This window comes from Aerococcus kribbianus, from assembly GCF_026805545.1.
In the GTDB taxonomy this organism is placed as follows: Bacteria; Bacillota; Bacilli; order Lactobacillales; family Aerococcaceae; genus Aerococcus; species Aerococcus kribbianus.
Genome location: NZ_JAPRFR010000001.1, coordinates 288,358 through 346,028 on the forward strand (window position 1 = coordinate 288,358; position 57,671 = coordinate 346,028).

Here is a 57,671-nt window from a genome sequence, read left to right on the forward strand (position 1 = left end):
CTTATGCTCAAGTCATGTTAAAATAGAAGCATTCTAATAGGAGGTTTACTTATGGCTACAAATAATAAGCAAAACAAGCAAGCCGTCGATTACTTTTTAATTTCTGATGCGGTTGGTTCCTTAGTGCAAGATGTTTATCAATCGGCATCTGTTCAGTTCCCTGAGGTGGACTGTTCCTACCAACTCTTCCCTTTTATCCAACGTTTAGACAGTTTACAGCCTATTCTCAATCAAGCCAAAGAGCAAGGGGTGGGGATTATCTCTTCACTTATTGATCCCAAGATGCAAGACTACACGGAAAAGTTTTGTCAGGATAATAATCTTTTCTTCTACAATCTTGTCGCCCCAGTAATTGCTGATATGGAGAGACGGTTCCATAGTCAAGCGCGACAGAAGCCTGGTATCCGTCATAAATTAAACGATGAATATTATCGACGCATTGAGGCCTTGGAGTTTGCAGTCTTAAATGATGATGGCCAACACCCTAACCGTTTTAAGGAAGCCGATATTGTCCTTCTAGGTATCTCTCGTACGTCAAAAACCCCCCTTTCCATGTATTTAGCTAATCTTGGCTATAAGGTTGCCAACCTGCCTTTAGTGCCTGAGGCTAACTTACCTGAGATTATCTATGAGATTAATCGTGACAAGATTATCGGTTTAACCAATGATGTTAATGTCTTAAATAAATTTCGTCGCGAACGTTTGCGGTCTTATGGTATCGAGAATTCATCCCTTTACTCTAATGATGACCGTATCCAAGTGGAATTAAATTATGCTGACCAGGTTTATGAAGATCTACAGTGTCCGGTCATCAATGTTGCTGACCGGTCAATTGAAGAAACTGCGACTTTAATTTTAATGTTCTTAAATTCTGAATTTAATAATTCTGATATCGATTTGACTTAACGAATCGATTAAAAAAAGTCCTCCACTAAAATAGTTGGAGGACTTTTAAAATGTTTATTGATTTAAACCAATTTCTTCATAGAGAAAACGGAATTGTTTCAAGGAAATCACATTAGTATCGGTAAAGTAATCGATAAAGTTTTCACGTTTACGAGAGAAAATCACTGTGATTGCTAATATTGGAATAGTTGATAAGATTAACTTACCTAAACCTTCACGAATAAAACAAGTCCCTAGAGATAAGCGTTCTTGTTTATCATGGACCACTTGAATATCTAATAATAACTTACCAAAGCTTTGGCCATTTAGTAAATAAGTCGTTAGTGTGAAGTAGATAATCAAGATAGCTTGTTTAATGACATAGTTTAAGGGAAGAGATAGACTAGCTATCGGTTCTGGGCTAAAATAATTGGCTCCCCCTAATAACAATGCCTGTAGGGCCCATACCATAATCATATCGATAAGAAAAGCAACGGTCCGTACCCAAAAGCCAGCATACAAGTACTTGGAAAAACCATCAACCACATTATTGCGGACATTCTTACGATTTTTACTCCATAATTCATGGCCGGATAAACGACGGGATTTTTTCTTGCGTTGGTATCGCTGGCGGTCTTGTTCAGACTCAAGCACGCCTAGATAGGCTTTATCATTTAACTCAGGTAGATCTTTATTAGAATTGTCATGATTTTGGCTTGTAGTTTTGGTATCCATGCTTATTCACCTCCATACATATAGTAAAGTTGAGGTGTATTAGGTTCATTTATTTGTTTTTCAATCATTTGCATTTCTTCAGCCACTGACATTTCGGCAGCCTTATCTTCTGCTTGGCGCGTTGAGAACATAGAGAATAAACGGGTAAAATAGTCATCATCATTATTAGGTGTCATATCTACGACTTGACCGCCATCAAGACCATTATCAGACATCAAAGCAGCCAAGGCATCATCTTCATAACCAATTTCATCAATCAAACCATTGTTTTTGGCTTGACTTCCAGAATAGACTCGTCCGTCAGCTAAGTCACGCACATCCTCTTCAGACATATCGCGCCCGTTAGCCACTGTAGAAACGAAACGATTATAAGATTCATCAATTAACGATTGGAAAATCTCTCGCTCTTCATCAGAAGGTTCCTTGTAAGGAGAGCCCATATCCTTGTTGTCTCCGGATTTATAAACCGTCATGTCCAAGCCGTGTTCTTCCATAAAGCCTGAGAAGTTAGGGCTAGACATAATCACACCAATAGAACCAGTGAGGGTTTCGTTATCAGCAAAGATCTTGTCTCCAACCATTGATACCATATACCCTCCTGAGGCAGCGGTAGTTCCCATTGAGACGTAGATAGGGATATCACGGGCTTCTTTGACTTCTTGTAAACGCTTAGTGAGTTCTTCACTATGATAAGTTGTTCCACCCGGAGAATCAACTTTTAACAGAATTGCCTTCACTGAATCATCTGATTCAATTTGATCCAAAGCTTTTAAAGTCCCTTGGTGGTCATAAGAAGGGCTAGCTTCAAAAGGAGACGTTTCTCCAGTATCAGCAATCATGCCATTGATATCTAATACGGCAACCTTTTTAGCGGGGTCTCCAGATTGAATCTCTTTTTCAGAGACAGTTTGGTCTTCAAACTCAGAAAAGGAATTTTCTAACCATTGAGCGCGTTGCTCTTGAGATATAGAACTTCCCATTGCACCTAAAACTAAAATCACCAAAGCAATGACAACAACAATCCACTTTCTTTTCATGATAACCTCCTATTTTAAGAGACTTGGACAATAGTCTCAGCCTTTTTGTACAATCTCCTAGTCGAGCTCTGAAAAGCAAGAGCTTCGGATATTTGTCCAATAGGCTAAAAGATTTAAGTTCGTATCTTTTGCCTAGTGGCTCAAATCTCTCGCTCTTACCGCTTTTGCTCACATCCTGTTTAGTCGGGTTCCAAAAGTCAGAACAGACTGCCTTTCCTAAAACTCTCTGATGACCGTTTGCCATCTTTCGTGTTTTAGTCCAAGGCTTCTGTTCTTTACGACTTTTGTCGCACCCTGTTTACTAGTCGATGTCGATTTTAGTGACTTGTAAAGCTAAATCTTCAAGCTGATCAAAAGAAACTGGGCTTGGTGCTTGAGTCAATGGATCAAAGGCGCGTCCATTTTTAGGGAAGGCAATGACTTCACGAATATTTTCTTCACCAGCTAAAAGCATTACTAAACGATCAAGACCTAAAGCTAATCCACCATGTGGAGGGAAACCATAGTCTAGCGCATCTAAAAGGAAGGCAAATTGTTCTTGGGCAGATTCTTCGGTAAATCCTAAAGCTTTAAACATTTCAATTTGGGTATCTTTTTGGTAGATACGTAATGAACCCCCGCCAATTTCATAACCATTTAAGACAATATCATAAGCTTGAGCATAAACAGATTCAGGCTCGCTAGCCAATTTATCCAAGTCCTCTTCGTTAGGCATGGTAAATGGATGGTGCATGGCAGTATAGCGCTTAGTATCTGCATCGTATTCTAATAGTGGCCAGTTAACTACCCATAAGAAGTTAAATTGATCTTTATCCATTAATTCAAGTTCACGACCAAATTTCAAACGAATTTCGGCTAAGGATTGGTTAACAACCGTTTCTGAGTCAGCAACGAAGGCTAAAATATCACCAGATTCTGCCTCTAAGCGTGACATTAACGGTTCCGGGTTATCTTTGAAGAATTTACCAATCGGTCCAGATAAGCCATCATCCGTTACCTTGATCCAAGCGACTCCTTTAGCACCATATGTGCTGGCGAAGTCAGTTAATCCATCAAGGTCTTTACGTGAATAGTTGTCGCCTGCACCTTTGATATTAATGGCTTTAACAATACCACCATTTTCAATAGCTTGGTTGAAGACCTTAAAATCATATTGGTCAACGATGTCAGAAATATCAACAAGTTCCAAGCCAAAACGAGTATCTGGCTTATCTGTCCCGTAACGGCTCATCGCTTCGTCATAGGTCATAACTGGGAAGTCTTCTGTAATTTCAATCCCCTTGGTCCGGTCCATAATCGCTTTCAACATGTTTTCAACTAAATCACGAATTTCTTCTTGGCTAAGGAAAGTGGTTTCCAAGTCCACTTGAGTAAATTCAGGTTGACGGTCGCCGCGCAAGTCTTCGTCACGGAAGCAACGAACGATTTGGTAGTAACGGTCCATCCCAGCTGACATCAATAATTGTTTAAATAATTGTGGTGATTGTGGTAAGGCGTAAAATTCTCCTTGGTGAATTCGAGATGGAACGAGATAGTCACGTGCCCCTTCTGGTGTAGATTTAGTTAAGTAAGGCGTTTCCACTTCAATGAAGTTTTCATCATCCAAGTAGCGATGAATGGTAGAAACGACTTGGTGACGTAATTTCATATTGCTGGCCATCTTAGGACGACGAAGGTCCACATAACGGTATTTCATACGGATATCATCATTTACATCGATGTCATCTTCTACTGGGAATGGTGGGGTTTTAGCAGTGTTTAAAATTGTCAGCTCTTTTACCATTAATTCGTACTGACCTGTTGCTAGTTTAGGATTCACCAAGTCTTCATCACGGTGTACTAAATCACCAGTGACTTCAATAACGTACTCTGAGCGTAAACGTTCAGCTTCAGAAAATTGGTCGCCTAAGTTCTCCACATTGAAGACCACTTGCACTAAACCTTCTCGGTCACGTAAATCGACAAAGATAACCCCACCAAGGTCACGGCGTTTTTGTACCCAACCTTTCAAGGTAATCGCTTGTCCCACATGCTTTTCACTTACTTGTCCACAATATACTGTTCTTTGCATAGTTATCCCCTTTTTATTTCATTTTTTCGTAAATTTTGCTGAAATCAGCCGTTAGATCTTCAAATGAGAAGCTTTCTTGTTTCCCTGAACTCATATTTTTCACTTGAATTTGGTTGTCAGTAATTTCTTGGTCACCAATCGTAATGACCAAGTCGGCCCCAAGTTTATCGGCTTCCTTGAATTGCTTTTTAGCTTTACGGTCGAAGAAGTCTCGATCACAAGAAAAACCGGCATGACGAACGCGCTGAGTGATTTGCGTGGCGTATTTTGAGGCTTCCTCACCAAAATTAACCACATAAACATCTAAAGGATGGCTTTCCGGCAAGTCAACACCTTGGGCTTGCATCAATAAAATCAACCGTTCAATCCCAATTGCAAAACCAAAGCCAGGCACTGACTGTTTGCCATCAGATAGCTCATTCACTAAACCATCATAGTTACCGCCACCAACAATCGTGCTTTGAGCACCAAAATCTTTGGCGTCAGTCATAATTTCAAAAATAGTTTCTTGGTAATAATCCAAGCCACGCACCATATTGGCATCAATTTCAAAAGGAATTTTTAAACGTGTTAAAAGTTCTTGAACCAATTGGAAGCGTTCTTTGGAGTCTTCTGACAAGGCGTCTAAAATACTTGGCGCCCCTTCAACAATTTCGATATCTTTAGGATCCTTACTATCTAATACTCGCAGAGGATTTTGGTGAAGACGCGTTTGAGAATCCTCACTAAGTTGGTCATAATATGGTTCTAAGTAATCAATTAAGGCCTGGCGATAAGTTTGACGACTTTCTTCACTGCCAAGAGAATTAATCACTAACTTATAATTGCTGACACCTAATGCTTGGAGAATATCGATAGCCAAGGCAATAGTTTCAACATCAGTTGCCGCATTTTCACCACCAAATACCTCAACACCGAGTTGGTTGAATTGGCGTTGACGTCCACTTTGCGGCCGCTCATAACGAAACATTGGTCCCATGTAGTAAACCTTATAAGGCTTAACTTCTTCAGGGGCATAGAGTTTATTTTCCACAAAGGCACGGGCAATTGGTGCTGTGCCTTCTGGTTTTAGAGCGATATGACGGTCACCCTTGTCATAAAAGTCATACATTTCCTTGGTGATTACATCAGTCGTTTCACCAACCCCACGTGAAAAGAGCTCAAAACTCTCAAACATTGGTGTCCGAATTTCAAAGAAACGATAATTATGCAAAATTTCTCGAGCAGTTGACTCAATATATTGCCAAATTTCTACTTGACCGGGTAAGATATCGGCAGTTCCTTTAGGTTTTTGAATCATGGCATTTCCTCCATTCTATAAAAAAAGTCCTCATTCCAATACTAACATTAGAATAAGGACGAATTAATCGTGGTACCACCTTAGTTTCAGCCGAAGCTGCTAAGCACTTAACGCGTGTCACGGGTTAGCTTTCACTAACCACCTCTAGAGCGTCAGATACATCATCCCTTTTAGATCCTTACACCAACTAATCCTCGCTTAGAAAAACAATGATAATCTCTCTCTATTAACGGTTTTTTATCTGTTTATAGATTATAATAAAGTAAAAAACTTGTCAAGAAAAGAATCTGTTATTGCACTTCACCTGCTTTATCGGTAAACTTTAATAAGATAAGGAGCGAAGAAACTTATGCTGGAAAAATGGCAAGCTGAATTTAAACGTTACAAATCACTATATTTTATTTATTTACTTATTTTTTTGCTTTGCCTTGGCAGTATGGCCTTTTTTGTCTACAAGGATAATCAAGCGACCAGTCGAAAATTGACCATGGAAGTAGTCAACATGCGTCAAGGACCTGGCGTTACCTATGATATCGAACGGCAATTGACCAAAGATACGCCCTATCAAATCATGCGTGAAGAAAATGATTGGTATTATGTAAAATTAAAAGATAATTCCACTGGATGGCTGCCTAAATGGTTGGTTAACCCGCAAGCCTTTGCTGAAACCTCATCCTTTATCGCCACTGTATTAGCCGATTCTGCTCCAATATACGAAGACAATACGGTTGATTCCAAGCAAATTGCTGAAGCGCAAAAACATCAAAAGTTCCAAATTCTTCACCAAATCGATGGTTGGGTACAAATCCAAACAGACCAGGGAACGGCGTGGATTAGTCAAGATACCATCGAAATTACCCCTGGTACCATGTCTGAAGGAGCGGTGATTACTAGTCGCATGCAAGATTTACAAGACGACCTGCTTGCTGACGGCCAATATTCTGTCGTTCCGACAGCTGAAGGGGTCAATATCCGTCAAGCACCAGAACCAGGGGCAGAAATTATCGGCAAAACAGCTGAAGAAGATGTATTAACTTATTTAGGCCAAGAAGATGCTTATTACCATGTTCAACTAGCAGATGGTCAAGAAGGTTATATCGCCAACTGGTTGGCAGATTCCAATGCCACAGCCATGGCAGATTTGGCTAATCAAATGGAAGAAACCAGTACACTTAGCAACCAAGTCATTGTCTTAGACCCAGGACATGGTGGTGATGACCCTGGTGCCATGAACGATACTATCAACGAAAAATCTGTTACCCTTAAAACAGCCCACGCCGTTAAAGATAAGTTAGAAGCAGCCGGTGCGACAGTTTATTTAACTCGTGAAGACGACTCTACAGTTGAACTTGGTGAGCGGGTCGAAATATCTAAGCGCACTGGGGCGGATGCTTTCATCAGCCTCCATTTCGACGCCTATGATTCAATTTCGGCCTCTGGGACATCAACCTATTACTATGATGATGGATCCGTCCCTCTCGCCCAAGCAGTCCAAGCTCAACTTCTCGAACAATTACCACTGTCTTCTAATGGAATCCGTTTTGGGGACTTCCAAGTCACCCGGGAGAATCCAGCGCCTTCACTCTTGTTAGAGCTCGGCTACATGTCTAACCCATCTGATGTTAAAACCTTCACTCAAGATGATTACTACCAAGATGTCGCTGAGGCCGTTTACGATGGTTTAGTGGTTTACTTCCAAAAATAAAGGATGCGATAAGAACAGAAGCCTTGGACCAAAAGACTGCAGATAGCAATTAGCTGGTTAAGTCTTTTAGGAAAGGCATGTTTGCCCTTCTCCTCAAAGGCTTACTAGGAAATGAATATTCATATAATATGAAGAGGCTGGGAGTTTATCCCAGCCTCTTTGCTTTATCTCATACTGTTTATTCATTGGAATCTAAAATAATCGTCACGGGGCCATCATTGATAAGACTAACTTGCATATCAGCACCAAATTCTCCCGTTTTAACTTCAATGTCATAGTCTTCATTAAGTTTTTGATTTAATAACTGATAGAGTCGATCACCATGGTCGGGTTTGGCCGCATCAATAAAACTTGGTCGGTTTCCCTTACGTGTTCTTGCATATAGGGTAAATTGGGAAATCGATAATATTTCGCCACCCACCTGCTTGATATCTAAGTTCAATTTATCATCTTCATCAGAAAAAATGCGCATTTTCGCAATCTTTTTGGCCATATAGTCCACAGTTTCTTCAGTGTCGTCATCATGAACACCTACTAATAGCATAAAGCCCTTTTTTATAGCAGCTTTTTCTTCCTTAGCAATACTTACACTAGCTTCATTTACTCTTTGAATAATAACGCGCATAATGCCTCCTAAGATTCTGTTCGATAGACTTCATAAATATCAGGGATATTATTAATTTTATCAATAATTTTATCTAATTGGTTGATATTCTGAATTAATACTTTCAATTTCAACTTAACAGTCGATGATTCGTGAGATACATTACCATTAATATTGGTAATTTTTTGGGTTAAAGGGGTAATAACTTGTAGAACCTCATTCAATAACCCTGACCGATCAAAGGCAATGACTTCAATTTCTACTTCATAAGTCATATCCGGGTCTTGGGCAGCCGTATCCTCCCAATCGACTTCAATCAAGCGATCTTGGATTTCAGGTGATAACTTAACATTATTACAGTCGCGACGGTGGACAGAGACCCCCCGTCCTTTGGTGATATAACCCACAATATCATCACCCGGTAAAGGATTACAACAATGAGCCAAACGAATCAAGAGGTTATTTGCTCCCTCAACAATGACCCCATTTTTATGACGAACGGTCATTTTTTGGGTCTTGCTTTTTTCTTTGTCGTGTTTTTCTGAATTTTCCTTGAGACTCATTTCAACGGAAACTTGTCGTTGTTCTTCTAACTTTTTCTTTCTTTCCTTTTCGGTGATTCGGTTGGCCACTGCGGTCGTCGATAACTCACCAAATCCAACGGCAGCAAATAAATCTTCACTGGCGGAGAAGTTGAAACGCGCTAAAAGTGCTTCTTCCATTTCTTTGCTATAAAGCTCTTTAAAAGAAAAACCTAATTCATCAACCGCATGTTCAACCATTTGCCGGCCCTTTTCAATATTTTCATCACGGACTTGTAGTTTAAAGAAGCGCTTGATTTTATTGCGGGCCCGACTAGTCGTAACCAAGTTAATCCAATCGCGACTAGGACCAGTAGAATTCTTTGATGTTAATATTTCGACAATATCCCCTGTTTTCAATTGATAGTTAAGGGGTTCAATCCGGTTATTGACTTTGGCTCCCACTGTTTTATTCCCTACTTCAGAGTGAATGGAGTAGGCAAAGTCAAGTGGACCCGACCCAGCTGGTAATTCAGTCACATCACCTTTAGGGGTGAAAACATAGACCTTGTCTTTGAAGATGTCTTCCTTGACACTCTGCATAAAATCAGTAGCATCATTGGATTCGTTTTGTAGTTCTTCAATTTGATTAAACCAATCCAATTGTGGCTGTAAGGGATTGTCTTTGACCTTAGAGTGGTCACCCAATTTATAAGCCCAATGAGCAGCTACCCCATATTCGGCTACCTCATGCATTTCAAAGGTTCGAATCTGAATTTCTACTGGCATGCCGAAATCTCCCATCACTGTAGTATGTAATGACTGGTAGAGGTTGGCTTTTGGCATGGCAATATAATCCTTGAAACGACCTGGCATGGGTTTCCAATTGGTGTGAATGATACCTAAAACGGCATAACAATCACGCACTGAATCTACTACAACCCGAATAGCCAAGAGATCATAAATTTGGCTAAAGTCCTTGTTTTGGTCTTTCATCTTCCGATAGATAGAATAAATATGTTTAGGACGGCCATAAATCTCAAAGTCATCACTAACCACTTCAGCGACGTGTCGTTTCAATTCCTCAATGGTGTTATTAATATAACGGTCACGCTCATTACGTTTGGAATCAATTAACTGTACAATACTATAGTAAGCTTCAGGATCAATATACCGCAGTGCAATGTCTTCTAATTCCCACTTAATTTGCGAAATCCCTAGGCGATCTGCCAAGGGAGCGTATATCTCCAAAGTTTCCTTGGAAATACTGACTTGTTTTTCTGGACGGTGGTATTTCAAAGTCCGCATATTATGTAGCCGGTCCGCTAATTTAACCATAATAACTCGCAGATCATTGGCCATAGCTAAAAGCATTTTTCGGTGGTTTTCCGCTAATTGTTCTTCGTGAGACTTAAACTTGAACTTACCTAATTTAGTGACCCCATCGACCAATTGAGCAATGGTGGGTGAGAAATGATAGGCAATATCATCGAGAGAAATACCAGTATCTTCAACCACATCATGCAAAAAACCAGTCGCTACTGTATCTGAGTCCATTTGTAACTCCGCTAGAATACCCGCAACTTGAACTGGGTGCATGAAATAAGGTTCTCCTGATTTACGCATCTGATCACGATGGGCACGCTCAGCAAAATTACTGGCTTTGATAACAATAGCCAAACGCTCCTTGTTCATATAGTCGCGACACTTGTTAATAACATCCATTTTGCTATAATCTTTATTTTTTGGCATATTGTCACCCCTCTCTATTATCTTTCTTTCCATTATAGCACGAATCATATATTAGACAAAAAACATAGTGCTAGCAGTAATTTAAAGCTCCAACTCATAAGACAAAGCCGTTAAGGCATACAATGGTGCTGTTTCGGCCCGTAAAATACGTGGTCCTAAACTACATAACTTGACATGGCTTCCAGCTTGGATTAAACACGCCACTTCATCTGGATGAATCCCTCCTTCTGGTCCAAAGAAGAAAGCAAGATGTTGACCAGCTTGCACTGCCTTCAAACTTTCCTTGAGTTGGCCATGTTGGCCAGCCTTGGCTGTTTCTTCAAAGGCAATTAAAAGACCATCATAAGCTTGAAGTGATTTTGCCACCTGGTCCACCGTCATTAAGTCAAGCACTTGAGGAATGACTGTACGATGGGACTGCTCAGCTGCTTGTTGGCAAATTTTTTGTAACCGGCTAATTTTTTTGCCAGCTTTCTGTGAAGTCCATTTAGTAATGGCATAGCGACTGGCTACCGGAACAATATAGTCCACCCCTAATTCAGTTGTTTTTTGCGCAATTAAATCAAACTTGTCTCCCTTGGGTAAACACACGAAGAGGGTCGTTGTCACTGGAAGTTCTTTGTTTTCTTCAACTCGCCTTAACAAGCGTGCTTGGAGCATTTTGTCGTCTATTCGGTTGATTTCAGCAACATAGGCCACTTGATTGCCCCCAACCAAATAAATTTCTTGGCCACTTTGCATCCGCATAACCCGAGAAACATGGTGGAATATCTCTCCCTCTAGAGTTACGCTTTGTCCTTCAGAAAGTAAATCTTCTTCAACAAAATAACGTTGCATCCGCTAGGCCCCCTTTATCGCCTTGATAGCGTACCAATCGCCTTTTTGAATAAGTAAATCGACTTGAAAATTTTGATCATTTAAGGCAACTTTGATGGTGTCTAGCTGATCATAATAAATGCCAGATAAGAGCAAGATGCCCTGAGCTTTGAGATTCGCATAAGCTTGAGGAATCAAAGGAAGTAATATATCGGCCAAAATATTAGCCGTAATCAAGTCAACCTGTTTAGTGATACCAGTTAGCTTATCGTTATAGGCGACATTGACTTGGTCCATATCAGTGTTGAGTTGGATATTGGCCTTGGCCGTGGTAATTACCGATTCATCATATTCATAAGCATCTACTGATTCGGCCCCTAATTTTTTAGCCGCAATCGCTAATATTCCTGATCCAGTCCCTACATCAATAACTTTCATTCCTTGGCGTATGGATGCTTCCATTAATAGTAAAATCAATGCGGTGGTGGGATGAGAACCCGTTCCAAAAGCCATTCCCGGATCAAGATAAATGCAGGTCTCTAAATCAATATTCGGCAAATAATCTTCCCAGACTGGTACAATACTCAAATATCGGCTGATTTGAATGGGATGATAGTAGTCCTTCCATTTGTTTTCCCATTCATCGCTCTGAATTTTTTCATAACGCATGGTATAAACAGTAATGGGATCATCGGTAAGGCTTTGATTATAAGTCGTAATATAGTCTTGTAATTCTGCTATAATTCCATCCATAGCTGCGTCTTCTGCAAAATACCCGAGAACTAAAGGATGATCCGCATAATCATCTTCTGGCAAGTCGCCAATAATGGTACCGTAACCATCATCTGGCAGTTGGGTGAAGTCTGATTTGTCCTTGATTGACACCCCAGTTGAGCCTAATAGCCAAAGATATTCACTAATCATTTCCACTGCTTGGTGATCCGTTTCAATCCATAATTCAATCCAATCCAAGCTTAACCCTCCAATCCAAGCAAGCCATAATCATAACGATCTAATGATTTACGGGTAGCAATAATCGATTCTAAAGATTTATTGGGCCAAGTTAGGTCGACTGTTAGCCGCTTGCCAGCCTCTAATTCCTGAATTTGTGTCCCTAAACGGTGGCTCAATTCCCGCATCCCCAATAATAAGGCCTCTAAATAGCCTTTTTCCGTTTTGTCGGCTTGATTAAATAAGGGCAAGATAATCTTTTTCGGTGTTTCCACCACTTGGTCAACAAGACCATCTAAGTGAAAAATCAGCTCATAATAACCGGAATCCACCACGGGTAAGTATATTTTGATGAAAACACTCTGTATATCTTCATGAACAATGATTTGCCAAGGGTAATTTGTGTCATAATGTTTTAATTCTGCTTGTAAGTAAGTGATAATATCTGTCATGGTATCCCACCTTTTCTATTTATTATACATGATTTTGTGAGTAAGCTCCCCTTAAAATAATGAAAAAAGCCGACAAATATCTGTACTCAATTATAAGGAAATTCTTCTTAGCCCTAAACCCTAAAGAAATCATTAAGGGCCAATAATTCTAATCGCTTTTACCGACAGATAACAATAAAATATGCTATAATTGGGAGTAGATTATTATTAATGGGGTGTAGTGATGGCTGAACGTAACTTAACAACCAAAGATATCCTACAAAAGCAGTTTAAACCTGCTCTTAGAGGATTTAACACAGAGGAAGTCGATGAATTCTTAGATCTAATTATTCGTGACTATGAATCTTATGAAAAAGAACTTGCTTATCTTCGTAATGAAGTCGATCGTTTGAAGCACCAATCAAGTAGTCAACGTAGCAATAAGACCACTAATGAAGGCAAGGAAAAATCCAGTGCTAGTGCTAATGTAGGTACCACAAATTACGATATTCTACGTCGCCTATCCAAATTAGAGAAAGCCGTCTTTGGCAACCAAAGCCGGTCTCAAGCACGTGATAACGATGACTCAGAAGACAATGATACTGTTGTTTACGAAAAATAATCCCCCTTTTTCATAGATTTATGGTATCATGTAATAATGTAAATTTCAGGTAATCGCGGGTAAAGTTATTTTACCTGAGGAAAGTCCATGCTCACACAAGCTGAGATGCTTGTAGTGTTCGTGTCTAGCGAAATCATAAGCTAGAGCCATGACGGCAGTTAAAAAAGCTAAGGCCTTTAGGCTATGCTTGAGTCAACTTGAAAGTGCCACAGAGACGATCTAAATATGAAAGTATTTAGCTGGAACGCGGTAAACCCCTCGAGTGAGCAACCCAAACTTTGGTCGGGGCGTTTGTCTTAAGGAATTCAACTAAAAGACAAGCTGTTTAACAGAGATAGATGATTACCAAACTTAGTATGATCCTGCATACTAAGGGAACAGAACATGGCTTATCGAAATTTACATCAGGTAAGGTTGGACCGTGTTCCAACCTTTTTTTATAATTAAAAACACAAAATAAATGGGAGGTTTCTATGACTAGCTATCAATTAATTGCTACTGCTGCAGCAGGTATCGAAGGCCTAGTCGGTAAAGAGCTCAAAGCCATGGGATATGACTGCCAAGTTGAAAACGGTCGTGTTCGTTTCCAAGGTGAGCTTGACGATATCGCTAAATGTAATCTTCACCTAAGAACTGCTGACCACATTAAAATTGTCATGGCCGAATTTAAAGCCATCACTTTTGACCAGCTATATGAAGGCGCTAAGGCGATTGCCTGGGAAGACATCCTCCCTATGGATGCCGAATTCCCAGTGACCGGAAAATCCGTCAAATCTAAATTACATTCTGTACCAAATTGCCAAAAAATGGTGAAGAAAGCCGCGGTCGACCGCTTAGCCAATGTTTACCACCGGCGCGGTCGTTTACCAGAAACTGGTGCTAAGTACCCCATCGAAGTCAGCCTCCATAAAGATGTGGCTCTAATTACTTTAGATACGACGGGGTCAAGTTTATTTAAACGAGGTTACCGGACCGAAAAAGGTGGTGCCCCACTGAAAGAAAACATGGCAGCCGCTATCATGAAACTGACTACTTGGTTCCCAGATAAACCCTTAGTGGATCCAACTTGTGGGTCTGGTACCCTGCTAATTGAGGCCGCCATGATGGGGATGAATATGGCTCCTGGCCTTAACCGCCACTTTGTCAGTGAAGACTGGGATATTTTCCAAAAAGCTGAATTTGACCACGCTCGTGAAGAAGCTCGCGCACAAATTGACCACGACATTCAATTAGATATTTTAGGCACTGATATTGATCATCGTATGATTACTATTGCTCAAGCCAATGCTCAAGCAGCTGGCGTCGGCCAACAAATAAGCTTTAAACAAATGCAAGTCGCTGACTTCACTACTGACAAGTCTTTCGGTATCATCGTTTCAAACCCGCCATATGGAGAGCGTTTGAATGACCAGGATTATGTTCATAACTTGTACCGAGAAATGGGACAAGTCTTCAGCCCCTTAAATACCTGGTCCAAGTATATCTTGACCTCTGATCTCGACTTTGAAAACTATTACGGCGAAAAAGCCACTAAGAAACGTAAACTCTATAATGGGTCTTTACGTACTGACCTCTTCCAATATTGGGGCGACCGCAAATAATAACTAGGTCGGCCTAGTTATCTTCTATATAATAACCTTATCAATTTGAAAGGCTGGGCAAATAGCCCAGCCTTTTATTTTTAAAAAGAGTACTTAATGTAAATTAAAAAAGCCAAAAGAGAAACACTTCAAAGTTTCTCTTTTGACGCGTGACTATCCATCTATTAAAACCTATCTCTTCCTAAATAAGGCAAAGCCAATTCCAACAATCAGCAGACCAAACAAGCCACTGACAGCCCACTGACCACCTGTAGTAGGTAAAGCGATACTGGTACCCTTTTCAAGATTTTTAGAATGGTCAATCTGGTCTATTACTTTCGATTGATCAAAATGATAGCCTTCATCTAAGTCTTGCTTCTTGTTTGTGGCAAGTGAGTTTACTGTTTTGTCGGCTTGCCCCTTATTAGCGGTTGCTGGGGGAACAACTACAACTCCATCACTCGGCAGGTCCTCATTAGTAGGTTCGCTTGCTAACGGTTGGCTAAGACTTAATAAGAGATAGTAAAGTAATTCTGAATGGGTGGCTAAATTGCTTTGAATTCGACCTGGGAAAGTCTGAGAGATAAAGTCAAGGTTATCTTTTTCTGTATGCATAATTGGTCCAGCTACTTTGGTCTGAACATAGCCGTCCTTATCTCCAAGTTCCCAGTTAGTGGATTCAAAATAAGCCACCGGAATTCCTGCTTGTCTAAAGGCAGCGTGGTCAGACCAGTCCCCTGTCTTACCAGCAGGGTAATCTGGATTCAAACCTGGATTAGTAGCAACATTAAGACCTAATTCTTCTGCCAATCTCCAAGCGGTTTCAGCTACCCAAGTATTATCGTCGATACCAGAGTAAACATAGGCTTGGTCACCAGCGGCTAGGGTATCTAAATTAATCATAGCAATGGTCTTATCACGTTGCAATGGCGACATTTGATCCACATAATATTGAGAGCCTTTTAAACCCACTTCTTCAGCACCAAAGGAAACAAAACGGATACCATAGCGAGTTCTTACCCCATAAAGCCGTTGCGCATTTTCTAGTAAAACACCCACACCAGAGGCATTATCATCAGCACCAGTAGAGCCGCCATCAGTGACAGAGTCATAATGAGCACCTAAAATAATTTCCTTGTCTTCTTCACCTGCCTTTAACGCAGAAATATTATGTGAGGTCTTTACTTCACCTTTATCAGCAAAATCAAACGCTTGGATATCTACATGGTAACCCATTGCTTGGAGTTGAGATACAATATAATCGCGAGCGGTGTATTCCTTTTCGGTTCCAGCAGGCCGACTACCAATGACTTGACCCAAGTTAGCCATATGGTCATAGGCCTGGACACCGTAATCAGTGTTTTCTTTTGAGGCATTAACCGATGATTTTTCGCCTGGTTCTTGGTCTAGCGTTTCTAAATCAGCATTCCCTTGCTCACTGTTACTTTCTCCAGAGCTTTGAACTTTAGCTTGCTCTTCAAGAGAATCCGTTTCATTATTCACTTCATTGACTACTTGCACTTGAGCTTCAGTGCTAGCCGTCCCAACTTGGCTTCCATCTTGAGCAGCCTGAACATTAGGCGTATTTAATGCAAATATAGCTGCCAAAGTCAAGCTTGATAAAAAAATAGGCCGAGTGTTTGATAATTTACCCAAATATTTCTCCATAAATGCATTCATAAAAAAACCTCCCATCTTTAATTATCTCTATTTTACGCCATAGTAAGCGTTTTATCAATTGTATGTATGAAGGATAACTAAAAAAGCCAAATCAGTCAGACTTGGCTTTTTAATAATTAACTTTGCATTTGTAAGGCTTGCTTGGCAAGATTATCCGCCCCACGATTATCACGTTCCGGTACCCATAGTAAATTAAATTGGTCAAAATCTGCTAAATCTTCGTTGATGCGGTGAGCTAAGCGATTATAGGTATTTTGCGGGTGATAATTTTTCTCAACGGCATCAAAAACTGTGCGCGAATCAGTTTGGCATAAGATAATTTCCCCTTCTTTATGGGCTTTCTTTAAGAGCTCAATAGCAATTCGTAAAGCCCAAAATTCTGCTTGATGGTTATCCATTTCTTGCTGCAAAGGGAATTTAAATGGCTTGGACTGCTTGTTTTCGTTCCAAACAATCCCTACACCTGCCTTGCCATATTGGTTGTCTACTGACCCATCAATGGACAATCTAATCATCTGCCAACCCCTCCTTATATTGACCTAATAAGGTCGTTACCGCTTGGTTGAGCTGTTCCCAGTCAGCAAATTTTTCTGGTGAAAGCTGCAAATGTTCATCAGCCTGGATAAAGTCGCTATAGATTAAAGAAATCAGCTCTTCTGCCGTTAACGCTAAATCACTGAAGAATGGATAAATTAAAGCTACAAACAGTTTCCATTGTGTTTCTAAATAAGCCATTACTTGAGGATTCTGATAATACTTAGCTGCGATAAAGTCATTTCCTGCTTGGAAAAAGTCGCTATCGACTAAATGCGTCAGATTCGCAGTATTGAACCCTTTTAATTCATGATGGATCGTAATCGTTTTAAACTCTTGTTCTGCTAGTTCTAAGTCCAAATAAGTCTCCAATAAATCCGTCACAAAAACTAGAGACGGAGTCCTTGCCAATAAATCTGCCCACTGTTGGTCCAACAACAAATCATCTTCCTGATGTAAAGCTTGAATAAAGTAAGCCTCATCATAAATAGCTAATTTCTCTCCCTGTAATGCCTTCTGCAATAATTGGTAGAAATGTCCTTTGTCTACTGTCTCATCTGCTTCAACAGTGAATTGCGCAAACAAGTCAGGAAAAATGGCTGATACTACCTCTTGCTTGATCACACGTACAGGAAAATCAACACTCAACCATTCTTTAACGAGATCTGGCCAGTCTATCCCCACATTATCATAATAATTGAGAACGACTTCGGTAAAATCTAAGCTTTGGCTTGAATTTCGGCCATAGAGAAAGTCTGACTCAGCAAAATCCTGGCTCGCAGACATTTCATTCATCAAATCGCCTAATTCCGCTATATTTAGAGCTTCTTCAATTAGATTTGACTCTAAAAAGAGCTCCACCGTCCGTTTCACAAAGTCTTTAGCAGTAGAAAAGGCATCACGGCCTTGGTTAAAGTATACAATGGCTAATGGATAATCCAAATCCTTATAAGCATCCACAGCCTTACGGATATAAGCATCCTCACTGTTAGGAAAGTTTATCGTATCTGACACAAGCACTCACCTCTCTATATTAGAGCCAATTATAGCACAATTCGCTAAAAAAGCCCCTCATCAGACCAGAAAAAAATGAGCTTGGTCTTACCAAGCTCACTCCAAATTAACACAATCGTGCTCTAATAATAACATAAATAATAATAATGCTAAATCATCAATTAGCTATATGTACAAATTCCTTAATATCTTTGAAATTAACAATGGTTTTCTCTAGACAGATATCGCGCATCACATTCTCGGAATAATCCCAATAGATTTCAACTACAGCAGAATTCGTTAAGAGTTTTTCTATGATACCAATCATTTCATGGTCACGGAAACTAAAACGAATTTCATCGCCGACTTCAGGTCGAACAGATTCCTTGACCTCATTAATAATTTCGATGGCATCATCGTAAGATAAATCCAGTAAAGCAGCGATTCGTGACTTAGATGTCCCACGTCGTAATTCAGACTCAACTAAAGACTGCATATTTGACGTCAACTTAATAGCCATAACTATCCCTCTTCTTTCTGTACATTAGCTACATGTTCCATTATATCACATTAATTGTGAAAAAGCCTGTGCTAGCTATTAGTATGCTATTGAGGCCTCAGTTATCACCATTTATTCTTGAAATTATTCTTTATTTTCGCTAAACTTTACTACGATTAAAAGGCTAGACACTACTGAATCGCCAGCTCAAAACCCTATTTATTTTTTTGAAAGGATTTCATCATGAACTATAAACATAAATACTTTGATTATCGTAATGAACGATCAAATGCTCTAGGAATAAGACGCAAAACCGAACAAGAGGTTGTTTCTAACCTCCACCAAGAAGTCGTTGATTATGCCAACCAAAATCAACTTACCATTATCCATATGGAATGTGTAAAAGACGGTATCACCAGTACAGTTGGTGTTTCAGTGATATTTGCTGACCAATAGAAAGTTTAGGACATTTTGTACTATCAATAAGTTAAATCACTAGACTAATGGATGAACTTTGGCTAATAGCGACCAAATCCTATTGAATAAAATAGCTAAACTAAAAGGATGGACTAATGGTCTGTCCTTTTTGATTATACCTTTTATTCCTTTTAAAAATAATTTTGTAAGCATTCTCTCTTACTGAATACACAAAAACGCAAATTATTCTTTATCTCATAAAATGTTATCCTTATAAAGGATAAAAATTCACTCAAAGATCCTTTTAGGAATTAATACTATTAATCAAGATTTAAATTATAGTTACGGTGTTAAAAATAGAGACACTATTGCCTGCAAATGATCTATAGACGTGATGTATTGGGAGGAAGACATAGTGAAGAAAATTATATTGGCGCTTTCCCTTTTTTAACAATTTGTATGGGTATTTTTATTACAGTCATACTCTACTCTGGTTATAAACTCTGGGATAATGGCTTTTTTGAGTCGGAATTAGTGGAATATCATTATCGTCTAAATGGTCGTGATGTTTATAGCATAGAATATCAAAGTGATTTTGATAAGTTTTATGATAAGCCTATTTTACTCGCCCTACACGGTAGTCAACGGTCAAGCGAAAATTATAAAACAAAATCTGAAGAAGGTGTAAGCTTCTATATCTACCAAAAAGAAAGGGCTTTGGAAAATAATTATCGCTCTTTAAGCATTAGTTTAGATACCGATGTGTGGGGAAACCAAGACGGAATTGAATCACTGAAGAAGTTATACCAATTAGAAGGACCGAGAGATCATTACAATCCCTATTGGACGCTATGGGCTACTTCTGCAGGTGGAGTCAATGCTTATCGGATGATTGCTGAGCAACCAGATCTGTTTCAAAAAATGATCGGTACCTTCCCTGTTTATGACACAGCACAAATGACCATTAATAATCCACGAGCTTATAGCTATTGGGATAGATACTACAATCCCGCTGATCACCCTGAAAAACTCTCTCAAGCAAATTTTTTAATTTTTCATGGAAGAGACGATGATGTAGTCGACTTAACCCTCCATTCAGGGCAGTTAAAAAACGACCTACCAGAAAATACCACATTAATTGATACAGTCGGTGGTCATTCCACTGATAATTTTTACATCTACAATGATGATTTAATTAATGACTTTCTTAATTATGACATTCAATTATAAGAAATTCTTCAAAATATTTATGATTATGGATTGTTTAATTTTTATAACGATTACGTTCAGACTAATTCAGTTAACTAGTTCCATACAAGACTCATTCTTAACAGGTCTTCTATAAGTGTTATCGTTTGCATTTATCTTAGGCAATGTTAAAATTAAATAAATGGTTTTTTATTTGTTCCATTTAGCCATTTGATTTTAAATTTGGCTATCCTGCAAATCCGTCAGCTATTTACATTTAGGAGGGAAGCTATGTAGGCAAAAGCTGTATATATTTATCATTAAAGTGACATATGTTATCTTTAATTATAGGTATCAAATGCTATAAAAATGACGATAATAGCCATTCATAGCAATGGTATAAGCTACTACTTATCAAGCCTGTGGAGTACCAGGGTAAATCTTTGGCCTAATCAGTTGGAATCATATTAGTCGTATACCCTATCACTAATCAATTCTAGGAGGAATTATGTTTATGAAAAAATTAGTTTTAATTGGTCTAGCAGCGATTGCTTTAGCCGCTTGTGGTAACCAAGACGATAATCAAAACAATCAAGAAAACAAAGATAATACGAGTGAAGTAAGTAGCAACAATAGCTCTGATGACGAAAGCGCCAATAGTAGCGAAAACAATGACGATCAAAATGAAAATGATGATAAAGACGATAACGATGATAAAGATGACAACGATAATAATGATGATGACAAAGACAATCAAAATGACTCAAATAACTCTGGAAATGATTCAAAAATCCAATTAGATACTGAGATCACTGATGATGACTTAATCACTGCAAAACTCATTTCAATCAAAAAAGATGTCGATGGTGATAATGATGACGATGATGATAACGATGATATCGAGATTGAAATGACGATTACTAACAATAGTGACAAAACCATTGTTGTTAAGGCTGATTCCGTTACCATCAACGGTGAAGAAATTGCCCCAGAAAATATCGAAATGGATGAAGATATTTCTTCTGGAGAAACTGATGATGCTGATTTAGAAATTGAAGACTTATCAAATGAAGGACTTCCAGAACTTGCTGGTGAATTAAGCTTCACACTTCATGTTATAGATGCTAATAGCCAAGAAAATATCGACTCTTATCAAGTCACTGCTAACTTAGACTAAATATAATTGGCTAGTTGATTAACATTTATGATAAGAAAATATAAACAAAAGGCTGGGACCAAAATCCCAGCCTTTTTACTTTATACAAGCACCGTTCGCTTGGTTGGATTCCAAAAGTCAGTAATGAAATAGCAGTACATCTTACTTATCATAAACTTTATTAGATGCCTAATAAAAAAATCGTTTAAAAACTTTTATAACAAGTATCTAAACGATTTTATTAATAATTCGAGCTTCTTCGTAAGCTTATTATGGAGGTGAGGGGATTTGAACCCCTGTCCAGACATTCCGAATGTCCAACTTTTACACTCATAGTTTATTGCTTATTAGCGCACTAGGGGCGAATAAACAAACCCGTCTAGATTGCTTGCCTGATTAATCTCTTTCTGTTGCTCCAGGCGGAAGCTTCAGACGTATCCCACTGCAATAGGACCCGGAACTAACACATGGGCGATGCTAGGCGGATCTTAGCTCACTGTTTTTAGGCAGCGAAAGCTAAAGTTTGGTTATCTTGTTTGTCAGTTAGATTTACTGTGACATTTTTACGAAGCTGTCTCTTCGAAATGTAGTTGAACTTCGGGGCATGCCTGTCGAATCCAATAACACCCCCGATTTATCAGTAACACCCATTATACCCCCTTTTCCGCTTTAAGTCAATAAAAGACCACCAAGATGAACTTGGTGGTCTCTTATATTTCTATATCAATTAATCATCCAAACGTGCTTTTCGCGCTAAAGCCATATCGGTACGGGTTTTATCATCAATATTCCATAAGAATTTGAAAGATAAGAATGAGAAGAAAGCACACACTGCTGGTCCCAACAAGTTTAAGATAATTAACCCAGATTGAGCCATTTCACTTTGAGGTTGACCTGCATTTGCTGCAGATTGACTATAGCCAATCCAACCAATCATTAAAACGACTAATGATTGAGCTAACATTTGACCAATACGACGAGTCAAGGAGAAGTTACCGTAAATGGAGCCCTCACTCCGTTTGCCAGTGATGTATTCATTATAGTCAATAGCTTCAGAAACCAAGCCCCATTGTAACTGAACTGACATCATCATAATTGCGAAGGCGATACTTACTAGAACAGCATAAACAATTGGCACGATGGTTGCACTCAATTGCCAAATATATAAACCAATAAAAATGGCAGTAGCGATTAATAAGTATGATTGGATCAATTTAACAGTTGTCCCAATTAAGCGTACCAAATAAGGCGAAATTAGTAAAAGCACAACTGGAATTCCTAATCCAATAGCAGATGCAGTGGACATTAATCCGATATCATTAAATACATCCCCATAAATATAAGGCATCGTGGTATTATACATCGTTTGACCAAAAACAATCACGATAGAGTGTAAACATAAGGACATAAATGCCCGGTTTTTCTTAACGGTATCAAAGATATCCGTAATTTTTGCTGGCTCACTTTGCTCTTCTGCAGCAAGTTTAGCTTTGACATTCCGTTCTTCTGTTCCCCAGTAATGAATGTAAACCAAAATACCACCAAGAATAGCGGCAAAGGTACCAGCTACAGCATATCCCATTGCATTTTCCCCTAAATTACTAAGAATTATTGGAATAATCATTGCTGCAACTAAGTTACCTAGTGTTGATCCCATTCCCCGAGCAGATGAAAGTGTCGTCCGTTCGGTATCATTTAAGGCCATAACCCCTAGAATAGATCCCATGGCAATATTCATCATGGTATAACCCAACTCATATACTATTTTAACGAGGAATAAAGCAACAATCTGAATCATCCCATCAAATAAAGAAGGAACAGAAAATAGTGCGATTAAGCCCAAGACAATTAAGGGAATAGAACGTAAAATCCAAGGTCTAAATTTATCCTTATGATTAGAGGACTTAGCAAATGATTTATCCATAAAGATTCCCATCATCGGGTCATTAATCATATCCCAAGCGTTCCAAATTAATAATAAAATTGATAAGGTACTAAATGAAATACCTAAGATATTAGTAATGTAACGATTCATATAGGTCGTTACCATTACTAAGGTCGCCACTCCACCTGCATCCCCGGATAAATACCCTATTTTGTGTTTAGCTGTTAAATAAGACTTGTTATCGTCTTCTAGTGGTGGGTTGGGTACCTTATTAGTATTACCCATCCGTAAGTCTTTTTCTGCCATATTAAACCCTCTTTCCTATTACAGTAATATAAAACAATAATTGCAAAAAATCGTGAAATCCCTTACAAACATAATTTACCAAAGTAAGCGTTTTCTATCAATGAGCAAATTATTTTTTATGTTTATTAATCGACACTTTCTGTTATAATGTAGTTAAACTACTAGGGAGGGGTATAATGACAAATTTAGATCGGCGTAGTCGAAAGACACGAAATGCAATAAACTCTGCATTTTGGGAATTATTGCAAAGTCAACATTTTGATAAGATTGCCATTCGTGATATCACTGAGGCAGCTGATATTAATCGATCCACCTTCTATCTTCATTATTATGATAAATATGACCTACTCCAGCAGGCCATAAATGACTTACTTAATCAGTTCTCGCAACCAAATCCAGTGGGGACCACTTCTTTTCATGATATGACATTAGCTCATTATATGAATTCCATGGATAATATCAATCGCAATTTCACAGAATTTCGCACCCTATTTTCTCAGGCAGATCTTTTTGATTTTCAAGAATGGTTAGCCGATATTTATTATCAACGAGAAGGTCTTAGTCATGATTTTTCTAGTGAAGAAGCGGCTGATTTAGAGTTTACAATTGCTTATTTTACTGCTGCTATGGCTGGAACGATAAAATGGTGGCTTAAACATGACCGTCCCCTGCCTTATGAGCAAACAGCAAAAAAATTATATGCCATTCACAAACAAATATTCCCCGCCAAAAAAGGAGACTAGTCCATTCGACTAATCTCCTTTTCTCATCCTATTATTCACTAATAAAATGATCCGTTTGATTATAAGCCTCAAGGTGATATAAACCATTTTGATAGCGAACAATAGACACTGAAGCATTGTCCAAAAGGCCATCGATTTGGAAGCCAGGTATCAATTCATGAATCATATTCCGAATAGTCATCCCGTGGCTAACGATTAAGATGGTTTTATCACTTTCTCGGTGTTTGGTGATCACATCAATTAATCCCAGTTCTACCCGCATCCAAAAGGTCATAAAATCTTCCGCATCGTGATAAGGGTCAATTTCTTTCATCAGGTTTAATTCTTGTTTTACCGCATCATCCGCTAAAAAGCTTGAATAAGTGCCTTGGTCTTGGCTAACTTCTTGACCAATCCTATCCCAAATTTCTTGAGCCGGTAAACCTTCTAATGACCCAAAAAAGACTTCACGGAATTCAGGTCGCTTTTCAATGGTCAACTCATCGTTGGCGTAATTGTTGTTAGCTAAAACAATTTCAGCTGTTTTCACTGTCCGTTGCAAATCGGAAGTATACACGGCTTGGAAATCAACATCAGCCAAACCACGAGCAGAGCGTAAAACATCAGCCTCACCTTCTGGGGTCAACGGTGCATCCGCCCAACCTTGCATCCGATTATATTTATTTAGATATGTCTGCGCATGGCGCATAAAGTAGATGGTTACTCCTTTAGACATAGCAATCATCCTTTCATGGTTGCGTTATTTTATATATGGTTTAATTGTACCATTTCTATATGCATTTAATAAATCTTTTAAGTCAATAACTTGTTCTTCCAGAGCTATCCCTACGTCCGTTTGTCTTACGGTCATACGATCGAGTTCTTTATCAACAACTCGGCGTGTCGAAACAATATCTTTTTCATTGACGACAGCATCTTCAATCGAAGAAAAAGGCTGATGAGTCACCAATTGCATTCCAAACGAATTATAAAGCAAGGTATAACCAGCTAGACCAGTTGTTTTTTGATAGGCTTTGGAAAAACCGCCATCTATTACTAAGAGCTTACCATCTGCCTTAATTGGATTTTCACCTTTACGTTCCTTGACCGGCGTATGGCCATTGACGATATGGCCTTTTTGTGGGTCGACTCCAAATTCACATAAGATAGATTCAACGTGTTGACTGTGATTTCGAAATTCGTAATAAATATTTTTGTATTCTTCATGGGTTTCTTTATCAACCACAAAATAACGTTCGAAAGTCGTCATTTTTTCTTTGCCGAATAAGGTTGACCCTTCACCTTGCCAGAGATACCACACATAATCTAAGCAGGGATTTTCTTTGCTCCCTTCTTCTTTATAGGCTTGGCGCAAAATTTGTTCAAACTTTTCAAACAAGGCTTGACCCGATAAATTTTCACCTGCAATAGGAATAGTCATAAAACTGCCATCTGGGTTCATAGGAATGCAGCCATGATAGAGCAAGTTATCATTATAAACCTTATAGAGACTGCCTTTACTGTAAAGGAAGGCGATATGTTTTTGCAGTTTCTCACTGTTCAAAAAACCAGCCTGCAATTTTTCCATAACCCATTCCTCTTCTTCAGTTAATTGGTAGGGATTATTAGGATCAACGGTAGGAAAAGAATGATTCTCTAAGGGATAAACCTTGCCATCGATAGTAATAGTAAACTTATCATAATCGATCTTATCTAATAAGAGTCGGTCATCCGTTTGAAATTCAGGATGTCGGTCAATAACAGCTTTCTCCATCTTAAACTGAATCATTGCAATGGCCATATGCATACGGGCAATTTGCTTGCTTTCTTCAGGGAGGTGAATCAGATCAGGATCAATTTTAGGCATAAAACCGTTAAGATCAGCATCTCGATACACTTTTTCCGCAAAACTCAGCAAGGGCCGCAAAGAAATCCCATAAGCATCTTCAATAATATTCAGATTATCATAACGAGCACAAATTCTTACTACATTGGCCAATAAGAGTCGTGACCCAGAGGCAGCACCCATCCAAATAATATCATGGTTACCCCATTGGATATCTAAGGATTTTTTCTTCATCAATAAGTCAATAATTTTATCCGGAGCTGGACCCCGGTCATAAATATCTCCTAAAACATGTAGATGGTCAACCACTAATTCTTGAATCAATTGAGAAAAGGCCTGTATCAAACGGTCAGCGGCTCCCAAGGAAATCACATTATTGATAATATCATGGTAATAGTCTTCCTTGTTACTCAAGATGGAATCCTTAAAAAGAAGTTCCTCCATAATATAGGCCATATCTTTGGGCATAGCCTTACGTACCTTAGACCGGGTATATTTAGAAACCACAAATTGGCCTAATTCAACCAGTTCGGAAATAGTTGTGGTAAAGAACTCCTGTTTTTCCCCGTCAGTCATGTCTTGGGTCAATACTTGCAATTTTTCCTGGGGGTAATAGACGATGGTAGCTAATTGGTTGATTTCTTGCTTAGTTAGCCGTTCTTGAAAGACTTCACGAATTTTTTCTTTAATATTTCCTGATCCATTGCGCAAGACATGGGACACAGCATCGTATTCCCCATGTAAATCAGACAAATAATGTTCCGTAGCCTTTGGGAGCTCCATAATGGCCTCTAAATTTATAATTTCCGTAGTCACACTAGGAATATCAGGAAACTTTTGTGATAAGAGTTGTAGGTAGCGTAAATTTTGACTCATTGCTCTTTTCCTTTCTAATAATGATATCTTTAATTACTAATTATAGTAGAATAGTTGGAAATAAAAAAGCAAAAATCAACAATTTAATGTACTTCGTTCTTAACCTTATACAATCATATGTTATAATAAAAAAAGAAAAGAAAAAAATATGAGGTATGCTAGTTATGACATCTACAATCAATTCTAGAAATCAGATTTGCAAGATGAATATCCAATTCCAAAGCATTTCTAGGAAAAAAGATATTGACCAACTAACAATAAATGCTGTTCCAACCGAGAACAATCAAACAAGCCTTGGCATAGTTTATTTTCAAAGCGGTGAGGGAACCATTAGCAATGAAAATCATTTCTTATCTTGCCAAGCTCATCAATGTTGTTTTCTTGATTTAACTGCTGACCATGAAATTAAGACCACAGCAAATGGCAGCCAAGCTTTAATTCTAGTGTTTTCTCTCAATGCGGCCTTTGCTGATTTTACTTTCAATCAAGTCATGCGCCCCAAATCTACTCATTTAGAAAGTTACCTTAATGAAATTTACCAAGAATTTCACGCAGGCGATTATGTCTTATGTCAATTACTTACTGAGCTCATTACCACCAAGTATATCAACCAGTTTAATCTCCAAGCATCCTATGATAGCGAGCAGTCCCTGTCGGCAAGAAAAGTCAGTAAGGCCAAAGACTACATTCACAGCCACTATGATGAAAAAATAAATCTCGCTTTATTGGCAGAAATCACAGATGTCAATAGGTTTTATTTAGTTCACATGTTCAAGGAACATACTGGCATGTCCCCCATTGAATATCTTATCAGTTTCCGGGTCGACCAAGCCAAATACCTCTTGCAACATTCCAACTTAACCATTGCTAAAATTGCTGATACGGTTGGTTTTTCTTCACAATCTTACTTCTCTAAAACCTTCAAACGTTACACCCAAACGAATCCCTCCAACTTCCGGAAAAACCACAATAAACATTAAAATAGCCATGAACCGGTTAACGAATACAATTTACCTTAATGCCACATTCAACTATTAATTCGCTTTGAACAAAGAGAGGCTGGGACTTTTGTCCCAGCCTCATTATAATATACGAACATTTCTCTTTTATCGAATATTTACCCAAAAGTCTTTGATAACTTACTACTATGGTCAGTCTTTTGATACAAATAATCTTCTGTCTTACCGCTTTTTATCACATTTTTTTATGACTTATATTTTCATAGCGCGTTGTGCTTCTCGCTTCATGGTTTTTTCTTTGATGGCTTGCCGCTTGTCATGTTGTTTCTTCCCACGAGCAATACCAATTAAGACCTTAGCGACGCCATGCTTAATATATACCTTAAGAGGAACTAGCGTATGACCAGCTTGTTGGACATTTTTCTCCAATTTATTAATTTCGCGGCGTTTTAGAAGTAATTTGCGTGGTCGAAGCGGATCATGATTGAAGATATTTCCCTCTTTAAATGGTGAAATATGTACGTTATATAACCATACCTCACCTCGTTCTATACGCGCGAAACCATCTTTCAAATTGATATGACCTGCTCGTACCGACTTAATTTCAGTCCCCTTTAAAACGAGACCACATTCTATAGTATCTTCAATGAAAAAGTCATGATTGGCCTTACGATTTCGAGCGACAACATTATCGTCTTTTTTATTCGCCTTCGCCATTATCATCACGCCTTTCTATTTACGTTTTCTACGAATTTTAAAGGCTTTCTTTTGATTTTTGCCTTTGTTTCTTCCTTTACCTTTAGAGTTAGAATTATTTTTTCGGTTATGGCTTTTAGCTTTGTTTTTCCCCTTGGCATTTTTGCCTTTAAATTGTCCTTTTGTTTGGCCTTTTCCTAGCTTTTTGCCATGCTTACCAACTTTATGCGCCGTATTTCTTTTGCCGAATTTTCCTTTATTCTTATTGGCATTTTTATCGGGAACAATCTCAAAGTCAATTTCGCGACTATCTAAATCCGTCTTAACGAGTTTTACTTGGACTCGATCACCAATTTTATAAGTATTACCAGTATGTTCACCAATAAGAACTAATTGCCGGGCCACATAATGATAGTAGTCATCATCTAAGGTGGAAATATGCACCAAACCTTCAACTGTATTATCTAATTCAACAAAGAAACCAAAACCAGTGACTGAGGAAACAATTCCGGTAAAGGTCATTCCAACCTTGTCTAGCATAAACTCCGTCTTCTTGAGACTATCAGTTTCTCGTTCTGCCTCAATACTGCGTCGTTCCATTTTAGAGGACTGGTCAGCAATTTCTTCTAAGTCGAGCGTCAAACGCGCCGCTTGGTCTTTATTAGGTTTCTTCTTAGCATAAGTATGAATTAAACGGTGAACAATTAAGTCAGGGTAACGGCGGATTGGTGAAGTAAAATGCGTATAATCTTCAGCCGCTAATCCGTAATGTCCAATTGGCGTGACAGCATACTTCGCTTGCTGCATTGACCGTAAGAGCATCATTTTAACCACTGGACCGAATGTCTCGTCTTCCACTTCATGGAGAATTTTTTGTAAATTTTTAGGCTTCATATCATCCTTGGTCCCCTTAATGAAAAGGCCAAAGTTTGTCACAAATTCTAGGAAGCGTTGCAAACGGTCGGCATCTGGATGCTCGTGAATCCGATAAATAAATGGCAAGGATTTCTGGGTAAAGTGTTTGGCCACAGTTTCATTGGCCAATAGCATAAAGGACTCAATCATCATCTCACCCACACCTCGTTCACGAAGATGAATAGCTAATGGTTTACCATCCCTATCGACTTCAATTTCAGATTCTGGCGTGTCAAAATTGATTGCTCCCCGCGCCTCACGCCGATCATAAAGCTTAAAATGCAAGTCTTGCATGGCCAATAGCATAGGGTAGATAGCTTGGTAGTGGTCAATTTGATTGGCATTATGATCTTCTAACATGTCATTAACCGCACTATAGGTCATCCGATAATCCGAATTAATAATAGAAGGTTGGATCTGATAATCAACTACCACCCCTTGTTGATTGACTTCCATCAAACAAGACAGAGTTAATCGATCGACATTGGGATGCAAGGAACAGATTCCATTAGACAATCGTTGCGGTAACATCGGCACCACCCGATCAGTCAGGTAAACAGAGGTTCCTCGTTCAAAAGCTTCTTGGTCAATAGGACTATTTTTAGTGACATAGTGCGATACATCAGCAATGTGGACACCTAAACGTTGGTTGCCATTAGAAAGTTTTTCCATAGAAATGGCGTCATCCAAATCCTTAGCATCAGCCCCATCAATAGTAATAGTCAATAAATCTCTTAGGTCCAAACGTCCAGACAAGTCTTGGTCAGAAATACTTTCCGGTACTTGGTCAGCCTGTTTTTTAACCGCTTCAGGAAACTCAACCGGAATATCAAATAAATTTAAAATCGCTAAAATATCAACGCCCGGTTCATCTTTATGGCCTAACTGTTTTACTACCTGACCGGTAACCCGGTGGGGATGGTCTGAACTTGGATAGTCGTCAATATCTAAGGCGACAATCTCACCAGTGACTGGGTGAAGCCCATCTTCCTTGACGAAGATATCAATTCGATCAAAGCCCTTATTCTGTGCCTTAATGCCACCATAAAAACCAGTTTCAGCTCGTAAGTGGTCATCAAAGGCCGTAAATTCACCGATTACTCGGCTAGTGTGCCGTTCTATAATAGCTGTGATTTCTCCTTCTGCAGACTTATCTGAACCTTCTTGTTTGGCTTGAGAAATCGTTACTTCAACCGTATCACCATTTAAGGCATTTCCAGTCGCTTGCTTGGGAATAAAAATATCGTCATCATAGTTTTCTACCGAAACAAAGCCAAAGCCTTTATCATTTTGAGAAAAATGTCCAGTGACCACTTGATTGGTCATGGGCAAGCGGATTTTTCCTTGGGCAGAGATTTCAATTTGTCCAGTCGCTTCTAAATGAGCGATTAACTTAACAAAGTCAGCAAAATCTTCGCCGTGGTCAAAACCCAAAGCTTGGCTTAATTCTTGGGTGGTCTTCCCTTGAGGTGCTTCAGTCAATTCGGCTTTAATTTGACGAGCAACAATTTTTTGTTTCATCTTATCACGTCCAGTCTAATTGCGCTAAAAAGTTAACAACAGTTTCTTCAAACTCCTTGTGGCATTTATCTACGGTAATCACATGACCTGATTTAGGAAATTCATTATAATCCACTGGCGCACTGACTAGTGCCTCGGCCAATTTCTTCCCAGAATTCGCATCCACGAATTCGTCTTGGCCTGCTGAGGCGATATAATAAGGTAAGTTAATTTCACTCACTCGATCAGTGATGGCTTGGTTAATCGCATTTACTATGTCAAGGGTAGGTTTGAGGTCCTGTTTTAGATGGTCTAATTGGCCATAAAGATCAGCACCAGGAGTCCCTTGTTGTTGTAGAACCCGTTTAGCATATTGAATAAATTCAGAGGGAACATTGGATTCTCCCATGTCATCAGTCATAATTGGAGTACAGAAGGATCCAGCGGCTAGAAGATCACGGTCAAATATCAAACTAGTTGCAATCGACCCTCCCAATGATAGACCCAAGGCAACAATTTTTTTGTATCCTTTAGCTTGCAAAAAATCATAGGCAGCTTGGCCATCAGCTACCCAACGTTTAGCATTTTTAGTATTTACAAGATCATAAACGTTTTCGGTAGCATGTCCAGATAAATGAGGGGCATAGACTGTATAACCCTCACGCTGTAAGCGACGTCCTAACATACGAACATCATTTGAAGAACCTGTAAAGGCATGAAAAAGAATGACAGCTCGCTCTGATTCTTCAAATAAAAATGGTTTAGCTAATTTCATGGCTTCCTCCTAATAATACTCAAGCTACAAAAAAGCGGTCCACAAAGTGAACACGCTAAGTCACAATTTATGATGATAGTTTAGCTAACAGTAACGCTAAAACCATGAAAATAAATCCTAGGATAATCGTCATCTTATTTAATACCGCTTCAAAACCACGGGCCTTTTTGTTCTTACCAAATAAGGCTTCAGCACCACCAGTTAAATTACTTGCAGCATTATTTTTAGATGGTTGGATAACAACGATAAAAATCAATAAAACAGAAACGATTATAATAGCGGTCATTAATGTTTGGTACACGTTTACTCCTCCATTTCAAAGTCCTTCCTATTTTATCATAAATAATTAAGCCATACAATCCAAAGCTTTTCAATCATTTGAACAAAAAAGAGTCAAAGTGCCTTGACTTTCATCTTGGCAACTTTGACTCTTATCTGAGTGCTTTCAAATCGGACTTTTCATATTTTATCGTACATTTGAGGCTACCCGTTTTTCATCTCATCCTTATAGTCGAGTTCTGAAATGCAGCTCCTTCGACTGTTTCCTAAAGCTGTTTGGATAGGTTTCTCCTATCCTGAACACTTTACTCCAACAGCTCGGAGCTCCCGCATTTCATCGCATCCTTTTTTGTTGCACCCTACCCTAAGCGTTGTTGGTATTCTTTTTTGTAGCCATCGACTTCATCAGGACGGCAATAAACATAGTGACCAGGAGCGATTTCGGTCATCATTTCATCACCAGAGAATTCGGCGTGATCATAAGTAATCCGCTTCCGATTCCGTTCATAGATTGGATCAGGCAAAGGTATGGCTGACAAGAGGCTCTTAGTATAAGGATGTAAACCGTGGAAATAAATTTCATCGGCAGCACCCATTTCCACTAACTTCCCATGGTACATTACCCCAATTCGGTCAGAAATGTACTTAACCATTGATAAGTCATGAGCGATGAATAAGAAAGTTAAATCAAATTCATCCTGTAACTCCTGTAAAAGGTTGACAACTTGGGCTTGGATAGACACATCCAAAGCAGAAATAGGTTCGTCAGCCACAATCATTTTAGGGTTAACGGCTAAGGCACGAGCAATCCCAATCCGCTGGCGTTGCCCTCCAGAAAACTCATGGGGATAACGAGAACCATGGTTTGGATTTAAGCCTACCTTGCTTAGTAGTTCTCCCACTTTAGTCTTTAGATCAGATTTTGACTTAACGAGATTATGGATGGTTAGACCTTCTGCGATAATATCTTCAACCTTCATCCGCGGATTTAAAGACGCATAAGGATCTTGAAAAATCATTTGGATATCTTTACGAAAGTCCAACATGTCATGGCGAGATTTTAACTGGGCAATATCGTTACCTTCAAAAATAATTTGACCATCTGTAGGATTATAAAGACGGATAATTGCTCGTCCGGTAGTGGTTTTCCCTGAGCCAGACTCTCCAACTAAACCGAAAGTTTCCCCAGGATAGATATCAAAACTAATATCATCAATGGCGCGGACTTCATTATTTTGCCCTTCGTTAAAGTATTGTTTTAAGTGCCGTACTTTTAGTAACGGTTCTCCCACTTGTTTACTCATGTAAGTCCTCCTCACCTAAACTAGTCCGAACATCAGGATCTAAGCCAGTCGCAGCTAAATTTTCAGCATAAGGGTCATTCGATTGGCTGTCATTTTCTTGGTCTTCTCCAGTCATAATGGAATTATCTTCAGATATGATTTCTTCGAATCCTTGGTTGGAATGTACGTCTTTACCAGCTTGTAAGTCTTGGTAAATGGCATAACGTCGTTTGATTTCCGCAGGTGGATCGACTTCAGGCGCATCTGGATGTAACAGCCATGTTTTAGCTCGGTGTGATTCTGTTACTGCAAACATTGGAGGGGCTTCTTTGAAGTCAATTTCCATCGCATAGTCAGACCGAATCGCAAAGGCATCACCTTGGGGAGGATCCAACAAGTCTGGCGGAGTACCAGGAATTGAAATTAGCTCCCCTTCTGTGTCCAAGGTAGGCATAGACCCAATCAATCCCCATGTATATGGATGTTGAGGATTGTAAAAGATTTCATCAACACTTCCTTCTTCTACAATCTCACCAGCATACATTACGGCCACACGGTCAGCAACATTAGCAACGACACCCAAGTCATGAGTAATGAAGATAATTGAAGTTTCAATCTTATCCTGTAATTTCTTCATTAATTCTAAAATTTGTGCTTGAATAGTGACGTCCAAAGCAGTGGTTGGTTCGTCAGCAATCAAGATTTTAGGGTTACATGCCAAGGCAATTGCGATAACAATCCGCTGCCGTTGTCCACCAGAAAATTGGTGGGGATAATTGTTCATTCGTTGTTTGGCATTTGGAATACCAACCAATTCAAGAATTTCGGCTGCTCGCTCGTAGGCTTGGCTTTTAGACATGTCTTGATGGAGAATGATTGGTTCAGCAATTTGCTTACCAATTTTGATAACGGGGTTTAATGACGTCATTGGATCTTGGAAAATCATCGCAATATCTTTTCCCCGAATTTTCTGCATTTCTTTATCAGTTTTTTCTAAGATATTGCTACCTTCAAAGTTAATTTCGCCACCCTTAATCATGGCGTTGTTGGCTAATAATTTCATAATTGAACGCACCGTAACAGATTTACCAGATCCTGATTCTCCTACGATGGCTAAGGTTTCTCCCTTGTTTAAATGAAAATCAACCCCGCGAATAGCTTGTACTTCACCTGAATAGGTGTCAAAGGATATGCGTAAATCATTAACGTCTAAAATTCTTTCTGTCATCTCTTTAACCTCCTAATCAGTTGTTTTTGGATCGAGGGCATCACGTAAACCGTTAGCTAACATATTGAAGGCTACCATTACCACACAGATTACCCCAGCTGGATACCACATTAAGTGCGGTAAGAAGCGGAAGGTCTTATACCCATCATTGATCAAGGTACCAAGTGAGGCTTCTGGTGCTGGAATACCTAAACCGATAAAGCTCAAGAAGGCCTCGAAGAAGATAGCAGATGGAATTGAGAATACTGTTTGGATAATAATGATACCTGACAAGTTAGGCAGAATATGTTTAAAGGCAATATTGATTGCTGATTCTCCCAAGGAGCGTGCCGCTAAAATGTATTCTTGGTTTTTCAGTTTCAGTGTTTGCGCCCGGATGATTCGTGCCATAGAAATCCATTCAGTTAAGGCTAAGGCGATAATAATAGAGCCGATTCCGGGATCTAAAATTAAAAGCATTAAGATAACCACAACTAGATTAGGTACCCCAGACAATACTTCTAGAATACGCATCATAACATTATCTACACGACCCCCGCACCAACCAGCGATAATACCATAAGGCACACCAATTAGTAGGTTAAAGGCAGCTGCAATAAAACCAATAAATAAAGAAACACGTGTCCCGTATAAAATACGTGATAAGAGATCCCGTCCCAAAGCATCTGTCCCCAGATAGAAATAAGTGCCTTCACCTACGCCAGCTTGGGCATATTTATCAATAACCGTTGTGCCACCTGCTGTTGTTTGTGTTCCATTAAACCAAGAGAAGTTTTCTAAGCCAGGAATTTTGGGGGGCAAGTTGGCTAATTGTGTATTTTGTATTGCTGGATCATGTGGCGCCAAAACTGGTGCCAAGATAGCGATAATAGCTACAATAATCAAGATAAGCAAAGACACTATGGCTACTTTATTTTTCTTTAAACGCCGCCATGCATCTTGGAGGAATGTAAGTGATTCACCTGCAATTTGTTCACGTTCTTCCGTGTTTTTTATGGTAACCGGACGAAATTGGTCAGCAGAAATGTGTTGGTAATTTGTATTGACTTCAGCCATATTAATTTCCTCCTTCTGAATTCACACGAATACGTGGGTCAACCACACCATAAAGAATATCAACTAATAGCAACATAGCACATAGTAAAAATGAATACATAATGGTAATCCCCATAATCGTTGGGTAGTCGTTGGTCTGAATTGATTTTACAAATTGTTCTCCAATTCCTGGAATGGCAAAAATATTTTCGACAACCATGGATCCAGTCATCAACCCCACCAATAGTGGCCCTAAAATAGTCAGCAAAGGAATTAAGGCATTTCTAACACCATGTTTAAAGGAGACAGCCGCTTTACTCAATCCCTTGGCACGAGCCAGTTCAATATAATCGGAGTTCAAAACATCCACCATCTCAGTTCGAACAAAACGACTTGAATCTGATATCGGTGAAATCATCAAGGCAACAGTTGGAAGGACAGTGGCAGCAAATGAACCATCCCACAAAGCAATCGGGAACCAATTCAACTGTACTGCAAAAACTAATTGCAGTAATACTGCGAATACAAAAGAAGGAATTGACCGCCCAATAATAGCGACAAAGGTTGCTGTGGAGTCAATCCAAGTGTTTTTAAACATCGCAGCAATTACCCCTAAAACAATTCCTAAACCAGTCCCAAAAATCATGGCTTGGAAACCTAATTGAAAGGATGGTCCCATCCGATTACCTAACAAGGTAGAAACAGGAGTATTATTGAATTGGAAAGATACGCCTAAGTCACCAGTTAATAAGCCTAGTATGTAACGGCCAAATTGAACAATGACCGGATCGTTAAGACCATATTTCTCATTCATAATATAAATTTGCTCCGGTGATAATTTGTCCTCGTTATTAAACGGTGTTCCGGGTAATAATTTCATTAAGAAAAATGTTATTGATGCAATTAGAAATAAGGTAAGGGCCATATAGAATAACCGCCGTGCGAGATATTTACCATATGATTTCATAAATTGCTTCACCTCCAAAATTGTGTTATTTTATTGTCATTACAATAGTAAGGAATGATTCCATGACTAAACGCTTTTATAAGATTCTGACAATTGTTTTAAGTATTTTACCACTAATCAGTTATTTTTTCTCAACTTTTAATCACTTTTTTTCTTATTTAAGCAACAGCTATTTTTATATGGCTGCCTTTTGCTTAATTATTGGCTTATTTGCTCATATTATAAAAGTTGGAACCTTTGATTTATTTGCCTTTAGTTTGAGAAAATACCTCCCTAAGAAAAGAAATGATTATGCAGCTGAAAAACTGCAGGATCAGTCTGATGATCAAGATATTCAACAGCTCTCTAAGAGTGTAGGATCTTGGTATATTCCGCTCTTGAAAATCGGAACATATTTCTTAATCTTGTCATTGCTATGTTTAGGTCTATATTTTTTTACAAAGTAACCAATAAATAAAAGGGCTGGACGGAGACGTCAGCCCTTTTATTCTGCTGTCAGTCGCTAAATTACTCTTTGTCAGCCCATTTGAAGCTTGTGTTCGCTCCTACTTGATTACGTACAACATTTTTAACCGCTGGATTTTCAAGGTAAGTTTGAGACCGTTGATAAAGTGGAGAAATAGCATAATCATCTAATAATAATTTTTCTGCCGCTTGTAAGTCTTCCCAACGTCCAGTGAGATCTTCCGTTTCATCAGCAGCGGATTGAATCAAGGCATCATATTCTGGATTAGAGTAGCTAGAATTATTATTGTTACCATCTGTCACAAATAATTCAAGATAGTTAATTGGGTCGGCATAATCAGCACCCCATAAGGCGACTTGTAGGTCGTAATCTTGTTTGTCATCAGCAGCAATCCGTGACTTAAATGGTACGGCTACGATGTTAACTTCTAGACCATCAAGATTTTGTGTTAATTGCCCTTGCAAGAATTCTGCAGACCGTTTGGCTCCTTCTGTATCATCAGTTAATAATTCAAGCGTAATTTGGTCTTCACCAATTTCTTCTAGCCCTTCTTTAAATGCGGCTTTGGCTTCTTCTAAGTTATAAGACACTAAGTTTTCGCCATTATCTTCACGGAAGTCAGCATTTGTTTCTGGATTTTTAGCTAAACCTTTAGGAACAAAATAGTCCGCAGCCTGGGAGCCATTTTTCAAGACATCGTTGACATAAGCTTCCTTATCTACTGCTTTAGCAATTCCTTCCCGGATTTTAGCATTAGCTAATGGGGTTTCTTTACCATTTCGTTCTTGGTTCATTTTCAAGTAAGCCAAGGTTGATTCTGGTGCAGAATCGCGGTTAGGATCATCTTGTCGTGCTTGGGCATATTCACTACCTAGAGTAGTAAAGTCAAGTTCACCAGAGTCAAATAAGTTAATTGCTGTGGACCCTTCTTTAATTACCTGGTAATCAATAGCATCTAATTTTACGGTATCAGCATCCCAATACTGGTCATTCTTTTTAAGTTGCCAGTTTAAGTTAGTTCCGTCCCAACCTTCAAGAGTAAATGGACCGTTATAAAGTACATTCTCAGCACTTGTACCATAACTATCACCCTTCTCTTCAACGAATTCTTGGTTGAGTGGGAATAATGGTGCCATAGCTAAGAGACCTTTTAAGTAAGGAACAGGTTTTTCATATTTTACTTCCAAGGTCTTATCATCGATTGCTTTAACACCCAATTCACTTGGCTCTGCTTCACCTTTAATAACGGCATCAGCATTAGCAACAATGCCTTGAATCAAATAAGAATAAGCAGCTCCAGTATCTGGATTAGTTAATCGTTGCCAAGAATAAACAAAATCATCAGCAGTCACTGGCTCACCATTAGACCAAACGGCGTCTTCTTTTAATTTATAGGTGTAAGTTAATCCGTCTTCGGAAATTTCTGGTTCTTCGGCTAACATACCAAGTTCATATTCACCATCTTTTGTTTGACGGTAAAGCCCTTCGTTAACAGCTTCCATAGCGTTAAAGCTTACTGCGTCGGTAGCCATTGTGGCATCCATAGTTGGGATTTCTGCTGACTCCACCCAGTTAAGGACTTTGCCACCTTCTCCATTGGCACCACCACTATTTCCGCCACCATTGTTACCACAAGCGGCTAATAATAAACCTGAGAGACCAACGATAGCTGTTGCCTTTAATAATGATTGTTTCTTCATAAGGTTTCCTCCCTAATTGCTAACTTATAAAAGAGTTTAGCGGAACTTTTTCTTCATGTCAATACAATTGTATGCACAATTCTAATATTTTATCATTTTATTTTAAAAATAAATAAAGAAAGCCGACAATATCGGCTTTCTAAATATAAAATATCACTCATTTTTTCATCATATTTTAATATTTAATTTTCTGCAATCTCAGCTGTTCTTAAATCAAATTCATTTCCAACTGGTCTAAAGGTAATATTAACTAATCGTGGGTTACGTAATTGAGTTTCCACTTCCTGGTATAATGGCACCATTGCAGTATCATCAGTTAAGATACTTTGCGCTTGTTTAAAGTTATTCCAACGTGCCATTGCATCATTAGCATTTTCTCCCTTGGCCGCCTCAATTTCAGCATCATAGGCGTCATTGGAGTAGTGGGCCCGATTATATGGCGCGTCTGTTTGATATAACTCATAGAAGTTAATACCATCGGCAAAGTCCGCAGCCCAACCCGTTAAAGCGAGGTCATAATCCCCTTTCTCTTCTGCATCTAGGCGATTTTTCTTAGGCACAGATACAATATCGACCTTTAATCCTGGCAAGTTATTCTGTAATTGTCCTTGGATATATTGGGTAGTATTTTTACTTTTTTCGTCATCATCACCAATTAGTTTTAAACTTACTTCTTTAGTTCCTAATTCTTCTTTGGCTTGATCCCAATACTTTTCAGCTTCGGCTAAGTCAAAACGGTCTCTTAGCCCCATTTCTTCAGTAAATTCCGTGTTATTTTCAGGATTGAAGATGAAGTTTTTCGGTACAAAAGTCGCCACTGGTTGAGACCCATCCCCAATCACATCAGAAGCCAACTGCTCATTATCAATGACATAATCAATGGCTTTACGTAAACTGTCGTTTTGTAAAGAGTCATTTTCGAAGTTAAAGGCCAACCAATAATTCCGTGCTTTAGCTTGTTGAACTGCATCAGGATGATCCATAAACTGTTTCACAGTTTCTCCAGTAAGTAGTGAATTATCGACTTCGCCAGCCTCATAAAGATTGGTATTTGTCGAAATTTCTTTTAATACTTGCACATTGACCTGATCAATTTTAATATCATCAGCATTATAGTAGTCAGGATTCTTTACTAGCGTCCATTCTAGTCCTGTACCATCCCAGTTTTCTAAAACAAATGGTCCAGAGAATAATAAGTTGTCAGCAGAAGTGCCATAAGCATCCCCTTTTTCTTCAACAAAATCTTGGTTCAAGGGATATAAAACCGGAAAAGCCAAGAGGTTCAACATATAGGGGGTTGCCTGATCAAGTTTGATTTCAACGGTATAATCGTCTAAGGCCCGAACCCCTAACGTATCCACATCCGCTTCACCAGCTAGAACAGCCTTAGCATTGGCAAAATTCTCTAACAAGTAAGAATAGGGCGCCCCAGTATTAGGGTCAGCCAACCGTTGAATAGCATAAACAAAATCATGAGCTGTGATTGGATCCCCATTGGACCATTTTGCGTCTTTACGTAATTTGATGGTGTAGGTTAACCCATCTTCCGATACTTGAGGCATATCTTTCGCCAAAGCTGGTTGTACTTCATTTTCTTCATTTTCCCAATAGAGTCCTTCCTGAATGTGGCCTAAATAATTGGCGGAGTTCATATCTGTCACCAAACTCGAATCTAAAGTGGCAATTTCTGTTGGAGCCACATAATTGACAACTGCCCCTTCGCTACTATTACCATTAGACGATCCTGAATCACCTGACGAATTTCCAGAACAGGCTGCTAAAAGTAGTGTTGTAGCTAACCCAATAATCATTTTGCTTTTCCTCATTATTTTCACCCTCTTTTCTAATCATATTTTAATTTTATTCTATTTTTCAGAATTGTCAATCTATTTTGCAACAAATTTTATAAATTAATTTTTTGAATATTAGACAGCAAAATTTTTATATGGTTTAAATGTTTAGCTGTTATAAATTATCAGTTTCTAACCCTCATATTTTTGCGATTAAGATATAAAAAACGTTGAGGCTTAAACCTCAACGCTTTGATAGTAGATTCTATTGATTATTTTTCCTTGAGGGGTTGAAGTTCCACCGTGACGATCCAAACAATAAAAGGCACTAAAACCACATTCACTGCCGTTAAAAAGGACTTTTTAGAAGAAGTAGTGTACTCCAATCCTGTAGTCTGTAGAAAATATGCCAGGAAGAGAATACTACCAATGAACTCTCCCTTAAACAGATATGTTTTGTTGATTTGCTTTAATTGTTTATAATTAAGGACTAAAAGAATGACAAAGGCAATCGAAAAGCGCATGGCAATAATTCGGAAAGTCGTAAAGTAGTCCAAAGCAATTGCAGAAAAGGTAAAACCTGACCCCCAAATAATTGCTGTGATTAATAGCCCCAACTTTCCTAGCGTTTCTTTATTAAGTTTCATAATATCCTCCAAGTTTATTAGACTACAATATTTATAGCAAAATTGTCTATGAAACACACTCCTCTATTCAACAATGTAATAAAAAAACGAGCTAGGAGATTCCTAGCTCGTTGACGGTAATAAGTTTAAGCTTATTTACCTGGGTTTTCTAAATTGTAGAAGGCTTTTAGACCTTGGTATTCAGCTAATTCGCCCAATTCGTCTTCGATACGTAATAATTGGTTGTATTTAGCGATACGGTCAGTACGTGATAATGAACCAGTCTTAATTTGACCAGCATTAGTTGCTACAGCAATATCAGAGATAGTAGCATCTTCTGTTTCACCAGAACGGTGAGAAACTACTGCAGTGTAGCCAGCACGTTTAGCCATTTCAATCGCATTGAACGTTTCAGTTAATGAACCAATTTGGTTAACTTTGATTAGAATTGAGTTACCTACATGGTTTTCAATTCCACGTTCAAGAATTTCAGTGTTTGTAACGAATAAGTCGTCACCAACTAATTGAACTTTGTCACCAAGATGTTCAGTTAATAGTTTCCAACCATCCCAGTCATTTTCATCCATACCATCTTCGATAGTGATGATTGGGTATTTGTTAACTAATTCTTCAAGGTATTCTACTTGTTCTTGAGCAGAACGTTTGGCACCATTTTCACCTTCGAATTTAGTGTAGTCATAAACACCATCTTCGTAGAATTCAGATGAGGCACAGTCGAAACCTAGGAAGACATCTTCGCCAGCTTTGTAGCCAGCTTTTTCGATGGCCTTGATAATTGTTTCAACAGCGTCTTCAGTACCGTCGAAGCGAGGAGCAAATCCACCTTCGTCACCAACTGAAGTTTCTAAACCACGGTCAGAGAGAATTGCTTTTAAGGCGTGGAAGATTTCAGCACCCCAACGTAGGGCTTCTTTAAATGAAGGTGCACCAGCTGGTACAATCATGAATTCTTGGAAAGCAATTGGCGCATCAGAGTGAGACCCACCGTTAATGATGTTCATCATTGGTGTAGGCAATACTTTGGCGTTGAAACCACCAAGATAGTTGTATAAAGGCACACCTAATTCATCTGCAGCAGCGCGCGCAGCAGCAATTGATACGGCTAAGACAGCGTTAGCACCCAATTTACCTTTGTTATCTGTACCATCTAATTCGATCATTGCTTGGTCGATGCCGATTTGGTCAGTGACTTCAAAACCGATTAAAGCTTCTTGGATAGAAGTATTAACGTTCTCAACTGCTTTTTCTACCCCTTTACCAAGGTAACGGTCTTTGTCGCCGTCACGTAATTCAACAGCTTCATGTTCCCCAGTTGACGCACCTGAAGGAACAATACCGCGACCAAAGCCACCTAATTCAGTAAATACTTCAGCTTCGATAGTTGGGTTACCACGTGAGTCTAAAACTTCGCGAGCGTAAATATCAATAATTGCAGACATAATTTCTCTCCTTTTTCTGTCTTATTCTTACTCTATTAGTATAGCATAATTACCTAAATTAAGCCATTCTCTTAATGCTTGATTAGGCTTACTCCTGTCATTTCTTCAGGCTTATCTAAACCTAACAAGTCTAACATTGTTGGTGCTACATCAGCTAAGCGTCCATCTGTCCGTAATTCTGCTCCATCTTTTGTTACAATTAATGGAACAGGAACCGTTGTATGGGCAGTGTTTGGGGAGCCATCAGGATTTAATTCTGTTTCTGAGTTCCCATGATCAGCAAAAATAATCGCGTGACCACCCTTTTCAGTGATAGCATCCACAACTCGGCCTAAGCATTCATCAACAGCTTCAATTGCCTTGATAGTCGCTTGTAAATCACCAGAGTGACCGACCATATCAGGGTTGGCAAAGTTTAGGATAATTGCGTCTTCACGGTCATTGTTAATTTCATCCAATAAAGCATCAGTGACTTCGTAAGCAGACATTTCAGGCTTCAAGTCATATGTTGCTACTTTTGGTGAATTAATTAAAATCCGTTTTTCGCCTTCAAACTCTTGGTTAGAGCCACCGTTCATGAAGAAAGTAACATGAGGGTATTTTTCAGTTTCGGCAATCCGTAATTGTTTAAGGCCATTTTTAGATAGGACTTCACCAATCACATTCTTCAATGGAATCGGTGGGTAAGCAATGCTTGCAGGAATATCATCATTGTATTTGGTCATAGTGACAAACTTGACATTCTTAGGGAAGTTATCGCGTTCAAAATTAGTCCAAGTTTCAGCTGTAGCAGCGCTTGATAATTGAATTGCCCGGTCAGGACGGAAGTTTGCAAAGATAATTGCATCATTATCATGAACTTTTCCTAAGGCTTCTCCTTGATCATTAACAATCACGCTTGGGACCACAAACTCATCAGTGACATCGTTAGCATAAGAAGTTTCGACTACTTGTTGGGCAGATTTTGCTTCATTACCGCGACCATTAAAAATCACATCATAAGCCTTTTGTACACGTTCCCAACGATTATCGCGGTCCATCGCATAGTAACGACCAGATACAGAAGCAATTTCACCTAATCCTTCTGTAGTCATGACGTCTTCGATGGTTTTGATATATCCTGGTGCCGCATGTGGGTCAACATCCCGACCGTCAAGGAAGGCATGTAAGAATAATTTTTTAACCCCTTTGGCTTTGGCGTCACGAATTAACTGGGTGATGTGATTTAAATGAGAGTGAACACCACCGTCAGATAATAAACCGAAAATGTGCAAGGCAGAATCATTGGATACCGTATGACTATAAGCCTCATTTAAAGCAGGATTTTCTAAGAATTCGCCGTCTTCAATGGCCTTATCAATACGAGTTAAACTTTGGTAAACAATCCGGCCCGCACCAATGTTGGTGTGCCCTACTTCTGAATTACCCATTTGCCCTTCAGGTAAACCAACATCAAGGCCAGAAGCCTTCATTGTAGCATGTGGGTATTGATTCCAATAACGGTCGAAGTTAGGTTTATTGGCTTGGTTAACAGCATTACCGTAATCTTCTTCGCGCCATCCGAATCCATCAAGGATAATAATGGCTACTGGTGACTTACTCATGCAACCCCTCCAGTTAATAAAGCAGTATAAGAATCAACTTCTAAGCTAGCGCCACCAACTAAGGCACCGTCGATATTATCTTTAGCTAATAGTTCAGCCACATTAGCAGGTTTCACTGAACCACCATATAAGATACGTACCGCGTCACTCGCTTCTTGGCCAGCAACTTCAAAGACCACTTCACGAATATGCGCAATCATAGTTTCCGCATCGTCAGCTGAAGCAGTTTTACCTGTCCCAATTGCCCAAACTGGTTCATAGGCAATGACAGTCTTACTTACTTCCTCATCAGACAAGTTAGCTAGAGCTGCTTTTACTTGGCCAGCGACCCATTCTTGGTCCTTTCCAGCTTCGCGTGTTTCTAAAGATTCACCAACACAGATGATTGGTGTCATACCATGGTCAAGGATCGCTTTAGTTTTCTTGTTAACGTCTTCGTCAGTTTCATGGAAGATATCCCGACGTTCAGAGTGACCAACAATGACATAAGGCACTTCAATGCTAGCTAATGATTGTGGGCTGATTTCACCAGTAAAGGCACCCGCATCTTCAAAGTGGGCATTTTGAGCACCAATTTTAATGTCTGTTCCCTTGGCCGCTTCTTGCATGGCAGTAATAGCAAGTGCTGTTGGGGTAATTACCGCTTCAGCATCTGTTTTCGGGAAATTTTCTTTTAATTCGTTGATAAAAGCAACGCCTTCTTCTGGTGTTTTGTTCATTTTCCAGTTTCCAGCAATTAATGGTTGACGCATGTTAACATCCTTTCTCAATGCAATTATTTGTCATCTAAGGCAGCTACTGCAGGAAGTTCATTTCCTTCTAAGAATTCTAATGAAGCGCCCCCACCAGTAGAAATGTGAGAAAACTTATCAGCATAACCTAGGCTTTGGGCAGCTGCAGCAGAATCTCCACCACCGATAATCGTTTTGGCATCATCTAAGTCAGCGATGGCTTGACAAACACCAATTGTTCCCTTAGCAAAGCTTTCCATTTCGAAGACACCCATTGGGCCATTCCAAACCACTGTTTTGGCACCAGCAAGTTCTTCTTTGTATTTTTCAACAGTAGCTGGTCCACAGTCTAAGCCTTCCCAGTCCGCAGGGATAGCATCAGCAGAAACGACTTGGGTATTGGCATCATTTGAGAAGTCATCTGCAACCACATTATCCACTGGTAAAACAAGTTTGTCACCAGCTTCTTCCATGAGTTCTTTGGCTAATGGTACACGTTCTTCTTCTAATAATGATTTACCGACTTCATAGCCTTTAGCCTTGTAGAAGGTGTAAGCCATACCGCCACCGATCAAGACTTTATCAGCCTTAGATAAGAGTGACTTGATAACATTAATTTTATCAGAAACCTTAGCACCACCTAAGATAGCGACAAATGGCCGTTCAGGATCATTTACTGCTTCCCCTAAGAATTTAAGTTCTTTTTCCATTAGGTAACCAGCAACGGCTTCAAGGTTAGCTGAAATACCAACGTTAGAAGCATGTGAACGGTGAGCGGTACCGAAAGCATCATTAACAAATACATCACCTAATGATGCCCAGTATTTACCAAGTTCTGGGTCATTTTTACTTTCTTTCTTACCATCTAAATCTTCGAAACGTGTGTTTTCAAAGAGCAAAGCTTGTCCCGCATCTAATTGATCAATAGCTTCTTCCAGTTCTTTTCCTCTAGTTGTCGGAACAAATTGAACATCTTGGTCCAATAGTTCGCTTAAGCGTTGGGCAACTGGACGTAGGCTCAATTTCTCCTTGTCAGCTTCTTCTTTTACCTTACCAAGGTGAGAGAAGAGGATTAATTTTCCACCTTGTTCCAAGATGTATTTAATAGTAGGCAAAGCTTGAACAATCCGGTTGTCGTCACTGATTTGACCATCTTTCAATGGGACGTTGAAGTCAGCACGCATTAAAACTTTCTTATCTTTTAACTGGATATCTTCAACAGTTTTTTTAGCCATTCTTGTCATCTCCTTTATCTCTTAAAAAAATAAGCGAGAAGCGCGAAGCTTCCCGCTGTCATGAAAAGCTAGGCGATATGCCTATTTTCATCTTATAACGTAGCGAATTTTTCTAATAAACGAACCATGTTTGAAACGAAACCAGCTTCGTTATCATACCAAGCAACAGTTTTCACTAATTGTGAACCATCTTCTGCTTCTTGGATTTCAGTTAATGTAGCATCAAAGATTGATCCAGCGTGGAATCCGATGATGTCAGAAGAAACGATTTCGTCTTCGTTGTAAGCGAATGAATCGGTTGAAGCAGCTTTCATTGCTTCGTTGATTTCTTCAACTGAAACGTTTTTGTTTAATAGAGAGTACATAATAGTGTGAGAACCAGTAACTGTTGGCACACGTAATGCAGAACCATCTAATAAACCGTTAACTTCTGGAATTACACGGCCAATAGCTTTAGCAGCACCTGTTGAAGCAGGGATAATGTTTTGCGCTGCAGCACGTCCTGAACGGTAAGATTTAGCGTTAGGAGAGTCTTGAGTTGGTTGAGTAGCAGTGTAAGCATGAACTGTTACCATGTTACCAGTTTTAATGCCGTAGTTGTCTTGTAATACTTTAACAACTGGTGCTAAAGAGTTTGTTGTACAAGAAGCTGCAGAGATGATTGTGTCGTCAGAAGAAATAGTGTCTTCGTTAACACCGTAAACGATCATCTTAGTTTCAGCATCTTTGGCAGGAGCAGAAATTAATACGCGTTTAGCACCTGCATTAATGTGGGCTTGAGATTTTTCTGCTGAAGTGTAGAAACCAGTACATTCAAGTACGATATCAATTCCAAGGTCACCCCAAGGAAGGTCGTTGGCGTCTTTTTCTTCATAAGATTTAATTTCTTTGCCATCTACTAGGAAACCGTTGTCAGTTAATTCAACTGAATATGGGAAACGGCCATGAGCAGTGTCATATTTTAATAGGTAAGCAAGGTTTTCGTTGTCGGTTAAGTCGTTAACTGCAACTACCTCTAAGTCTGATTCTGTTTCTAAAATACGACGTAATGCTAGACGTCCAATACGTCCAAATCCATTAATTGCTACTTTTACTGCCATTTAAAATTCCTCCTTATGGAATATAAATTATTATTTTAATGGGTTTCCCCATTTAAAACCTGATTTGCAGCACCATGGTCAGTGATTAACACTAACTGTTTGGGTGCGAGTTTAGCAAAAGCTGCTATAGCCTTTGCCTTTGATGAGCCGCCCGCCACCAAAATAGGATGGGCGACAGAAGCAAGGTCTTCAATTTGAAAACCAATCCGTGGCATCCGGTAAACAATCTTACCATCTGCATCGAAGAAACAACCAAATGCTTCTCCAACTGCTCCTGCCTTAGCGATTAGTTCGGCTTCATCGAGGTCGACTTCTCGACGCTCTGCCATTATTTTAGCATCTCCTACACTAAAGAGTAAAATGTTAGCCCTTTTGAGTTCTTGTAGGGTCTGCTGGATGGAAGGTTCCATCAGCAATAAACGATAGGTCTCTTGGCTGAGTTTCTCTGGTGTATAAAGCACCATATTCCTTCCATGTAAACGTTGGGCTAAGATATCTGAGATAGTATTGGCTTGGGCAGCAAGTTGGTCGCCCAAACCGCCTCTAGCAGCTACCACGGTAAAATCACGTCCGTTAGCTAAAGATTCTTGCATATTCTTGGCAATATCTAACATAGTGGTTCCCCCAGTTATTGCTAGGGTGTGGTGGCCACGGTCAAGTTTCTTGTTCAAATATTGAGAAACTTGTAAGCCTAACTCATAATTCTGAAGGCGATCGCTATCCGCATCTCCAGAAACAATCTTAACCTGGCGAATATCCAGTGTTTGTTTGAGAAGTTTTTCTTGCACATGTACGGATGACTGGTGGCGCCAAATATTTTGCGCATTAATCAGCGCTTGTTCACCTTTACCAGTGACCATCATACCTTTTGCACTAGTCACAATAAACTGTTGCTGTTTGAGAAATTCAGTCTCCGTCCGCAAGGGACGCTCTGTCATCTGCAAACGTTCAGCGAGTTGTTTGCGACCAATTGGCCCTTCTCGATAAATCATATGTAAAATATCAATACGTCGCAGGTACACTGGAAGGAGTTCAGGAACGATTTCAATCATTTGTTCTATGACATCTTCCATGATAACCTCCTGTCTGGACGCTTTTTGTCCAGGTGATCATTTTTTGACCACCTTGGTGTAAAAAAAATTTAAACTGGCCAAGCAGTCAAATTCCTTACACCAATTAGTATAGCAATTTCCATTTCTGACCGCAAGTCAAAACTACTAATTTAGACAAGGCAATCATCAATACTGATTAAAATAATCACAGCTAATAAAAAAGCCCCACTTACTTATGGGGCTAGATGTTCAAATTATTGGTTTAATTCGTTACTGGATTCCATGATGTGGTCAATTAGACCATATTCTTTGGCTTCTTGAGCAGTCATATAGTTATCACGGTCAGTATCTTTTTCGATCACTTCAAGTGGTTGACCCGTTTTTTCTGACAGGATATGATTTAATTTTTCTTTAGTCTTAAGAATATGACGCGCTGCAATTTCAATTTCAGTGGCTTGACCTTGGGCACCGCCTAGGGGTTGGTGAATTAATAGTTCAGAGTTCGGTAAGGCATACCGTTTGCCCTTGGTTCCAGCAGTAGAAATGATTGATCCCATTGAAGCGGCTAAACCAGTTACGATAGTCACCACATCGGCCTTAACAAAATTCATGGTATCATAGATGGCCATCCCGGCAGTCACAGAACCACCTGGTGAGTTCACATAGATATAGATATCTTTTTCTGGGTCTTGAGCATCTAGGAATAATAATTGGGCAATAATTGAGTTGGCCATATTATCTTCTACTTGTCCACTCATCATAATAATACGATCTTTTAATAAACGAGAGTAAATATCATAGGCACGTTCGCCGCGTGCAGATTGTTCAATAACTGTTGGTACTAAATTCATTATTCAGTTGCCTCCTTTTATTCTTATATGCTCATCTTAGCATAATGGTCAAATATGGTCAATTGATTGCCCTTCCTTAATTTTATCGATTTCTTCAGAAATAGCTCTTGCATTTATTCTATATATTAGCTATAATAGTTTCATTGAGTTAATTGCGCTCGTAGTGTAATGGATATCACATGAGATTCCGGTTCTCATAATGGGGGTTCGATTCCCTCCGAGCGTATTTGAGCTATTTAATAGGCTTCAAACAGCTATATAAACGTTGATATAATAAGGTTTTACAACTTTTTGAATTCTATTGAATTATTCAAAATCTAAACACATCTAAACACGTTTCTAAACACATTTAAGTGTTCCCGTTCTAAAGGAAATGAATATCATTATCGGCTATTAGCTATCAGGCTAATAGCTTTTTTGTTTCATTCAGATGTTTAACACTATTTAGAATGTTACTTTCGTTAATCTGTAAAATTTTTTAGAGAGTCTGATTACTATGGACACCTTGCGAGCGTATTTGAGCTATTTATTAGGCTTCAAATTGCTATATAAACGTTGATATAATAGCATTTAAGCGTGAAGCAAATGTTCTTAAATTCCGCCAAGTTTTCTCTGTATACCGTAAAGTTTGGCGGAACTTTTTATATAGTTATATACAAAAAAGAGAGTCCACTTGGGCTCTCTTTTTTTATAATTAAGCATTAATAAAACTGAATATATGCCACCATTTCTGGGGGTTTAAAATATTAAGAAAGAAGTTGTCACTAGAAACCCCGTAACCAATAAATAAACCCAAGAATAGGCAAAGCAGAGCTAAAATGGCGTACACAGCCAGCCAATGTTTTTTAACCAAATGGATTACTTTTTCTTTCATTAGCAATACCGCCTCCTAGTTAAATAAAGCCGCTAATTGGTCGTCGCTTTGCTCGTCAACCGGCATACGTTTCACCTTGGCCCCTAGTTGTACTAATTTATGTTCAAAATCATGGTAACCCCGGTCTAAGTATTCTAGACGGGTCACTTTAGTAATACCATCCGCTACTAAACCTGCGATAATCAATGCAGCGGCTGCTCGTAAATCAGTTCCTTGCACGTTAGCACCTTGGAGTTGAGCGGGTCCAATAATGGTCGCGGTATCAGCGGCTACAGCAAACTTAGCGTTCATCCGCCGCATTTCTTCCAAGTGCATGAAGCGATTTTCAAAAACCGTTTCTTCCATTTCAGATGTTCCATCCGCTAAAATTTGCGCTATAGTAAATTGGGCTTGCATATCTGTTGGGAAACCTGGATAAGGCAAGGTTCGCACATTAGTCGCTTGTAGTTGTTTCGGGCCTTGGACACGAATACCGTCTTTTTCTTCGGTAAAGTGAACACCCATTTCCTTTAACTTAGAAATCAGTGGTAAATTGTGTTCAGCGAGGGCATCAACGATGTGGACATCTCCTTGAGTGACTGCGGCGGCTACCATAAAGGTTCCCGCTTCAATTCGGTCAGGAATGACATAGTGTTCAGTTGCTGTCAATTCTTGGACCCCTTTTATCTTAATGGTATCAGTACCGGCGCCTTGGACCTTGGCGCCCATTCGGTTAAGGAAGTTGGCTAGGTCAACAATTTCTGGTTCGCGGGCCACATTTTCTATAATCGTGGTGCCTTCAGCTAGGACAGCAGCCATCATAATATTCTGAGTAGCTCCCACACTAGGGAAGTCTAAATAGATGTTTGCCCCCTGCAATTTATCTGCAGTGGCTTCAACATAACCTGCTGTAGATACTACTTTCGCACCAAGGGCTTCAAAACCTTTGATGTGCAAGTCAATAGGACGCGATCCAATGGCACAACCACCAGGCATGGCTACCTTGACATGGCCAAAGCGAGCAAGTAAAGGACCCATGACAACCACTGAGGCACGCATTTTACTGACCAATCCAAAAGGGGCTTCTGTTGATAATTCCTTGGCTGCATTAATGGTAATCTCGTTTTTGTCTTCCGCAAAATCGACATCGGCATTAAAATGCCGTAAGACGTCATTCATAGTGTAGACATCTGACAATAAGGGCGCATTAGTTACCTTACACACCCCCTGGCTGGTCAATAAGGTTGCGGCCAGTATTGGTAATACAGCATTTTTAGCCCCATCGATGGTCACAGTACCTTGCAAACGGTTGCCACCTTTAATTACCATGGTATCAGTCATTGTATCATTCACCTCAATCAATTATAGGGTTCCAAAGAGACGGTCGCCGGCGTCACCTAAACCAGGTAGGATATAAGCATCTTCGTTGAGTTTTTCATCAAGAGCGGCGGTATAAATTTCAATATCAGGATAGTTTTCTTGCAAGGCTTTAACGCCTTCAGGACATGACACTAGACAAACAAATTTAATTTGTTTAGGATCCACTCCCCGTTTTACTAGAGAATCGAAGGCCATCATCGCTGAACCACCAGTGGCTAACATAGGGTCAACAACAATCACTTGACGTTCAGAAATGTCATTTGGCATTTTGAAGAAGTATTCTTGCGGTTCCAAACTTTCGTGGTCACGGTACATACCAATATGCCCTACTTTGGCCGCAGGCATTAGCATTAACATACCATCAACCATTCCTAAGCCAGCCCGTAAGATGGGTGCAATCGCTAATTTTTTACCGGCAATCACTTTTTGCGTGGTTTTCATTAATGGGGTTTCAATTTCAACTTCTTCTTGGGGAAGGTCACGAGTGACTTCATAGCCAAGAAACATCGTAATTTCATTGACAAGATCACGAAAATCTTTGGTGCCTAAATCTTTGTCCCGCAACATGGCCATTTTATGTTGCACTAAGGGATGGTCAATAATATGTAAATTACTCATATGAAAACTCCTTCTATATTAAAACGCTAGTTTATTGTCTTCTATTATAATAACATGACTTACTTGTTTTTAGGATAAGAAATACCTCTTATTCGATCACTTGACTAGCTGCCTTTGTCAACCGGTTACGGTAAGCCTTATTGCCTTCAATGTCAGGATAAATAATCACTACAATTTCGTCGATTGCTTCTTGGTCATCAAAATAGCGTAAGCCTGCATAAAGATTGTGCATAGCATCCTCGACTGAATCTTCAATCTCGTAGCTAGCAATTCCTGAGCCCATGGCTTGTAAATAATTTTTTGGCGCCATCACACCAAGCTGCTTATGCTCTTTGTGGGTGAGTACATAGTCAGTGAGTTGATTGGGTGCCACCGCAATCACTTCTTGGCGCGGACTATAATGCCGGTATTTCATCCCTGGAGACTTGGGTCGGTCCGCACTCTCCAAATCCGTTAAAGACACCGTAGAAACGCTTAAGTCTGGTATAGCTGCTTTTAACATCTCTTCAGTGATATAACCAGGACGGAGAATCTGTACCTGATTGGGATTAGTGACATCTAAGACCGTAGATTCTACCCCAATACGACTGGGTTGACTAGCCAAAATACCGGCAATCTTTCCGGAAAAATCATGGAAGACATGGTCAACAGTGGTCGGACTTGGTTTCCCTGACAGGTTGGCAGAGGGTCCGACTAAAGGTTTCCCCACGGCACGAATCAAAGCTTGGGTATCCTCATTATCAGGAAAACGAATGCCTACTGAGTTTAGTCCTCCAGTCACGTTTTTCGGAAAGGTTCCTTCTGTTATAGGAATAACCATGGTCAAAGGTCCTGGCCAGAAAGCATTGCTTAATTTTTTTATCAGCGCCTCGCTTTCCTCATTTGGAATGGCATAGTTGAAAATATCTTCAGCTTGACCAATATGAACAATCAATGGATTATCACTGGGGCGTCCCTTGACCTGAAAAACTTTAGCCACAGCCGCTTCGTTTTCAGCTACTGCTCCTAAACCAAAAACGGTCTCAGTAGGAAAGGCAATGAGCTCGCCATTTTGCAAACGGTCGGCTGCTTGGTCAATTGTTTCTGCTGTAAATAATTCTGTCATTTTAATGGCCTCCTTTGTCTTGCATCAGGATAAAGCGCTTGTGACCGGTGTAATCTTTGCACGTGTAAACGTGATGATCAGGGTATGCCTTAAAAAAACTGGCTTCTAAGTTTTGCGCTTGTTGGTAACCCATTTCACCAATAAATAAGCCGCCAGGATTTAGATGTCGGCCTAAGTCAGCCAACAAGTGGTCATAAAAACCATAACCCTGGTTGTCAGCAAAAAGGGCCAAATGCGGTTCATATTTCAAGACATCACTTCCCATTTCAGCAGTTTCAGCTGAGCCAATATAAGGGGGGTTGCTGACAATTAAATCAAAGCTTTGGTCGCCAATAGGCTCAAGACTATCACCTAAGACAAAATCAACTGCTAAGTCTAAGGATTTGGCATTCTCTTTAGCCACTGCTAAGGCCTCAGCTGAAATATCCGAAGCCACTACTTCTGCTTTTGGCATCTGTGATTTAATCGCTAAGGCAATGGCTCCTGTCCCTGTCCCAATATCTAAGACTTTTTTGTGGACTGATTGTTCAAGAAATTCAAGCGCTAAAGTCACTAAGTCTTCGGTTTCTTGACGAGGAATCAAGGTGTTGGGACTGACTTGGAGAGCTAAGCCATAAAACCAAGCACGACCGGATATGTATTGCCAAGGATAGTCTTCTAAGGCCACACGCCTGATAGCTGCTTGATAATTTTTTAAATCATTATCAGGCATGGGGGTATTTTTAACTCTTAGCCATTGGGTTAAGTCTAAGTCATATAAGTCCCACATCAACCATTTGCCTATACTCTGGTCTTTATTATGTTTATGCAAAAAAGAAGAAGCCCTATTTAGAGCTTCCTGGTAGCTAATACTAGAAGGAGCTTTCATTGAGTTCCTCTAATCTATCGGCTTGGTCAGCCAACAATAGCGCATCGATTACTTCATCCAATTCACCGGCAACGATCCGGTCAAGTTTTTGAATGGTCAAATTGATGCGGTGGTCAGTGACCCGGTTTTGTGGGTAATTATAGGTACGAATTCGTTCTGAACGGTCACCAGTTCCAACCAAATTTTTCCGTTTACTATCATATTCACTTTGTTGTTCTGATTGTAACTTCTCATACACCCTAGACCGTAAAATCATCATCGCTTTTTCACGGTTTTGTTGTTGGGAACGTTGGTCTTGCATGGCAACAACAACACCAGTGGGCTCATGGGTCATCCGCACGGCAGAGGCAGTCTTGTTGACGTGCTGTCCACCTGCACCAGACGCATGGTAAATATCTACACGAATATCATTTTCATCAATTTCGAAGTCCAAGTCTTCCAATTCTGGCATTACACCCACTGTTGCCGTTGAGGTGTGAACCCGTCCCTGCGATTCTGTTTCAGGAACACGTTGGACACGGTGAGCACCAGATTCAAATTTAAGTTTAGAATAAACATTTTCCCCAGAAATTTGTAAAATAATTTCCTTGAAACCCCCAATATCGTTGCTTGATGATTCAACGACTTCTACTGACCAGCCTTGGCTTTCAGCATATCGAGAATACATATTATAGAGGTCACCAGCGAATAATTGGGCTTCATCGCCCCCTGCGGCTCCCCTAATTTCCATAATAATATTCTTATCATCATTAGGGTCTTTAGGAATCATTAATACCTTAATTTCTTCTTCTAATTCTGCTTGCTCTTCTTTCAACGCCTTTAGTTCTTCTTTGGCCATTTCTTGCATGTCTGGATCAGAACTATCACTTAAAACTTCCTCCGTGCCTTCAATATCAGAAACGACATTTTGATATTTTTTAAAGGCTTGGACTTTGGGACGTAAGTCAGCTTCTTCCTTTGATAATTCACGAAAACGGCGATTATCATTAATGACCTCAGGATCGGACATGAGTTCTGCTAATTCGTCGTAACGGGCGATAAAAGTATCGGCTTGATCAAAAATCATCACTTATCACTCTTTTCTCTTACTTATCTCTCAATATATAATTTGCCATCTTTTAATGGCGGGTGGTGGTAATGTTTACGGCAAACAGGGAAATAAGACTCATTGCCACCAATTTGCACTTGGTCACCATCATAAACTGGCCGTCCCTCATGAATACGTAAATTCATAATGGCTTTCTTCTCACAGAACCAGCAAATCGTTTTTACTTCTTCAATCTTATCAGCTAATAGGAGCAAGTATTGTGAGCCTTCAAACAAATTATTTTGAAAGTCATTCTTCAAACCAAAGGCCATGACAGGAATGTTCAAATCATCTACAATGGCAGCCAATTGATAAATATGTGTTCTACTTAAGAATTGGGCTTCATCAATTAAAACGCAATAGAGACGCTTTTCTTGGCTAGCTTGCTTAACTAAATCATAAATATTTGTTTCCGCAAAAACTGCCGTGGCTTGGCGGTTTTCTCCTACTCGACTACTCACCTTACCAACGCCATCACGGTTATCGGTAGCGGAAGTTAATACCATTACCTGTTTATTTTGTTCTTCATAGTTATGGGCTACCTTAATAATTTCAAAGGATTTACCACTATTCATTGCCCCATATCGAAAAAATAATTGTGCCATGGTCGTCTCCTATTTCTATCATACTAAAAGTCTGTACCGATTATATATTTTACGGTTAAATTAGGTCTTAGTCAATCATGGCTCATCCATTTACAAAAATTATTAAATTTTTTATAATTGATAAGCAAACTAACGTGATTTTTGCATTTATGCTATTATAATGAAGAATAGTTTAACGCGTTTATAGAAAGAGGAATCTCCATGGCATTTAAAACCCAATTTGCAAGTGCAATTGGCCGTAACAGTCAACTATTATTGAAACGTTTTACTTCAGGCGGAACCAGTTTACCTGGCAAACTCGCTGCCTCCATTGATCCAGACATTCTCGCCCATTTAGGAGCTGAATACCAAGTCATTATTATTACCGGAACCAATGGGAAATCCGTGACTACAGCTCTAACGGTAAATATTTTAAGAGAAGCCTTTGACCATGTCATGACTAATGATTCAGGCTCTAATATGCTTCAAGGCGTCATTAGCAGTTTTATAGCTGACTCTAAGGCGGCCAAAAAAGCGACCGGCAAAAAAATTGCCGTTTTGGAAGTTGATGAAGCCAGCCTGCGTCATGTCACTAAGCATATCAAACCCTTGCTGATTTTGACCACCAATATTTTCCGCGATCAAATGGACCGCTATGGGGAAATCTATACCACTTATGACTATATTCTCCAAGGAGCTGCTCAAAGCCCAGATACGACCCTATTGATGAATGGAGATGCCCCAATTTTTTCTTCCCGAGACACTGTGAATCCTCGTCAATATTTTGGTTTCTACAATGACGATAAGTCAGCTGATCTTTTAGCAGACAATAATACAGATGGCATTATCTGCCCTCAATGTGAACAGGTGCTTCACTACCATGCCATCACCTATGCCAACCTGGGGGACTTCTATTGTCCTAACTGTGGCTTCTCCCGTCCTAAACTTTCTTATGGGGTCGATAATATTATCGAATTAACCCCTGAATCTGCCCGGTTCTCTATGGATGGCTACCCTTATGAAATCGGGGTTGCTGGTATGTACAATGTTTATAACGCTTTAGCTGCTTATAGTATTGGCCGTTACCTTGGAGTGAGCCAAGCACAAATTCAAAATGCCTTAAAGAATTCCCAACGGATGTTTGGTCGCCAAGAGGCCTTAGCTGTGGAAGGTCATGATTTAAGAATTAATCTCATTAAAAACCCAGTAGGTCTCAACCAAGTTGTTGACTTGGTGGCCTTAGAGAAGGAACCCTTCACTCTAATCACCCTACTCAACGACCAGCCCGCTGATGGTCAAGATATTTCTTGGATTTGGGATGGTAATTTTGAAGAATTAGCGCAATTAAATAATATCACTGAAGGCTATATTGGCGGGTCTCGTGTGGAAGACTTGGCCACCCGTTTAGAGGTCGCTGGTTTTAATAACCAGCAACTGGAACGTGTCGCTGATTCTAAAGGCGCCATCCAAGCAGTTAAAGAAGCAAAAAATGAAAAAGTTTACCTCTTAACCACCTATACTGCCATGTTAGACTTACGTAAAGAATTGGCCAATCAAGGCTATGTAAAGGAAAGAATGCACTAATGAAAAAAACGCTACGAATCGCCCACTTATACGGCAACTTAATGAATACCTATGGCGATAATGGGAACTTGTTGATGTTCCAACATCTCGCCAAAGACGCGGGATACCAAACACAAACAGATTTAGTATCCATTGGAAATGACTTTGACCCCAAAATTTATGACTTTGTTTTATTTGGTGGCGGTCAAGACTACGAACAAAAATTAGTGGCCCAAGACCTACAAAGTA

53 protein-coding genes, 1 tRNA gene and 2 other RNA genes (1 of these 56 running past the window's edge) are annotated in these 57,671 nt (G+C 39.5%); 14 read left to right on the top strand and 42 right to left on the bottom strand.

All coding sequences use genetic code 11. The features are described from left to right. The first annotated feature begins 51 nt into the window (after positions 1–51). Positions 52–906, top strand: coding sequence for a pyruvate, water dikinase regulatory protein (locus tag OW157_RS01355; protein WP_268751538.1), 855 nt, complete (start codon positions 52–54; stop codon positions 904–906). Positions 907–960: 54 nt separating this feature from the next. Here OW157_RS01355 and OW157_RS01360 read toward each other — a convergent pair whose 3' ends face one another. The 4 genes from OW157_RS01360 to hisS form a co-directional block, all read right to left on the bottom strand. Then, positions 961–1,620: an RDD family protein gene (locus OW157_RS01360; protein WP_268751539.1), complete on the bottom strand. Its 660-nt coding sequence runs from the start codon at positions 1,618–1,620 to the stop codon at positions 961–963. Positions 1,621–1,622: 2 nt separating this feature from the next. Next, entirely contained in the window at positions 1,623–2,657 is a 1,035-nt protein-coding gene (gene sppA, locus OW157_RS01365; protein ID WP_268751540.1) for a signal peptide peptidase SppA, read from the bottom strand. A gap of 301 nt (positions 2,658–2,958) precedes the next feature. Beyond that, positions 2,959–4,728 (bottom strand): aspartate--tRNA ligase, encoded by a 1,770-nt coding sequence (gene aspS, locus OW157_RS01370; RefSeq protein ID WP_268751541.1) that lies wholly within the window; start codon positions 4,726–4,728, stop codon positions 2,959–2,961. 13 nt (positions 4,729–4,741) lie between these two features. Next, on the bottom strand, positions 4,742–6,028 hold the full coding sequence (gene hisS, locus OW157_RS01375; protein WP_268751542.1) for a histidine--tRNA ligase: 1,287 nt from the start codon (positions 6,026–6,028) through the stop codon (positions 4,742–4,744). 349 nt (positions 6,029–6,377) lie between these two features. Here hisS and OW157_RS01380 point away from each other — a divergent pair, with 349 nt between their 5' ends. Beyond that, positions 6,378–7,733, top strand: a complete 1,356-nt coding sequence (locus OW157_RS01380; RefSeq protein WP_268751543.1) for an N-acetylmuramoyl-L-alanine amidase — start codon at positions 6,378–6,380, stop codon at positions 7,731–7,733. Between the two features lie 178 nt (positions 7,734–7,911). On the opposite strand, the gene dtd is transcribed toward OW157_RS01380, so the two are convergent. From dtd to OW157_RS01405, 5 genes are all read right to left on the bottom strand, one after another. Then, positions 7,912–8,358 (bottom strand): D-aminoacyl-tRNA deacylase, encoded by a 447-nt coding sequence (gene dtd, locus OW157_RS01385; protein WP_268751544.1) that lies wholly within the window; start codon positions 8,356–8,358, stop codon positions 7,912–7,914. An 8-nt stretch (positions 8,359–8,366) separates the two neighbouring features. Further along, complete coding sequence (locus OW157_RS01390; protein ID WP_268751545.1) at positions 8,367–10,610, bottom strand: RelA/SpoT family protein; 2,244 nt, start codon at positions 10,608–10,610, stop codon at positions 8,367–8,369. 81 nt (positions 10,611–10,691) lie between these two features. Beyond that, complete coding sequence (locus OW157_RS01395; RefSeq protein ID WP_268751546.1) at positions 10,692–11,447, bottom strand: 16S rRNA (uracil(1498)-N(3))-methyltransferase; 756 nt, start codon at positions 11,445–11,447, stop codon at positions 10,692–10,694. Positions 11,448–11,450: 3 nt separating this feature from the next. Continuing rightward, positions 11,451–12,398, bottom strand: coding sequence for a 50S ribosomal protein L11 methyltransferase (gene prmA, locus OW157_RS01400; protein WP_268751547.1), 948 nt, complete (start codon positions 12,396–12,398; stop codon positions 11,451–11,453). 2 nt (positions 12,399–12,400) lie between these two features. After that, complete coding sequence (locus tag OW157_RS01405) at positions 12,401–12,829, bottom strand: hypothetical protein (protein WP_268751548.1); 429 nt, start codon at positions 12,827–12,829, stop codon at positions 12,401–12,403. A gap of 223 nt (positions 12,830–13,052) precedes the next feature. On the opposite strand from OW157_RS01405, the gene gpsB reads away from it, so the two are divergent. From gpsB to OW157_RS01420, 3 genes are all read left to right on the top strand, one after another. Further along, a complete protein-coding gene (gpsB, locus tag OW157_RS01410) occupies positions 13,053–13,430 on the top strand; it encodes a cell division regulator GpsB (RefSeq protein ID WP_268751549.1) in 378 nt (125 codons plus the stop codon). A 41-nt stretch (positions 13,431–13,471) separates the two neighbouring features. Beyond that, an RNA gene (gene rnpB, locus OW157_RS01415) (RNase P RNA component class B) lies at positions 13,472–13,827 on the top strand. A gap of 76 nt (positions 13,828–13,903) precedes the next feature. Beyond that, positions 13,904–15,031, top strand: a complete 1,128-nt coding sequence (locus OW157_RS01420; protein WP_268751550.1) for a THUMP domain-containing class I SAM-dependent RNA methyltransferase — start codon at positions 13,904–13,906, stop codon at positions 15,029–15,031. A 171-nt stretch (positions 15,032–15,202) separates the two neighbouring features. On the opposite strand, the gene OW157_RS01425 is transcribed toward OW157_RS01420, so the two are convergent. The 4 genes from OW157_RS01425 to OW157_RS01440 all read right to left on the bottom strand — a co-directional run bounded on the left by OW157_RS01425 (position 15,203) and on the right by OW157_RS01440 (position 18,737). Continuing rightward, entirely contained in the window at positions 15,203–16,690 is a 1,488-nt protein-coding gene (locus OW157_RS01425; protein ID WP_268751551.1) for a M28 family peptidase, read from the bottom strand. A gap of 116 nt (positions 16,691–16,806) precedes the next feature. Continuing rightward, the gene (locus tag OW157_RS01430; protein ID WP_268751552.1) at positions 16,807–17,205 is read right to left on the bottom strand and encodes a ribonuclease HI family protein; all 399 of its coding nucleotides are present in this window, start codon (positions 17,203–17,205) and stop codon (positions 16,807–16,809) included. Then, positions 17,198–18,238, bottom strand: coding sequence for a hypothetical protein (locus tag OW157_RS01435; RefSeq protein WP_268751553.1), 1,041 nt, complete (start codon positions 18,236–18,238; stop codon positions 17,198–17,200). The genes OW157_RS01430 and OW157_RS01435 overlap by 8 nt, the downstream gene beginning before the upstream one ends. A 157-nt stretch (positions 18,239–18,395) precedes the next feature. Next, the gene (locus OW157_RS01440; RefSeq protein ID WP_268751554.1) at positions 18,396–18,737 is read right to left on the bottom strand and encodes a DUF2187 family protein; all 342 of its coding nucleotides are present in this window, start codon (positions 18,735–18,737) and stop codon (positions 18,396–18,398) included. Between the two features lie 222 nt (positions 18,738–18,959). On the opposite strand from OW157_RS01440, the gene OW157_RS01445 reads away from it, so the two are divergent. The 3 genes from OW157_RS01445 (at position 18,960) to OW157_RS01455 (ending at position 21,498) form a co-directional block, all read left to right on the top strand. Continuing rightward, positions 18,960–19,172 (top strand): hypothetical protein, encoded by a 213-nt coding sequence (locus tag OW157_RS01445; protein WP_268751555.1) that lies wholly within the window; start codon positions 18,960–18,962, stop codon positions 19,170–19,172. A 360-nt stretch (positions 19,173–19,532) separates the two neighbouring features. Then, a complete protein-coding gene (locus tag OW157_RS01450; protein WP_268751556.1) occupies positions 19,533–20,363 on the top strand; it encodes an alpha/beta hydrolase family protein in 831 nt (276 codons plus the stop codon). 472 nt (positions 20,364–20,835) lie between these two features. Then, the gene (locus OW157_RS01455; RefSeq protein ID WP_268751557.1) at positions 20,836–21,498 is read left to right on the top strand and encodes a hypothetical protein; all 663 of its coding nucleotides are present in this window, start codon (positions 20,836–20,838) and stop codon (positions 21,496–21,498) included. A 249-nt stretch (positions 21,499–21,747) separates the two neighbouring features. On the opposite strand, the gene ssrA is transcribed toward OW157_RS01455, so the two are convergent. Together ssrA and OW157_RS01465 are read right to left on the bottom strand one after the other, a co-directional pair. Continuing rightward, positions 21,748–22,108: a transfer-messenger RNA gene (gene ssrA, locus OW157_RS01460) on the bottom strand. 96 nt (positions 22,109–22,204) lie between these two features. After that, positions 22,205–23,668 (bottom strand): MFS transporter, encoded by a 1,464-nt coding sequence (locus tag OW157_RS01465; protein WP_268751558.1) that lies wholly within the window; start codon positions 23,666–23,668, stop codon positions 22,205–22,207. A gap of 176 nt (positions 23,669–23,844) precedes the next feature. Here OW157_RS01465 and OW157_RS01470 point away from each other — a divergent pair, with 176 nt between their 5' ends. Further along, positions 23,845–24,411, top strand: coding sequence for a TetR/AcrR family transcriptional regulator (locus tag OW157_RS01470; RefSeq protein WP_268751559.1), 567 nt, complete (start codon positions 23,845–23,847; stop codon positions 24,409–24,411). A 31-nt stretch (positions 24,412–24,442) separates the two neighbouring features. Here the strand turns inward: OW157_RS01470 and OW157_RS01475 are convergent, their stop codons facing one another. After that, positions 24,443–25,126 (bottom strand): histidine phosphatase family protein, encoded by a 684-nt coding sequence (locus OW157_RS01475; protein WP_268751560.1) that lies wholly within the window; start codon positions 25,124–25,126, stop codon positions 24,443–24,445. Between the two features lie 24 nt (positions 25,127–25,150). After that, complete coding sequence (locus tag OW157_RS01480; protein WP_268752767.1) at positions 25,151–27,112, bottom strand: fructose-1,6-bisphosphatase; 1,962 nt, start codon at positions 27,110–27,112, stop codon at positions 25,151–25,153. 164 nt (positions 27,113–27,276) lie between these two features. Between OW157_RS01480 and OW157_RS01485 the strand changes: the two genes are divergently transcribed. Then, positions 27,277–28,092: a helix-turn-helix transcriptional regulator gene (locus tag OW157_RS01485; protein ID WP_268751562.1), complete on the top strand. Its 816-nt coding sequence runs from the start codon at positions 27,277–27,279 to the stop codon at positions 28,090–28,092. A 231-nt stretch (positions 28,093–28,323) separates the two neighbouring features. Here OW157_RS01485 and smpB read toward each other — a convergent pair whose 3' ends face one another. The 8 genes from smpB to opp3b all read right to left on the bottom strand — a co-directional run bounded on the left by smpB (position 28,324) and on the right by opp3b (position 36,749). After that, entirely contained in the window at positions 28,324–28,788 is a 465-nt protein-coding gene (smpB, locus tag OW157_RS01490; protein ID WP_268751563.1) for an SsrA-binding protein SmpB, read from the bottom strand. 15 nt (positions 28,789–28,803) lie between these two features. Further along, positions 28,804–31,203, bottom strand: a complete 2,400-nt coding sequence (gene rnr, locus OW157_RS01495; protein ID WP_268751564.1) for a ribonuclease R — start codon at positions 31,201–31,203, stop codon at positions 28,804–28,806. Between the two features lie 4 nt (positions 31,204–31,207). Next, positions 31,208–31,957 carry an alpha/beta hydrolase gene (locus OW157_RS01500; protein WP_268751565.1) on the bottom strand — a complete coding sequence of 250 codons (750 nt, stop codon included), beginning with the start codon at positions 31,955–31,957 and terminating at the stop codon, positions 31,208–31,210. A gap of 67 nt (positions 31,958–32,024) precedes the next feature. Further along, positions 32,025–32,258 (bottom strand): preprotein translocase subunit SecG, encoded by a 234-nt coding sequence (gene secG / locus OW157_RS01505; protein WP_268751566.1) that lies wholly within the window; start codon positions 32,256–32,258, stop codon positions 32,025–32,027. A gap of 337 nt (positions 32,259–32,595) precedes the next feature. After that, positions 32,596–33,540 (bottom strand): ABC transporter ATP-binding protein, encoded by a 945-nt coding sequence (locus OW157_RS01510; protein WP_268751567.1) that lies wholly within the window; start codon positions 33,538–33,540, stop codon positions 32,596–32,598. Continuing rightward, complete coding sequence (locus tag OW157_RS01515) at positions 33,533–34,747, bottom strand: ABC transporter ATP-binding protein (RefSeq protein ID WP_268751568.1); 1,215 nt, start codon at positions 34,745–34,747, stop codon at positions 33,533–33,535. The genes OW157_RS01510 and OW157_RS01515 overlap by 8 nt, the downstream gene beginning before the upstream one ends. Before the next feature lie 12 nt (positions 34,748–34,759). After that, positions 34,760–35,803 (bottom strand): oligopeptide ABC transporter permease, encoded by a 1,044-nt coding sequence (gene opp3C, locus OW157_RS01520; RefSeq protein ID WP_268751569.1) that lies wholly within the window; start codon positions 35,801–35,803, stop codon positions 34,760–34,762. Position 35,804: 1 nt separating this feature from the next. Continuing rightward, on the bottom strand, positions 35,805–36,749 hold the full coding sequence (gene opp3b / locus OW157_RS01525; RefSeq protein ID WP_268751570.1) for an oligopeptide ABC transporter permease: 945 nt from the start codon (positions 36,747–36,749) through the stop codon (positions 35,805–35,807). Positions 36,750–36,811: 62 nt separating this feature from the next. On the opposite strand from opp3b, the gene OW157_RS01530 reads away from it, so the two are divergent. Then, a complete protein-coding gene (locus OW157_RS01530) occupies positions 36,812–37,195 on the top strand; it encodes a DUF3899 domain-containing protein (RefSeq protein WP_268751571.1) in 384 nt (127 codons plus the stop codon). Positions 37,196–37,256: 61 nt separating this feature from the next. On the opposite strand, the gene OW157_RS01535 is transcribed toward OW157_RS01530, so the two are convergent. The 10 genes from OW157_RS01535 to clpP all read right to left on the bottom strand — a co-directional run bounded on the left by OW157_RS01535 (position 37,257) and on the right by clpP (position 49,364). Further along, positions 37,257–38,915: a peptide ABC transporter substrate-binding protein gene (locus OW157_RS01535; RefSeq protein ID WP_268751572.1), complete on the bottom strand. Its 1,659-nt coding sequence runs from the start codon at positions 38,913–38,915 to the stop codon at positions 37,257–37,259. A 182-nt stretch (positions 38,916–39,097) separates the two neighbouring features. After that, positions 39,098–40,741 (bottom strand): peptide ABC transporter substrate-binding protein, encoded by a 1,644-nt coding sequence (locus OW157_RS01540; protein WP_268751573.1) that lies wholly within the window; start codon positions 40,739–40,741, stop codon positions 39,098–39,100. Positions 40,742–40,977: 236 nt separating this feature from the next. Further along, the gene (locus tag OW157_RS01545) at positions 40,978–41,352 is read right to left on the bottom strand and encodes a DMT family transporter (RefSeq protein ID WP_268751574.1); all 375 of its coding nucleotides are present in this window, start codon (positions 41,350–41,352) and stop codon (positions 40,978–40,980) included. Between the two features lie 131 nt (positions 41,353–41,483). Further along, on the bottom strand, positions 41,484–42,791 hold the full coding sequence (gene eno, locus OW157_RS01550; protein WP_268751575.1) for a phosphopyruvate hydratase: 1,308 nt from the start codon (positions 42,789–42,791) through the stop codon (positions 41,484–41,486). 71 nt (positions 42,792–42,862) lie between these two features. After that, on the bottom strand, positions 42,863–44,395 hold the full coding sequence (gene gpmI, locus OW157_RS01555) for a 2,3-bisphosphoglycerate-independent phosphoglycerate mutase (protein WP_268751576.1): 1,533 nt from the start codon (positions 44,393–44,395) through the stop codon (positions 42,863–42,865). After that, positions 44,392–45,147: a triose-phosphate isomerase gene (tpiA, locus tag OW157_RS01560; RefSeq protein WP_268751577.1), complete on the bottom strand. Its 756-nt coding sequence runs from the start codon at positions 45,145–45,147 to the stop codon at positions 44,392–44,394. The genes gpmI and tpiA overlap by 4 nt, the downstream gene beginning before the upstream one ends. A 23-nt stretch (positions 45,148–45,170) precedes the next feature. Next, a complete protein-coding gene (locus OW157_RS01565; protein WP_268751578.1) occupies positions 45,171–46,361 on the bottom strand; it encodes a phosphoglycerate kinase in 1,191 nt (396 codons plus the stop codon). A 92-nt stretch (positions 46,362–46,453) separates the two neighbouring features. Next, positions 46,454–47,461 (bottom strand): type I glyceraldehyde-3-phosphate dehydrogenase, encoded by a 1,008-nt coding sequence (gene gap, locus OW157_RS01570; RefSeq protein ID WP_268751579.1) that lies wholly within the window; start codon positions 47,459–47,461, stop codon positions 46,454–46,456. A gap of 35 nt (positions 47,462–47,496) precedes the next feature. After that, positions 47,497–48,534: a sugar-binding transcriptional regulator gene (locus OW157_RS01575; protein ID WP_268751580.1), complete on the bottom strand. Its 1,038-nt coding sequence runs from the start codon at positions 48,532–48,534 to the stop codon at positions 47,497–47,499. 233 nt (positions 48,535–48,767) lie between these two features. After that, positions 48,768–49,364, bottom strand: a complete 597-nt coding sequence (gene clpP, locus OW157_RS01580) for an ATP-dependent Clp endopeptidase proteolytic subunit ClpP (protein WP_268751581.1) — start codon at positions 49,362–49,364, stop codon at positions 48,768–48,770. A gap of 154 nt (positions 49,365–49,518) precedes the next feature. On the opposite strand from clpP, the gene OW157_RS01585 reads away from it, so the two are divergent. Beyond that, a tRNA-Arg gene (locus OW157_RS01585) sits at positions 49,519–49,590 on the top strand. A gap of 468 nt (positions 49,591–50,058) precedes the next feature. Here the strand turns inward: OW157_RS01585 and OW157_RS01590 are convergent. The 7 genes from OW157_RS01590 to OW157_RS01620 form a co-directional block, all read right to left on the bottom strand. Beyond that, positions 50,059–50,238 (bottom strand): DNA-directed RNA polymerase subunit beta, encoded by a 180-nt coding sequence (locus tag OW157_RS01590; RefSeq protein WP_268751582.1) that lies wholly within the window; start codon positions 50,236–50,238, stop codon positions 50,059–50,061. A gap of 15 nt (positions 50,239–50,253) precedes the next feature. Then, complete coding sequence (murA, locus tag OW157_RS01595) at positions 50,254–51,558, bottom strand: UDP-N-acetylglucosamine 1-carboxyvinyltransferase (RefSeq protein ID WP_268751583.1); 1,305 nt, start codon at positions 51,556–51,558, stop codon at positions 50,254–50,256. 21 nt (positions 51,559–51,579) lie between these two features. Then, positions 51,580–52,215 carry a uracil phosphoribosyltransferase gene (upp, locus tag OW157_RS01600; protein ID WP_268751584.1) on the bottom strand — a complete coding sequence of 212 codons (636 nt, stop codon included), beginning with the start codon at positions 52,213–52,215 and terminating at the stop codon, positions 51,580–51,582. An 88-nt stretch (positions 52,216–52,303) separates the two neighbouring features. Continuing rightward, positions 52,304–53,320, bottom strand: coding sequence for an L-threonylcarbamoyladenylate synthase (locus tag OW157_RS01605; protein WP_268751585.1), 1,017 nt, complete (start codon positions 53,318–53,320; stop codon positions 52,304–52,306). A gap of 1 nt (position 53,321) precedes the next feature. After that, positions 53,322–54,188: a peptide chain release factor N(5)-glutamine methyltransferase gene (prmC, locus tag OW157_RS01610; RefSeq protein WP_268751586.1), complete on the bottom strand. Its 867-nt coding sequence runs from the start codon at positions 54,186–54,188 to the stop codon at positions 53,322–53,324. Further along, positions 54,172–55,251, bottom strand: coding sequence for a peptide chain release factor 1 (gene prfA / locus OW157_RS01615; RefSeq protein WP_417882745.1), 1,080 nt, complete (start codon positions 55,249–55,251; stop codon positions 54,172–54,174). Before prfA ends, prmC begins: the two co-directional genes overlap by 17 nt. Positions 55,252–55,277: 26 nt before the next feature. Further along, positions 55,278–55,880: a thymidine kinase gene (locus tag OW157_RS01620; RefSeq protein WP_268751588.1), complete on the bottom strand. Its 603-nt coding sequence runs from the start codon at positions 55,878–55,880 to the stop codon at positions 55,278–55,280. Between the two features lie 201 nt (positions 55,881–56,081). Between OW157_RS01620 and OW157_RS01625 the strand changes: the two genes are divergently transcribed. Both OW157_RS01625 and OW157_RS01630 read left to right on the top strand, forming a co-directional pair. Continuing rightward, entirely contained in the window at positions 56,082–57,443 is a 1,362-nt protein-coding gene (locus OW157_RS01625; RefSeq protein WP_268751589.1) for a Mur ligase family protein, read from the top strand. After that, a protein-coding gene (locus tag OW157_RS01630) for a type 1 glutamine amidotransferase (protein WP_268751590.1) crosses the window boundary here: on the top strand, positions 57,443–57,671 show its start. It continues 446 nt past the right edge of the window; 229 of the gene's 675 nt are visible here — the first part of the coding sequence; it begins with the start codon at positions 57,443–57,445; the stop codon falls past the right edge of the window. Before OW157_RS01625 ends, OW157_RS01630 begins: the two co-directional genes overlap by 1 nt.

What these genes read in the sequence shown, in the direction of transcription:
- OW157_RS01355 (WP_268751538.1), top strand. Translation starts at nt 52, where the DNA reads ATGGCTACAAATAATAAGCAAAACAAGCAAGCCGTCGATTACTTTTTA.
- OW157_RS01360 (WP_268751539.1), bottom strand. Translation starts at nt 1,620, where the DNA reads ATGGATACCAAAACTACAAGCCAAAATCATGACAATTCTAATAAAGAT.
- sppA (WP_268751540.1), bottom strand. Translation starts at nt 2,657, where the DNA reads ATGAAAAGAAAGTGGATTGTTGTTGTCATTGCTTTGGTGATTTTAGTT.
- aspS (WP_268751541.1), bottom strand. Translation starts at nt 4,728, where the DNA reads ATGCAAAGAACAGTATATTGTGGACAAGTAAGTGAAAAGCATGTGGGA.
- hisS (WP_268751542.1), bottom strand. Translation starts at nt 6,028, where the DNA reads ATGATTCAAAAACCTAAAGGAACTGCCGATATCTTACCCGGTCAAGTA.
- OW157_RS01380 (WP_268751543.1), top strand. Translation starts at nt 6,378, where the DNA reads ATGCTGGAAAAATGGCAAGCTGAATTTAAACGTTACAAATCACTATAT.
- dtd (WP_268751544.1), bottom strand. Translation starts at nt 8,358, where the DNA reads ATGCGCGTTATTATTCAAAGAGTAAATGAAGCTAGTGTAAGTATTGCT.
- OW157_RS01390 (WP_268751545.1), bottom strand. Translation starts at nt 10,610, where the DNA reads ATGCCAAAAAATAAAGATTATAGCAAAATGGATGTTATTAACAAGTGT.
- OW157_RS01395 (WP_268751546.1), bottom strand. Translation starts at nt 11,447, where the DNA reads ATGCAACGTTATTTTGTTGAAGAAGATTTACTTTCTGAAGGACAAAGC.
- OW157_RS01405 (WP_268751548.1), bottom strand. Translation starts at nt 12,829, where the DNA reads ATGACAGATATTATCACTTACTTACAAGCAGAATTAAAACATTATGAC.
- gpsB (WP_268751549.1), top strand. Translation starts at nt 13,053, where the DNA reads ATGGCTGAACGTAACTTAACAACCAAAGATATCCTACAAAAGCAGTTT.
- OW157_RS01420 (WP_268751550.1), top strand. Translation starts at nt 13,904, where the DNA reads ATGACTAGCTATCAATTAATTGCTACTGCTGCAGCAGGTATCGAAGGC.
- OW157_RS01425 (WP_268751551.1), bottom strand. Translation starts at nt 16,690, where the DNA reads ATGAATGCATTTATGGAGAAATATTTGGGTAAATTATCAAACACTCGG.
- OW157_RS01430 (WP_268751552.1), bottom strand. Translation starts at nt 17,205, where the DNA reads ATGATTAGATTGTCCATTGATGGGTCAGTAGACAACCAATATGGCAAG.
- OW157_RS01440 (WP_268751554.1), bottom strand. Translation starts at nt 18,737, where the DNA reads ATGGCTATTAAGTTGACGTCAAATATGCAGTCTTTAGTTGAGTCTGAA.
- OW157_RS01445 (WP_268751555.1), top strand. Translation starts at nt 18,960, where the DNA reads ATGAACTATAAACATAAATACTTTGATTATCGTAATGAACGATCAAAT.
- OW157_RS01455 (WP_268751557.1), top strand. Translation starts at nt 20,836, where the DNA reads ATGAAAAAATTAGTTTTAATTGGTCTAGCAGCGATTGCTTTAGCCGCT.
- OW157_RS01465 (WP_268751558.1), bottom strand. Translation starts at nt 23,668, where the DNA reads ATGGCAGAAAAAGACTTACGGATGGGTAATACTAATAAGGTACCCAAC.
- OW157_RS01470 (WP_268751559.1), top strand. Translation starts at nt 23,845, where the DNA reads ATGACAAATTTAGATCGGCGTAGTCGAAAGACACGAAATGCAATAAAC.
- OW157_RS01475 (WP_268751560.1), bottom strand. Translation starts at nt 25,126, where the DNA reads ATGTCTAAAGGAGTAACCATCTACTTTATGCGCCATGCGCAGACATAT.
- OW157_RS01480 (WP_268752767.1), bottom strand. Translation starts at nt 27,112, where the DNA reads ATGAGTCAAAATTTACGCTACCTACAACTCTTATCACAAAAGTTTCCT.
- OW157_RS01485 (WP_268751562.1), top strand. Translation starts at nt 27,277, where the DNA reads ATGACATCTACAATCAATTCTAGAAATCAGATTTGCAAGATGAATATC.
- smpB (WP_268751563.1), bottom strand. Translation starts at nt 28,788, where the DNA reads ATGGCGAAGGCGAATAAAAAAGACGATAATGTTGTCGCTCGAAATCGT.
- rnr (WP_268751564.1), bottom strand. Translation starts at nt 31,203, where the DNA reads ATGAAACAAAAAATTGTTGCTCGTCAAATTAAAGCCGAATTGACTGAA.
- OW157_RS01500 (WP_268751565.1), bottom strand. Translation starts at nt 31,957, where the DNA reads ATGAAATTAGCTAAACCATTTTTATTTGAAGAATCAGAGCGAGCTGTC.
- OW157_RS01510 (WP_268751567.1), bottom strand. Translation starts at nt 33,540, where the DNA reads ATGAGTAAACAAGTGGGAGAACCGTTACTAAAAGTACGGCACTTAAAA.
- OW157_RS01515 (WP_268751568.1), bottom strand. Translation starts at nt 34,747, where the DNA reads ATGACAGAAAGAATTTTAGACGTTAATGATTTACGCATATCCTTTGAC.
- opp3C (WP_268751569.1), bottom strand. Translation starts at nt 35,803, where the DNA reads ATGGCTGAAGTCAATACAAATTACCAACACATTTCTGCTGACCAATTT.
- opp3b (WP_268751570.1), bottom strand. Translation starts at nt 36,749, where the DNA reads ATGAAATCATATGGTAAATATCTCGCACGGCGGTTATTCTATATGGCC.
- OW157_RS01530 (WP_268751571.1), top strand. Translation starts at nt 36,812, where the DNA reads ATGACTAAACGCTTTTATAAGATTCTGACAATTGTTTTAAGTATTTTA.
- OW157_RS01535 (WP_268751572.1), bottom strand. Translation starts at nt 38,915, where the DNA reads ATGAAGAAACAATCATTATTAAAGGCAACAGCTATCGTTGGTCTCTCA.
- OW157_RS01540 (WP_268751573.1), bottom strand. Translation starts at nt 40,741, where the DNA reads ATGAGGAAAAGCAAAATGATTATTGGGTTAGCTACAACACTACTTTTA.
- OW157_RS01545 (WP_268751574.1), bottom strand. Translation starts at nt 41,352, where the DNA reads ATGAAACTTAATAAAGAAACGCTAGGAAAGTTGGGGCTATTAATCACA.
- eno (WP_268751575.1), bottom strand. Translation starts at nt 42,791, where the DNA reads ATGTCTGCAATTATTGATATTTACGCTCGCGAAGTTTTAGACTCACGT.
- gpmI (WP_268751576.1), bottom strand. Translation starts at nt 44,395, where the DNA reads ATGAGTAAGTCACCAGTAGCCATTATTATCCTTGATGGATTCGGATGG.
- tpiA (WP_268751577.1), bottom strand. Translation starts at nt 45,147, where the DNA reads ATGCGTCAACCATTAATTGCTGGAAACTGGAAAATGAACAAAACACCA.
- OW157_RS01565 (WP_268751578.1), bottom strand. Translation starts at nt 46,361, where the DNA reads ATGGCTAAAAAAACTGTTGAAGATATCCAGTTAAAAGATAAGAAAGTT.
- gap (WP_268751579.1), bottom strand. Translation starts at nt 47,461, where the DNA reads ATGGCAGTAAAAGTAGCAATTAATGGATTTGGACGTATTGGACGTCTA.
- OW157_RS01575 (WP_268751580.1), bottom strand. Translation starts at nt 48,534, where the DNA reads ATGGAAGATGTCATAGAACAAATGATTGAAATCGTTCCTGAACTCCTT.
- clpP (WP_268751581.1), bottom strand. Translation starts at nt 49,364, where the DNA reads ATGAATTTAGTACCAACAGTTATTGAACAATCTGCACGCGGCGAACGT.
- OW157_RS01590 (WP_268751582.1), bottom strand. Translation starts at nt 50,238, where the DNA reads ATGAAAGAAAAAGTAATCCATTTGGTTAAAAAACATTGGCTGGCTGTG.
- murA (WP_268751583.1), bottom strand. Translation starts at nt 51,558, where the DNA reads ATGACTGATACCATGGTAATTAAAGGTGGCAACCGTTTGCAAGGTACT.
- upp (WP_268751584.1), bottom strand. Translation starts at nt 52,215, where the DNA reads ATGAGTAATTTACATATTATTGACCATCCCTTAGTGCAACATAAAATG.
- OW157_RS01605 (WP_268751585.1), bottom strand. Translation starts at nt 53,320, where the DNA reads ATGACAGAATTATTTACAGCAGAAACAATTGACCAAGCAGCCGACCGT.
- prmC (WP_268751586.1), bottom strand. Translation starts at nt 54,188, where the DNA reads ATGAAAGCTCCTTCTAGTATTAGCTACCAGGAAGCTCTAAATAGGGCT.
- OW157_RS01620 (WP_268751588.1), bottom strand. Translation starts at nt 55,880, where the DNA reads ATGGCACAATTATTTTTTCGATATGGGGCAATGAATAGTGGTAAATCC.
- OW157_RS01625 (WP_268751589.1), top strand. Translation starts at nt 56,082, where the DNA reads ATGGCATTTAAAACCCAATTTGCAAGTGCAATTGGCCGTAACAGTCAA.